The 40640-nt window shown below is 64.8% G+C and carries 33 protein-coding genes and 2 pseudogenes (1 of these 35 running past the window's edge); 32 read left to right on the top strand and 3 right to left on the bottom strand.

Annotated elements, in window-relative coordinates; genetic code table 11:
* The first annotated feature begins 137 nt into the window (after nt 1-137).
* The 10 genes from ACO2TI_RS12705 to ACO2TI_RS12660 all read left to right on the top strand — a co-directional run bounded on the left by ACO2TI_RS12705 (nt 138) and on the right by ACO2TI_RS12660 (nt 11170).
* Complete coding sequence (locus tag ACO2TI_RS12705) at nt 138-785, top strand: energy transducer TonB (RefSeq protein WP_423284741.1); 648 nt, start codon at nt 138-140, stop codon at nt 783-785.
* A gap of 231 nt (nt 786-1016) precedes the next feature.
* A complete protein-coding gene (locus ACO2TI_RS12700) occupies nt 1017-2219 on the top strand; it encodes a site-specific integrase (RefSeq protein WP_336966182.1) in 1203 nt (400 codons plus the stop codon).
* Nucleotides 2216-3280: a PDDEXK nuclease domain-containing protein gene (locus ACO2TI_RS12695; protein WP_336966181.1), complete on the top strand. Its 1065-nt coding sequence runs from the start codon at nt 2216-2218 to the stop codon at nt 3278-3280. The genes ACO2TI_RS12700 and ACO2TI_RS12695 overlap by 4 nt, the downstream gene beginning before the upstream one ends.
* 335 nt (nt 3281-3615) lie before the next feature.
* Nucleotides 3616-4125, top strand: a complete 510-nt coding sequence (locus ACO2TI_RS12690; protein ID WP_336966180.1) for a JAB domain-containing protein — start codon at nt 3616-3618, stop codon at nt 4123-4125.
* A 267-nt stretch (nt 4126-4392) separates the two neighbouring features.
* A protein-coding gene (locus ACO2TI_RS12685) for an IS3 family transposase (RefSeq protein WP_336966179.1) occupies nt 4393-5564 on the top strand; the annotation gives its coding sequence in 2 pieces (ribosomal slippage) (nt 4393-4648 and nt 4648-5564; 1173 coding nt in all).
* A gap of 117 nt (nt 5565-5681) precedes the next feature.
* A complete protein-coding gene (locus ACO2TI_RS12680) occupies nt 5682-6032 on the top strand; it encodes a DUF2958 domain-containing protein (RefSeq protein ID WP_336966178.1) in 351 nt (116 codons plus the stop codon).
* A gap of 65 nt (nt 6033-6097) precedes the next feature.
* On the top strand, nt 6098-6376 hold the full coding sequence (locus ACO2TI_RS12675) for a hypothetical protein (protein ID WP_336966177.1): 279 nt from the start codon (nt 6098-6100) through the stop codon (nt 6374-6376).
* Between the two features lie 694 nt (nt 6377-7070).
* Nucleotides 7071-7901, top strand: coding sequence for a DUF932 domain-containing protein (locus ACO2TI_RS12670; protein ID WP_336966175.1), 831 nt, complete (start codon nt 7071-7073; stop codon nt 7899-7901).
* 80 nt (nt 7902-7981) lie between these two features.
* Nucleotides 7982-10045: a ParB/RepB/Spo0J family partition protein gene (locus tag ACO2TI_RS12665; RefSeq protein ID WP_336966236.1), complete on the top strand. Its 2064-nt coding sequence runs from the start codon at nt 7982-7984 to the stop codon at nt 10043-10045.
* A gap of 810 nt (nt 10046-10855) precedes the next feature.
* Entirely contained in the window at nt 10856-11170 is a 315-nt protein-coding gene (locus ACO2TI_RS12660) for a DUF736 domain-containing protein (RefSeq protein WP_049445269.1), read from the top strand.
* Nucleotides 11171-11471: 301 nt separating this feature from the next.
* Here the strand turns inward: ACO2TI_RS12660 and ACO2TI_RS12655 are convergent, their stop codons facing one another.
* Nucleotides 11472-11765, bottom strand: coding sequence for a helix-turn-helix domain-containing protein (locus ACO2TI_RS12655; RefSeq protein WP_106503205.1), 294 nt, complete (start codon nt 11763-11765; stop codon nt 11472-11474).
* 319 nt (nt 11766-12084) lie between these two features.
* On the opposite strand from ACO2TI_RS12655, the gene ACO2TI_RS12650 reads away from it, so the two are divergent.
* The 16 genes and pseudogenes from ACO2TI_RS12650 to ACO2TI_RS12575 form a co-directional block, all read left to right on the top strand.
* Nucleotides 12085-12435 carry a DUF2958 domain-containing protein gene (locus ACO2TI_RS12650; RefSeq protein WP_336966168.1) on the top strand — a complete coding sequence of 117 codons (351 nt, stop codon included), beginning with the start codon at nt 12085-12087 and terminating at the stop codon, nt 12433-12435.
* Between the two features lie 344 nt (nt 12436-12779).
* Nucleotides 12780-13550 (top strand): DUF2285 domain-containing protein, encoded by a 771-nt coding sequence (locus ACO2TI_RS12645; RefSeq protein WP_336966166.1) that lies wholly within the window; start codon nt 12780-12782, stop codon nt 13548-13550.
* 112 nt (nt 13551-13662) lie between these two features.
* Nucleotides 13663-13947 carry a helix-turn-helix transcriptional regulator gene (locus ACO2TI_RS12640; RefSeq protein ID WP_336966165.1) on the top strand — a complete coding sequence of 95 codons (285 nt, stop codon included), beginning with the start codon at nt 13663-13665 and terminating at the stop codon, nt 13945-13947.
* Between the two features lie 26 nt (nt 13948-13973).
* Nucleotides 13974-14819, top strand: coding sequence for a replication initiator protein A (locus ACO2TI_RS12635; protein ID WP_336966234.1), 846 nt, complete (start codon nt 13974-13976; stop codon nt 14817-14819).
* Nucleotides 14820-15084: 265 nt separating this feature from the next.
* On the top strand, nt 15085-15723 hold the full coding sequence (gene parA / locus ACO2TI_RS12630; protein WP_336962392.1) for a ParA family partition ATPase: 639 nt from the start codon (nt 15085-15087) through the stop codon (nt 15721-15723).
* Nucleotides 15720-15992: a chromosome partitioning protein ParB gene (locus ACO2TI_RS12625; RefSeq protein WP_336962781.1), complete on the top strand. Its 273-nt coding sequence runs from the start codon at nt 15720-15722 to the stop codon at nt 15990-15992. Before parA ends, ACO2TI_RS12625 begins: the two co-directional genes overlap by 4 nt.
* Complete coding sequence (locus tag ACO2TI_RS12620) at nt 15989-16546, top strand: DUF2840 domain-containing protein (protein WP_336962394.1); 558 nt, start codon at nt 15989-15991, stop codon at nt 16544-16546. Before ACO2TI_RS12625 ends, ACO2TI_RS12620 begins: the two co-directional genes overlap by 4 nt.
* On the top strand, nt 16543-17142 hold the full coding sequence (locus ACO2TI_RS12615; RefSeq protein ID WP_336962396.1) for a S26 family signal peptidase: 600 nt from the start codon (nt 16543-16545) through the stop codon (nt 17140-17142). The genes ACO2TI_RS12620 and ACO2TI_RS12615 overlap by 4 nt, the downstream gene beginning before the upstream one ends.
* A 448-nt stretch (nt 17143-17590) precedes the next feature.
* Nucleotides 17591-19588, top strand: a complete 1998-nt coding sequence (locus tag ACO2TI_RS12610) for a relaxase/mobilization nuclease and DUF3363 domain-containing protein (RefSeq protein WP_336962398.1) — start codon at nt 17591-17593, stop codon at nt 19586-19588.
* 367 nt (nt 19589-19955) lie between these two features.
* Nucleotides 19956-20933, top strand: coding sequence for an efflux RND transporter periplasmic adaptor subunit (locus tag ACO2TI_RS12605; protein WP_423284738.1), 978 nt, complete (start codon nt 19956-19958; stop codon nt 20931-20933).
* On the top strand, nt 20930-24253 hold the full coding sequence (locus ACO2TI_RS12600; RefSeq protein WP_336962403.1) for an efflux RND transporter permease subunit: 3324 nt from the start codon (nt 20930-20932) through the stop codon (nt 24251-24253). Before ACO2TI_RS12605 ends, ACO2TI_RS12600 begins: the two co-directional genes overlap by 4 nt.
* Nucleotides 24246-25730, top strand: a complete 1485-nt coding sequence (locus tag ACO2TI_RS12595; RefSeq protein ID WP_336962405.1) for an efflux transporter outer membrane subunit — start codon at nt 24246-24248, stop codon at nt 25728-25730. Before ACO2TI_RS12600 ends, ACO2TI_RS12595 begins: the two co-directional genes overlap by 8 nt.
* A 9-nt stretch (nt 25731-25739) precedes the next feature.
* Entirely contained in the window at nt 25740-27488 is a 1749-nt protein-coding gene (locus ACO2TI_RS12590) for an ABC1 kinase family protein (protein ID WP_336962407.1), read from the top strand.
* The gene (locus ACO2TI_RS12585; protein WP_219339140.1) at nt 27485-28459 is read left to right on the top strand and encodes a patatin-like phospholipase family protein; all 975 of its coding nucleotides are present in this window, start codon (nt 27485-27487) and stop codon (nt 28457-28459) included. Before ACO2TI_RS12590 ends, ACO2TI_RS12585 begins: the two co-directional genes overlap by 4 nt.
* Before the next feature lie 10 nt (nt 28460-28469).
* On the top strand, nt 28470-29252 hold the full coding sequence (locus ACO2TI_RS12580) for a polyprenyl synthetase family protein (RefSeq protein WP_336962415.1): 783 nt from the start codon (nt 28470-28472) through the stop codon (nt 29250-29252).
* Nucleotides 29253-29331: 79 nt separating this feature from the next.
* Nucleotides 29332-30396, top strand: a pseudogene (locus ACO2TI_RS12575) (MGDG synthase family glycosyltransferase); the annotation flags it as partial.
* A 1560-nt stretch (nt 30397-31956) separates the two neighbouring features.
* Here the strand turns inward: ACO2TI_RS12575 and ACO2TI_RS12570 are convergent.
* Nucleotides 31957-32055 (bottom strand): annotated as a pseudogene (locus ACO2TI_RS12570) (hypothetical protein); the annotation flags it as partial.
* Between the two features lie 122 nt (nt 32056-32177).
* Here ACO2TI_RS12570 and ACO2TI_RS12565 point away from each other — a divergent pair.
* The 3 genes from ACO2TI_RS12565 to ACO2TI_RS12555 are packed head-to-tail and all read left to right on the top strand — an operon-like array spanning nt 32178 to nt 34281.
* Complete coding sequence (locus tag ACO2TI_RS12565) at nt 32178-32879, top strand: CerR family C-terminal domain-containing protein (RefSeq protein WP_423284736.1); 702 nt, start codon at nt 32178-32180, stop codon at nt 32877-32879.
* Entirely contained in the window at nt 32845-33525 is a 681-nt protein-coding gene (locus tag ACO2TI_RS12560) for a hypothetical protein (RefSeq protein ID WP_423284733.1), read from the top strand. The genes ACO2TI_RS12565 and ACO2TI_RS12560 overlap by 35 nt, the downstream gene beginning before the upstream one ends.
* A gap of 48 nt (nt 33526-33573) precedes the next feature.
* On the top strand, nt 33574-34281 hold the full coding sequence (locus tag ACO2TI_RS12555; protein ID WP_423284731.1) for a hypothetical protein: 708 nt from the start codon (nt 33574-33576) through the stop codon (nt 34279-34281).
* 229 nt (nt 34282-34510) lie between these two features.
* On the opposite strand, the gene ACO2TI_RS12550 is transcribed toward ACO2TI_RS12555, so the two are convergent.
* Nucleotides 34511-35533 (bottom strand): AraC family transcriptional regulator, encoded by a 1023-nt coding sequence (locus tag ACO2TI_RS12550; RefSeq protein ID WP_336962429.1) that lies wholly within the window; start codon nt 35531-35533, stop codon nt 34511-34513.
* Nucleotides 35534-35753: 220 nt separating this feature from the next.
* Between ACO2TI_RS12550 and ACO2TI_RS12545 the strand changes: the two genes are divergently transcribed.
* The 3 genes from ACO2TI_RS12545 to ACO2TI_RS12535 all read left to right on the top strand — a co-directional run.
* Nucleotides 35754-38015 carry a fatty acid desaturase gene (locus ACO2TI_RS12545; RefSeq protein ID WP_336962432.1) on the top strand — a complete coding sequence of 754 codons (2262 nt, stop codon included), beginning with the start codon at nt 35754-35756 and terminating at the stop codon, nt 38013-38015.
* 66 nt (nt 38016-38081) lie between these two features.
* Entirely contained in the window at nt 38082-39758 is a 1677-nt protein-coding gene (locus ACO2TI_RS12540; protein WP_336962436.1) for a GMC family oxidoreductase, read from the top strand.
* Between the two features lie 144 nt (nt 39759-39902).
* Nucleotides 39903-40640, top strand: partial view of a long-chain fatty acid--CoA ligase gene (locus ACO2TI_RS12535; RefSeq protein ID WP_336962437.1) — the start only. It continues 903 nt past the right edge of the window; the window shows 738 of its 1641 coding nt (coding positions 1-738); its start codon is at nt 39903-39905; its stop codon lies off the right edge, out of view.

The following is a 40640-nucleotide window of genomic DNA, read 5'->3' as shown; positions in this document are numbered from 1 at the left end:
TGCACCTGCGGCCCAACAAGCAGGCCAAGTACGAGGTGGTGGCAGCCGTGATGGCCGCCACGCAGCGCATCGGGCTGACCAAGATGGGCATCGTGGGCTCCGAGCAGTTCATCGACGGGAAGTAGGAGCACGAGTCGATGGACCTCTCATACGACAGCAAGGCCAAGTCGAACCCGCGGCGCCTGATCGGCTTCGCGGCGGTGGTGGTGCTGCACATCTTCATCTTCTATGCGCTGGTCTCCGGGCTTGCGCGCAGCGCGCTGCAGATCGTCAAGAAGCCGCTGGAAGCGAAGATCGTGCAGGAGATCCTGCCGCCGCCTCCGCCTCCGCCGCCGCCCCCGCCGCCCAAGCAGATCAAGCAGCCTGAAGCGCCCAAGGTGGAGGCTCCGCCGCCGCCTTACGTGCCGCCGCCGGAAGTGACGCCGCCGCCCACCGCGGCGCCAGCGATCACCGAGGTGTCGCCCGCGCCGCCGCCGGTCGAGTACAAGATCGCGCCGCCGCCGCCGGTGATGGCGCCGCCGCCGGGGCCGGCCAAGGCCGACATCGGCGTCGCCTGCCCGACGCAGGTCAAGCCGGAGATCCCGCGCAAGGCGCTGCAGGAAGGCGTCTCGGGCGTCGTGCGCGCCGAGGCGCTGATCAGCAACGGCGTGGTCAAGGAAGTGACGGTGCTCTCCGGCCCGCGCGTCTACCACCAGGCCGTTCGCGCCGCGATGATGCAGTACAAGTGCGTCTCCGGTGGAGGCGACATCAAGGCCCAGCAAGAGTTCGAGTTCAAGATCGACTGATCGATCGCGAACCTCGCCAATGAGAAGGGCCACCGCATGCGGTGGCCCTTTTTCATTTCACCATGACTCCAGCACCGAACTTCGCTGGACTACGCCGAAGCCCGATACAGCAGGTTTATCAATAACTTAGGCGAGTTCAACATATGCCGGTTCTTTCCGAAACCTGACCCAACTTCCCTGCTGGTGGCCCCTATGAGGCTCTTGGGAATCGGGTCTTTCCGAGGAGTCATCATGGCAAAGATCAAGCTCACCAAGTCCGCAGTCGATGCGGCACAACCCCAGGCGCAGGCTGTCGAACTCAGGGATACCCTGGTGCCCGGCTTCTTGTGCAAGATTACCCCATCGGGCCGCAAGGTGTTCATGCTCCAGTACCGGACGAACGCCGGCGAGCGCCGCAAGCCCGCCTTGGGTCAGTACGGGGAACTGACCGTCGAACAGGCCCGCTCGCTGGCTCAGGAATGGCTGGCCCAGGTGCGCCGGGGCGGCGACCCGGCCGCAGACAAGGCGCAGGCGCGCAAAGCGCCCACGGTCAAGGAGCTTTGCACGAAGTTCATGGAGGACTACTCCAAGCTGCGCAACAAGCCCAGCACCCAGGAAGGCTATCAGAGCGTCATCGACCGCAACATCGTCCCGATGATCGGCCGGATGAAGGTTCAGGACGTGAAGCGCCCGGACGTGGCCGGGATGATGAAGAAGATGACGCACAAGCCGGCCGACGCGAACCGCACGTTCAGCGTCATGCGCCGCATGTTCAATCTGGCCGAGGTGTGGGGCTACCGGCCCGACGGCACCAATCCGTGCCGGCATGTCCCGATGTTCCCCAACGGCAAGGCCACCCACCTCATTAGCGACGAGGACATGGGCAAGCTGTTCCGTCATCTTGAGCATCTGGAGGCCGAGAGACTGGAGAGCTACGTCATCCCGCTCGCGATCCGGCTGCAATTCGAGTTCGCCGGCCGTCGCGGCGAAATCGTCACGCTCCAATGGGATTGGGTGGACTTCGAGAACCGGCGCGTCGTCTGGCCCGACAGCAAGACCGGCGGCATGTCCAAGCCCATGAGCGAGGAAGCCTATCGGCTGCTTTCGACGGCACCGCGCCGGGACGATTGCCCGTATGTGCTGCCGTCCCCGAACCATCCCGGCCAGCACCTGACCACGGGCGAGTATTACAACGGCTGGAGCCGTGCGCTCAAGGCCGCAGGCGCGGCGCATGTAGGCACGCACGGCATCCGCCACCGCTCGGCGACCGACATAGCCAACTCGGGCATCCCGGTCAAGGTCGGCATGGCGCTGACCGCGCACAAGACCGTGGCGATGTTCATGCGCTACGTCCACACCGAGGATGACCCGGTGCGCAAGGCGGCCGAACTGGTGGCGAACCGGCGCAAGACGATCACCGGCGCCAAGCGGCTCCCTGCGGAGGCAACGGCATGAGCAGGCGCAAGGCATCCATTGCGTCACCAGCAGCACCAAAGGCGCTGGTGGGCGACATTCGGGCACTGATCGAGGCGTCGCGCCAGCGCGCCGCCTCGGCGGTCAATGCGGAACTGACCTTGCTGTTCTGGCGCGTCGGCCAGCGCATCCATACGGAAGTGCTGGCCGGTCAGCGGGCCGGGTACGGCGAAGAAATCCTGCCGTCCCTGGCCGCACAGCTTGTCCACGACTACGGGCGCAGCTTCGCGGACAAGAACCTGCGCCGGATGGTGCAGTTCGCCATCGCCTACCCCGACGAGCGAATTGTCGTTTCACTGTCACGACAATTGAGCTGGTCGCATTTCGTGGCACTGATCCCGCTGAAAGACCCGCTTCAGCGAGACTACTACGCGCAGATGACCAGCGCCGAACGCTGGAGCGTGCGGACGCTGCGCGAGCGCATCGACTCGATGCTGTACGAACGCACGGCCCTGTCCCAAAAGCCGGAGGAAACCATCGCGCAGGAACTGGCGACCCTACGCGATGTGCAGCGCATGACCCCGGCGCTGGTCATGCGCGACCCGTACATCCTCGACTTCCTGGGCCTGCGGGATAGCTGGCAGGAAAGCGACCTTGAGGCGGCCATCATCCGCGAAATGGAAGCCTTCCTGCTGGAGCTGGGCGCGGGCTTCTGCTTCGTCGCCCGGCAGAAGCGCATCCCGATTGACGACGAGGATTTTCACCTTGACCTGCTTTTCTACAACCGAAAGCTGCGGCGGCTGGTGGCGGTGGAGTTGAAGATCGGCGAGTTCAAGGCAGCCTACAAAGGGCAGATGGAGCTTTACTTGCGCTGGCTGGACAAGCACGAGCGGGAGCCGGAAGAAGCCTCGCCGCTGGGGATCATCCTTTGCACCGGCAAGAAGCGCGAGCAGATCGAATTGCTGGAGCTGGATAAGTCGGGCATCCACGTTGCCGAGTACCTGACCAGCTTGCCGCCGCGTGCGGTGCTGGGCGAGAAGTTGCAGCAGGCTACCGAGCGGGCGCGGTTGCAGATCGAGCAGCGCAAGCAAGATACCGAGTAGCCCAAACAGCATTCGTGCGTCCCGGCGTGCCGCCGTCGGGTTCGCGGGCTGCGCCCCGCGCTTCGTGCCGAATCGCGGCCATCCGGCTTTGACCCCTGACGCCTTCGGCCCTGGCGGGCCTGCGCGCTCCGCTTGCCGAAACCCGAGTGTGGGCAGTGGGCGGGTGTGGGCGGTCTTGCTGTTCCCTTCACCGTATCACGGCGTTCTCGCCGTCAATGACTGCGCGTGCTTCGCACGCTTGCGTCCTGGCGGCCGTCTTCGATCGTTGACTGCTTGCGCTGCGCCGTGAGGGCGACGGTTCCGGGCAATTCCGCCCGAGCAACCGGAGCACGATCATGTCGCAACTGTCCTTTTCCTCGTTCGATTCCTCGCTGATGGTGCGTGATGCGCAGGGCCGTTACCTGCTGGCAACTGCCGAGCAAATTCTGGAGGCCGCGCGCCAGGCCATCGAGCGCAAGATGCAGCGCGGCACGTCGTTCACGTCGCCGGCGGCAGTCAAGGAGTACCTGCGCGCCAAGCTGGCCGGCTTCGAGCATGAGGTGTTCGCGGTGCTGTTCATGGACACGCATCATCGGCTGATCGAATACGCCGAGATGTTCCGAGGCACCATCGACGGCGCATCGGTGTATCCGCGCGAGCTGGTCAAGGAGGCGCTGCGGCTCAACGCGGCGGCGGTCATCATTTCGCACAACCACCCGAGCGGCAATCCCGAGCCGAGCGGTGCCGACAGGGCATTGACCCAGCGGCTCAAGGAGGCGCTGGGGCTGGTGGACGTGCGTGTGCTGGATCACATCATCGTCGCGGGCACCGACACCACATCATTCGCCGAACGCGGCTTGATCTGACGAAGGGGCTTCGGCCCCTATTTGCTGCGCCCGGCGCGGGCCGGGCGAAAACGCTGCCTCGAAAATCCGAGACAGCGTTTCGGAAATTCATCGGCCTGCATGGAGGTATGGGGCGGTCTTGCTGTCCCCTTCATCGTGCCACGGCGTTCTCGCCGTCAAGGGCTGCGCGCCGATGGCGCTTGCGTCCTCGCGGCCGTCTGCGACTGACCTTGCCCCCGAGAACCGGATCCCTTGCTGAGTGGTTGAATTCAGACAAGGAGAGCGGATGTGAAGAAGGCGACGAGAGCGAAGTACACGCTGGAGTTCAAGCTCGAGGCGGTGCGGCTGGTCAAGGGCGGGCAGAGCATGGCGGCGACGGCGAAGATCCTGGGCATCGCCGAGCAGACGCTGCACAACTGGATCAGGGCCGACAAGGATGGTCGGCTGAGCGGAGCTGGCACCAAGCCGGTGAGCCCCGAGCAGATGGAGATCGCGCGGCTGCGAGCTGAACTGGCCCGTGTGAAGATGGAGCGCGACATCCTGGGAAAAGCGACGGCGTACTTCGCGAAGGAGCGGGGGTGAAGTACGCCTGGATCGAGCGGCACCGCAATCACTGGCCGGTGTCGCTGAGCTGCGAGGTGCTGGGCGTGAGCGCCAGCGGGTATCACGAGCACAAGCTTCGATCGGCCAAGCCGCGACGCCACATCGGCGACGACGCGCTGCTGGTGCACATCCGCGCTGTGCACGCCCAGACACGTGGCGAGTACGGCTGGCCGCGGGTATGGAGGGAACTGCTCGCAGGTGGCATCCGCGTGGGCAAGGAGCGAGTGCGCAAGTTGATGAAGCTGCACGGCATCAAGGCGCGAGGCAAACGCAAGTTCAAGGCGACCACCGACAGCAACCACAAGCTGCCGGTGGCCGAGAACCTGCTCGACCGCCAATTCACGCCAGCGGCACCTGACCGCGTGTGGACGAGCGACATCACCTACGTTGCGACCGATGAAGGATGGCTGTACCTGGTCGTGGTCATCGACCTGTTCAGCCGTCAGATTGTGGGCTGGTCGATGAAGCCACACATGAAGCGCGAGTTGGTCATCGATGCTCTGCGCATGGCCTGGTTCCGACGCCGGCCCGAGCCCGGGGTGATCTTCCACTCCGACCGCGGCAGCCAGTACTGCAGCGACGACTTCCAGCGGGCGCTGACCGAGTACGGCATGCGCAGCTCGATGAGCCGCAAGGGCAACTGTTGGGACAATGCGCCGACCGAGAGCCTGTGGGGCTCGCTGAAGGTCGGCAGGCTGCACGGGTGCCGGTTCGAGACCCGGCGCGCCGCGATGGACGAGATCGTCGACTGGCTGACGTTCTACAACCACCGACGACTTCACTCGTCGCTGGGCTACGTCAGCCCGATGCAGTTCGAACGGGCTTGGCTTGCCGCCCAGGCAAGGCAGGCCGCGTGATGGTCTCAGCTATGGGATCCGGAGAACGCGGGCAAGGTCAGACCCCTGACTGCTTGCGCTGCGCCGTGCCCCGGAAGGGTCGGGCAATTCCGCCCGGCATCCTTTCAGGAGTTCACCATGAACCACGCACTCATCACTGACGAGCGGCGCATCGTGCTGCTGGCCAACGGCCGTGCATCGCTGGAAAACCCGCACTTCGATCCGGCCCCCGTGGTCAAGCTGTTCACGCCGGATGCCGGCGCGACCTGGCTGCTGACCGAGATTGATCCCGATGACCACGACCACGCCTTTGGTCTTTGCGACCTGGGCCTGGGAATGCCGGAAATCGGTTGGGTCAGCTTGAACGAGCTGGCGACCGTGCGCGGCGGGCTGGGCCTGTCGATCGAACGCGATCTGTCTTTCCGCGCCGAGAAGCGGTTGAGCGCCTATGCACGCGAAGCGCGGCTGGCCGGGCGTGTCGTTGTCTGACCCGGCCCTTGGAGCGCCGCAAGGCGCTCCATGTGTTTTCTCGACCATCACAGGAGATCAATGCCATGAGCAGCCATCAAGATTGGGTCATCGAAGTTTCAGCGCAGCACGACGCGCACAAGCCATTCGCGCCGGAGAACGGCGAGCCGCTGCGCTTCAAGATCGGCGACGCGGTGATCTACACCAACGACTTCGGCGCACAGTTCCATAGCCGCGTCACCGGGTTTTATCAGCCTGCCGGGCCTTGCGGGCTGTACGCGCTCGGGCGGCGCTATTTTCTGGATTCGTCCTCACCGTGGATGCCGGTTGCGGAATCCAGCCTGCGCCCTGACGACGCGGCTTGATGCCTTCGCGCCCCTTCCGGGGCGCTGCGCGCTTCGCTTGCACTCCAGGGGAAGGCCATGCGGCCATCCCCGCCGCGCTGCGCTTGGCGCCCCTCAAAGCCCGCCGCCCCGGCTGCGCCGGCGCGGCAACACCTGCATACCATCGGCATTTCATCCTGAGCATCCGGCCCATGCTGTCCATCGTTGATTGCATGGGCGTCCCCGGCCAAGAAACATGGCCGGTCGCGCTGTCGTGCTGCGCATCGAACCCCCTTCGGGGTTTCGCCCCTGACGGGCTTCCATCGTTCCCTCGCTCCGCTCGGCTGACGCCTACGGCCCGGCTTCCAGCTTCGGGCCTGCGCGCTTCGCTTGCGTGCGGTTCGGCACACAGGGACGGCCGTTGCCATGTCCAGCCGTCTCCCCTGACTTCATCACCTTCTCCGCGACCGTAGCCCGCTCCCGTGGGCCGTCAAGGCGCGCAGGGCCGTGTCCTCGGCTGCGCCTGCGGGCCGCACCAACCCTGCGCTTGTCTCCTTGACGGCCCCCGTCCACGCGCTCCTTTGGCCGCGGGCGATGAACTCAGGAAAGACGGTGGCAACAGGGCCAACCGGGTTCCTCGTGCCAACCGCACAGAACAGCCGAAAGGCTGGGCTTCCGAATCTAGGAATCCGGTGTGCGGTTTGAACAGCAAACCCTTTTCGTCAGGAGAAAGACCATGCAACTCGCATCCCGTTTCGCTTCCCGTTCCCCCTCGCTGCGCAGCGATTACCCGCTGACCGATGACCAGATTCACCGCGTAGCGCCGTCCATCTTCGCGGACGCGCCGCATGAAAGCCGTTCGCAGCGGTACGCCTACATCCCCACCGCCGCCGTGCTGGCCGAGCTTCGCAAAGAAGGATTCCAGCCTTTCATGGTGACGCAAACCCGCGTGCGCGATGAAGGCAAGCGCGAGCACACCAAACACATGCTGCGCCTGCGCCACGCCAGCCAAATCAACGGCGCGGAAGCTAACGAAATCGTGCTGCTGAACTCCCATGACGGGACGAGCAGCTATCAGATGCTGGCCGGCATGTTCCGGTTCGTGTGCAGCAATGGCCTTGTGTGCGGCGACACCGTGGCCGATGTGCGCGTGCCCCACAAGGGCGACGTTTCCGGGCACGTCATCGAAGGCGCTTACGAAGTCTTGCGCGGCTTCGACCGGGTGAAGGATTCCCGCGATGCCATGCGCGCGATCACGCTGGACGAAGGCGAAGCCGAAGTATTCGCCCGTTCCGCGCTGGCCTTGAAGTATGACCCCACCGACAACAAGCCCGCGCCCATCACCGAATCGCAAATCCTGATGCCGCGTCGGTTCGATGACCGCCGCCCGGACTTGTGGAGCGTGTTCAACCGCACCCAAGAAAACCTGACCAAAGGCGGATTGCATGGCCGCAGCGCCAACGGACGCCGCCAGCAAACCCGCCCGGTGCAGGGCATGGATTCCGATGTGCGCCTGAATCGCGCCCTTTGGATGCTGGCCGATGGCCTGCGCCAGTTGAAAGCCTGATTCCCGACGCAGCAGGGGCAGGCAGCAGCCCTTGCCGCTTCCTTCGCTGCTGCATCCCTGAACCGATAGGAGCTATCACCATGAACGCCGTTACCCAAACCGAAGCCCGCGCCCTCAACACCGCCGCCGCTATCCCGCTGGAAGCCGCTGACCCGACCAAGAACCTGATTTTGGTTCCGCTTTCGCGGCTGGTGTTGCGCCCTGCTGGCCGCAACGTGCGCAAGACCCCGCGCATGTCTATCCCCGAACTGGCCGCAAGCATTCAGCGTGTCGGCCTGCTGCAAAACCTCATCGTCATTGCCGCCGCCGATGGCGAGCATTACGAAGTGGTGGCGGGTGGCCGTCGCCTCGCCGCGTTGAAGCTGCTGGCGAAGAAGCGCCGCATCAGCAAGGAATGGGAAGTGCCTTGCCTGCTGGTGGCCGATGGCACGGCCCGCACGGCCAGCCTCACCGAGAACGTGCAGCGCGAAGCCATGCACCCCGCCGACCAGTTCGAGGCATTCGCCGCGCTGGTGGCCGAAGGCCGCCCCATCGAGGACATAGCCGCCGATTTCAGCGTGTCCCCGCTGGTGGTGCAGCGCCGCTTGAAGCTGGCGAACGTCTCGCCTCGCCTGCTGGCCGACTATCGCGCCGAAGCCGTGACGCTCGATCAGTTGATGGCGCTTGCCATCACCGACGACCACGTCGCGCAGGAAAGCGCCTTCTACGACGCTCCGACGTGGCAGCGCAACCCTTCCCAATTGCGCGACCGCCTGACCGAGCGCGAGACTGACGCATACCGGCATCCGCTGGTGCGTTTCGTGGGGCTGGACACCTACGAAGCCGCAGGCGGCGGCATTCGCCGTGACCTGTTCGCGGAAGGCGATGCGGGCGTGTATCTGACCGATGCCGCGCTGCTGGAACGGCTGGCGCAAGACAAGCTGGCCGGTATCGCCGCCGAGGTGAAGGCCGAAGGTTGGGCATGGGTGGATGCCACGCCCGCCGTGACCCATGCCGACCTGCACGCCTTCCAGCATGCGCCGAGGGAGCGCCGCGAACCGACCAAGCGCGAAGCGCAGCGCATCGAAAAGCTGCAAACCAAGCTGCACGAACTGGCCGCAGCCGTGGATGACGCGCTCGATGCCGAGGACGAGGAAAAGGCCGATGCCTTGCAGGAAGAAGGCGAAGCCGTGGGCGAACAGTTGCAGGCGCTGGAAGATGGATTGAAGGACTACAGCGCGACCGCGAAGGCCGCAGCCGGTGCCATCGTCACCATCGACCGCAACGGGCAGGCCGTGATTCATCGCGGGCTGCTGCGCGAAGCCGAAGCCAAGGCGCTGCGCACGCTGGAACGCTTGCGGCAGGGTTTCGGTAGCGAAGGCGAAGCCGCGAACGACGACGAAGGCGAGGACGACGAACAACCCAAGACCGCCGCCATGTCCGACAAGCTGGCGCAGCGGTTGAGCGCCCACCGTACCGGCGCACTGCAAATCGAAGTCGCCCGGCATCCGCAAGTCGCGCTGGCCGCGCTGGTGCATGGCATGGTGCAGACCGTCTTGCAGGGCAGCCACTACGGCCACGACTTGCCACTGGGCGTGAGCCTGAAAGTGCAAGACCGGCTGGAAGGCATCGCCCCGGACATACCGGATTCGCCCGCCGCCGTGGCGCTGCGCGAGTTGCAGCAGGTCGCAGGCGAAGGCTTGCCGGAGGACAGCGCCGAACTGTTCGCCGTGCTGCTGGCGAAGTCGCAAGATGAACTGGTGCGGCTGCTGGCGGTATGCGTGGCCGTCACGGTGGACGTGGTAACGCCCCGCGCTGCGCAGCGCCAGCCCGGCGCGGAACTGGCGCAGGCCGTGGGGTTGGATATGACCGCATGGTGGAAGCCCACCAATGAGGGTTATTTCCAGCACATCCCGAAGGCCGTGATTCTGCAAGCCGTGGGGCAGTTCGCCCCGGCGCACGTCACCCGGCTGGCGAAGTTGAAGAAGGGAGACATTGCCAGCGAAGCCGAACGGCTGGCGGACGGCACTGGATGGATGCCCGCCATCTTCGCAGCCGAAGCCACGCAGCAGCAGGCCGCGCAGGATGTGGCGACGGAAGCGGAAGCCGACACCACGGACACCGCCGCCGTGACCGATGAACCGGCCGAGGCATTGGCTGCGTGACCCTGCACCGATGAGCGCCCTGGTTCCGACCGGGGCGCTTCACCATTCCATCAACGCCAGCCCCAGGCCGTTCCGCCCTGGGGCTGGTGGTCAAAAAACCGGACGCGGCGACGGCCGCGCCCGGTTTCAAGGCCCAAAGCCACAACGCCCCTTCGCCGCCTTCGGGCAGGTGGCGAAGGGGCGACGCACAAGTGGCCCTTATGCGCGGAAAAACTCTCGAAGCCCATAAGTGCGTCGGCGCACAGCACCGACGACATTCCGAACGCGCCCCGCCGCAATGGGCGGGGCTTGTGGGGCTACGCCTCGGCTTGCTGCGACAGGTTGCACGAATGCGTGCCGTCCTCGACGCTGGCAGTTCGTCGCCTGTACGTCACGAAGGACGGTTCACCGACACGCCGCCCGGCCTTGCAATGGAGCCTCCACGCCACGCCTCACACAAGAGGCCACCTGCAACGTCAGGGGCGCCTGCGCCCTTGTCGCCGGTGTTGTCCTTGCCGTGTCAGGGCGTAGGCCGGTGAAGCCGTCGCGCGGGGATGCCGAGTCGGCCATGTCTCCATTCGGGAGCGGGCGGCCAGTACGTCCTTGTGTTGTTGTGAATCCTGGCGGTGGCTGGGCTTCATGGCCGCAACCTTCCAGCGAAAACAATTTCCCCTGCGCTGCGCGCATTCCTCGCGGGACAAATTCTTTTCGCTTCCAGGTTCTCCACAGTGTTGCGACCGCTGCGCGGTGCGGCCAGCCCATCCCCCGCCGGACGGATCACAACAAGGACGCACTGGCGCGACCTTGTTCAACCCGAAAGGAGAAATCATCATGGCAAACATCGGCACCTTCACCGCAGAGAAAGACGGCTTCACCGGCCAGCTCCGCACCCTGACCCTCAACGTCAAGGCCAAGCTGGTTCCCAACGACAAGGGTGAGAACGAAAGCGCCCCGGACTTCCGCCTGCAAGCGGCCGGCCACGACTTCGGCGCGGCGTGGAAGAAAACCAGCGAGGCCGGGCGGGATTACCTGTCGGTGGCCATCGACGATCCTTCGTTCCCGGCAACGGTCTATGCCCGCCTGATCGAAGGCGAGAACGGCACGCATGACCTGATCTGGTCGCGCAGCAAGCCCAAGGCGGCCTGACGGCCGCCCACCGCGCCCCGTCCATTGCGGCGGGGCGCGGTGCTGCTGATCGCAGCACCACACGCACCGGGTTTCGGCGGTTGCCTCATGCCCGGCATGTCCAGGGCCGGCATCGCATTGGCGATGGTCGGATGATTCAACGCCCGTAGCAGCAAGCACAAGATGGCGTGTCGGCGCGTTGCGCCGCCGGGCTTTCGGGCTTGCGCCCCGTGCCGGCAAGCCGTCACGGCCATGCGGCTTCAATCCCTCACGCCTCCGCGCCTGCGGTGCTGCGCGCTCCGCTTGCGGAAATCCAGACGCGCTACAGCGCGTCGCGCTCTTTCAGCACGGCCTCGAACTCCTGGCGCACCCGCGCCAGCAGCTCGTCTGCCTTGCGCGTGTCGTCGCCGGCGTAGGCCAGCGTCAACAGCGTCAGCGGATGCACTTCCATGACCTCGCATAGTTCGGTCAGCTTGTGCAGCGTCGGACTTTTCAGATCGCGCTCCAGCGTACTCATATAGGTGCGGCTGGACACGTCGGAGAACGCTTCCTGGCTCAAGCCTCGCGCCTTCCTGACTGTCCGTATTGCCGCTGCTAATGAGTGTTTCGCTGCCACTAACTTGGTTTCCCCACAAAAACCAAGATGACAGTCCATTGCGCCCTATAGAGCTACAATCTATAGTGTTCATTCATGGCTGACTGGCCCGCTTTCGTGCTTTTACGGAATTCCGCATGTGTGGATTTCGACAGAACCGGGGAATCGCATCCGTGTCTTTCCGGCTTCCTACAATCCCGCTTACGCGCTTGCGTTCTTCTACAGATGCGATGGTTTGCGCATCCGTGCTTGCGCACGAAAGCACGGAAACGGTTTGGCGGTTCCGTGCTTCGACGGAGAAGCGCATCCGCGCATCCTCGGTTTCGTGGAGGTTCCGGCCATGACCCTGCCCCTTCTCACCGCCGACGAACGCGCCCGGCTGCTGGCCCACGGCGCCGCACGCGCTGCCGGCCAAGGCATCGACCCGATGCCCGTGGTGCGGCTGTTCACCCCGGATGCGCACGCGACCTGGCTGCTGGTATCGCTCGATCCTGCGGATGGCGACACGGCCTACGGCCTGATCGACCTCGGCATCGGGATGCCTGCGCTGGGGACGGTCAAGCTCTCCGACCTGGCCGGCATCGTCGGGCCGCGCAAACTGCCGGTGCGGCGGGATCGGTATTTCCAGGCGGTGCGCCCGCTGTCGGCGTATGTCCGGCTGGCGCAGGAGAACGGTTCGATCACGGACTGATGAACGCCAGCGCAGTCCGGCCAGCCAGGGCGCATTGAGACTATTTCAGTCTTACTCAAGACCGGACAGGTCTGGATCGGCATTGATGCACCGAAGCGGTGCCAGCCTGATGCAAACAGTCATGATCTTTGGCAAGGACTGCGGCACGGTATCCGATGCCGCGTACCATTTCCGGGTTGTGCGGCCGTCGCATTCAGACGATTTCCGCAACACGCCGGAGCCAAACGGTCTTGACACCGACAGTTACAGCTTAACCCGATCTTGATGACGACCTGATGGCGATTCGATAGCTCCCGCACGGCGGAATCCGTGGCGACGCATCCCAAGCACAGGGAGGTTTTGCCATGACTGATCGCAGCGCCGAACACTGGTATCCGACAGCGGCCTATCTCTACGTCCTGCACCTCGACGGCCCCGCGCTGGCCTGGGAATATCTGCGCAGGAATCCCGGCTACCGCCGCGACTGGCTGCGCCGTCGCCGCTGGCCGGACGCGGCGCAGGCGTGGGGCCTGCGCCTGCTGGAAGACCCGGCGCTGGATGCGCGCGACGCGCATCCGGCCTGGTTCCCCGATCACGATGCGGTGGTGCAGCTCTACCCGGATGACGATCCGCCACCCGAAGCCCATGCCTTCGAGTTCTGGGGCGTACCTGGCCGCAAGGAACTGATCCACGACGGCAAGCGCCTGGTGCTGGTGTCACGGTGGCCCGGCTGCTGCCTGCGGCTCGCGCTCGGGCCGGGCCTGGAAGATGGCATGGCCTACCTCTACGCTACCCGCGCCTGCGCCACACCCTGCACGCGCTATCGCACGCTCGCGGCCGGGCTGGCCGCCCTGGCCGTGGCCACGGTCGCCGCGCCTGCGGCGGCGGCCCGTTCCCGGCCTACGCCGGCCGCGTTGCTGGAACTGCATACGCTCCAGGCGCTCGACGCGACCCTGGCGGGCGCGTCCTTGCGCGAAATGGCCGAAGGTCTGTTCGGTGCGGATGCGGTCGTCGCAGACTGGCACACCGACAGCGCCTTGCGCGCCCGCGTGCGCCGGCTGGTGCGTCGCGGCGATGCGTTGATGCGCGGCGGCTACCGCCGCCTGGCACAGCTTCCGCCGCTGCCGTTTCAGTAGGGGGGGACGTTTCGCAGCCCCCGCAGATCGTCCCTTCGCGGGGTGCCGCGCTTTCTTGAAAGTGCCTCTATCCGACCGCGTGTTGCGGCCGGGCTTGATGGAGGTTCATCCCATGCGACCTGTTCCCTTGCGGCCTGCCGCCGCTGCTGGCGCTGCGCCTGCGCAGCCCCAACGCTACCTGACCAACGACGAAGCCGCCGAGTACCTGCGCCTCAGTCCCCGCACGCTGGAGAAACAGCGCGTGGTCGGCGGCGGCCCCAAGTTCCGCAAGTTCGGCCGGCGCGTCATGTACGCCGTGAGCGACCTCGATGCCTGGGCCGACCAGCGCAGCTACGAGGCAACGTCCGACCCGGAATATGCCGAACGCCATGCGGGCGACTACCGTGATGGCCGCTGATCGTCGGCGCGTGGGTGGCCTTCGCCATGTCCAGCCCGCCAGGGCAAGCCTTGCCGCAGCGCGAACAGCTCGACCTGTTCCGTGCGCTGCCGGGCGACATGGCACCCCGCGACAGCCAGGACTTGATGGCGTTTCCGTTCTTCTCGCTCGCAAAGTCACGGCGCATCGCGCCGATCGACTTCCGCGCCGGCGGCATCACCATCCGCGTGGAAGGCACGGCCGAGCATGGCATCGCAACGATATGGGATGCCGACGTGCTGATATGGGCTGCCTCGCAGATCGTGGAGGCGCGCGACGCGGGCTTGCGCCCGTCGCGCTGGATACGCGCCACGCCCTACGAGATCCTGCGCTTCATCGGGCGCGGCACGTCCCTCAACGACTATCTGCGCCTGAAAGCCGCGCTCGACCGGCTGCAATCGACCAGCATTGCCACGTCCATCCGCGAGACGACCGGCCGGCGGCTGCACCGCTTCTCATGGATCAACGAATGGCGCGAGCTGGCCGACGCCAGCGGCATGCCGTTGGGCATCGAGCTGATCCTGCCGGACTGGTTCTATGCCGGCGTGCTCGACGCCGCGCTAGTGCTGACCATCGACCCGGCGTACTTCCGCTTGAAGGGCGGCATCGAACGCTGGCTGTACCGCCTGGTGCGCAAGCACGGCGGGCGGCAGGAACACGGCTGGCAATTCGACTTCCGGCACCTGTATCGCAAGTCCGGCAGCGCGGCGCGCTACTCGGACTTCGCCTACGACCTGCGCGCGCTGGTCGCGCGGCAGTCGCTGCCCGGCTACGTCCTGTGCATCGAGCGAATGCCGGACGACGGACAAGAACTGCTGACCTTCCGGCCCGTGCTGCACACGGCACGGGGATAACTGCGGGAAAAGGTGTGGACGGCCTCGTGCTATCAGGAGTACCGGGTATCGTGCTATCGGGAGTACGCCTATCGTGCTATCAGGAGTACGAAAACGCCGGAAAGCCAATAACGGCGCGGGTTTGCGGACCCTCTAACTTCCCTAACAAGAAATACATAACTTTTAGTAGAAGCGCGCCGTTTCGGTGGACAACCACCAAACGGCACGGCGAACAGCGTTTTGCACGACAGGCAAAGCCTGGCTTTCCAGTCTGGAGGGCCACGCCATGATCGTCGCGCTGCTCAACCAGAAAGGCGGCGTGGGCAAGACCACGCTCGCCACCCACATCGCCGGCGAGCTGGCGATGCGCGGCCAGCACGTCGTGCTGCTCGATGCCGACCCGCAGGGTTCATCGCTGGACTGGACGCAACGCAGAAGCCAGCAAGGCTTACCACGGCTGTTCAGCGCCGTGGGCCTCGCACGCGAGACGCTGCACCAGGAGGCACCAGAACTCGCCAGACGCGCCGATCACGTCGTCATCGACGGCCCACCGCGGATCGCCGCCCTCGCGCGCTCCGCGCTGCTGGCGGCCGAGCGCGTGCTGATCCCGGTGCAGCCCAGCCCTTACGACCTGTGGGCCAGCGCCGAGATGGTGGCGCTGATCCGCGAGGCGCAAGTCTTTCGGCCTGCGCTGCGCGCGGCCTTCGTCATCAATCGGCGCGTCAGCACCACCGTGATCGGGCGCGAAGCGCGCCAGGCGCTCGCCGACCAGCCGCTTCCGGCGCTGCGCGCGGAAGTGCATCAGCGCATCGTATTCGCCGACAGCGTGTCCGCTGGCCGGCTTGCACGCGAGACGGGACCGGACAGCGCCGCCGCACGCGAAATCACCGCCTTGGTGGACGAACTGCTGCGGTGGCCTACATGACAGCGAAGCCGCCACCCCGCGCAAAGCGCGTCGGCATCGGCGTGCGTCCGCCCGCGAATGCTCACGCCGAGGCGTGGATTCGCCAGGGCGACGCCGATGCGCTGGGTAAGGGCAACCTCTACACCGCGCGCCTCACCCTCGACATCACGCCCGCCATGCGTGCGCGCATCAAGGTGTCGGCCTTCACGCAAGGCGTGACCATGGCCGACCTGCTGCGCGGCCTGCTGGAGCGGGAGTTTCCCGAGAACCGCAGGGAGAACACACCATGACCGCATCCACTGCACCTGCTGCCGCGCCTGCCGCTGGCGCGGCCACGGCTGCGCCACAGCCATCATTCATCGCGCCTTCCGGCCAGCCCGCCAGCGCGCCGCTGACGCGCGTGGCGCTGGCCTACATCGAGGCCCGTTTCAAGCTCTACCTGCGCTTCGGCGAACCCGCGCGAACGCACCAGCTCGACCGTTGGCGGCGCAGCGCGGTGTTCTTGCCTGGTGCGGTGTTCTGCCGCGTGCGCTGGCAGTCCAACGATTTCGGCACCGTGCGCTGGCAGCTCATGGTGATGCAAGCCTGCACACCGCTGGACGCGGCGCAGCGCATCCCCGGCGTGCAGCCGGGCGCGCGCCTGCTGCTGCACGCCGATGGCGACGGGCAAGTGCGCGCTGTGCTGGAGCGCATCGACGCCATCGAGGCGCTAGGCATCGCGCCGACCGATGCCTCGCCTGCGTATTGGCGCACGCTCGCCAACCGGCTCGCCGCGCACTTGCCGCTGCCCGAATACACCGCCGAGCGGCACGCGGCCTGGCTGACCGGGAGGGCGCTGCCATGACCGCCGTTTCCACTGCCGCCAACAGCACAGGAGAGGCGCCGCGTCCTCGCTCGCGCCTGCGCGCTCGTATCGTGCTCGCTGGCCTCGGCGCCTGCGGACTCACTGCGCTGGCCTGGGCGTCCTTTGTGCATCCGCTGCCGCGCCTGATCTACAACCCGTCCGACAGCGTGGCCGCCGGCTGGTATCGCGTCGATCCGCTGGGCCACGGCACCGGCTCACTGCCACGTCCTTTGGCCGTGGACAGCATCGTCCTGACCACGCTTCCGCCAGACGCCGCTGCGCTGGCCGCTCAGCGCGGCTACCTGCCGGCGCGCGTGCCGCTGCTCAAGCGCGTGGGTGCGGTCGCGCCGCAGGAGGTGTGCATCGCTGGCGGCATCGTCCGAATCGACGGCGTGCCTTCGGCCGCCGTGCTGCCCGCTGATCGTTGGCGTCGGCCGCTGCCATCCTGGCAGCAATGCCGTCGCCTTGAACCCGGCGAACTGTTCCTGCTCAGTGTGACCAACCCGGCGTCGTTCGACAGCCGGTATTTCGGGCCGGTCAGCGCATCCGCCGTGATCGGCATCGCGCACCCGATCTGGCTGGAGGACCGCCCATGATGGCTGCCGATTCGCTGCACGTCGCCGTGCATCTCATCGTGCCATCGGGCGTGCTGATCCGGTGGTTTTCTGCATGTCGTCGCGCGTGCAGAGCGAGCACCGATCCTGCGCATCGGGCGCTGCACTTCGCGGTGCCTTCCCACGTGCAGGCGTCTTGCCTCGTACGCGCACGGCCTATGGCCGTCGTCGCGTTCGCCGGCGCGCTGGCTGCTCACGCAGCTGCGCCGCCGGGCCGCCGCTGCCCGGAGCGCCAGCGAGGGGCAAAGGCGGAAGGCAAGACAAAAGGACGCGGCACCAGGCCGCGTCGAAAGCCAGTCTGCACGTGGGGTTGGTGCGGCACGGAGCGGCTTCGCCGCCGTGCCGCGTATGGCGCGAGGCCCGCGCCAATGCAGGCATGTCCGCGTGCTTCGCACGACAGGACACGCCAGAGCTTGCAGGGAGCGCAGCCATGAGCGACCGCCGCGACGACGATTTCCGGGTGCGCCCCAGCGCCCCGAAGAACCGGGGCAAGGGCCAGGGGCGGAGCTTCGTTTCCAAGGTGCTCAAGCAGGCGGGCAAGGCCAGCGGCGGCAAGTCCACGGTGCGCTGTCCTGGCGCGGCGGGCGGCACGGGCCAGCGGCCCGGCTCGCGGCTCGGGCGCGGCCACACGGCGGCGCGCTTCGCCGGGGCGAAGCTGACGCCCCTATCGCGGCGCGTGACCATCAAGACGCTGCTGGTGAACCACCAGCGGGCCAGCCCGCAATCGCTCGCCAAGCACCTGCGCTACATCGAGCGCGACGGTGTGGGACGCGACGGCGAGCGGGGCCAAGCCTACGGGTCGCAGACCGACACCGCCGACCTCGACGCCTTCAAGGAACGCTGCGCCGACGACCGGCACCATTTCCGCTTCATCCTCTCGCCCGAGGATGGCGCGGAACTGGAAGACCTGCGCACCTACACACGGCACCTGATGGGCCGCATGGAGGCCGACCTGGGCACCGGCCTCGATTGGGTGGCCGTCAACCACTGGAACACCGACAACCCGCACACGCACATCGTCGTGCGCGGGCGCGACGACACAGGCAAAGACCTCATCATCGCGGGCGACTACATTGCCGATGGCTTCCGCCACCGGGCCGCCGAGCTGGCGACCGAGTGGCTGGGGCCGCGCACCGAACTGGAGATCCAGCAGACCTTGCAGCGCGATGTGGATCAGGAGCGGTGGACGACTCTGGATCGCACGCTCAAGCGCGGGGCCGGCGACGATGGCCTGGTGCATGTCGAACGGCTCAACGAACCCCGCTTGCAACGCCAGCGCCTGCTGCTGATCGGCCGCCTGCAACGCTTGCAGCGCCTGGGCCTGGCCGACGAGACGCAACCGGGCACCTGGGCCGTCCATGCCGATGCGGAAAAGACCCTGCGCGCCCTGGGGGAGCGTGGCGACATCATCCGCACCATGCAGCGGGCCATGCGCGGCGAGGCGCGCGAATTGGCAGTGTTCGAGCCGGGCCAGGATGCCGATGGAAGTGGCCGAACCATCCTCGGGCGCGTGGCCGCGAAAGGGCTGGCTGACGAGCTGCGCGACCGGGGCTATCTGGTCATCGACGGGGTGGACGGCAAGGCCCACTACGTCGCGCTCAACGCCCGCGACGAGCTGGCGAACTATCCGACCGGTGCCGTGGTGGAGGTGAAGGGATCGGCCGACGTGCGCGCGGCCGACAGGAACATCGCTGCGCTGGCGAGCGATGGCCTGTACCGCACCGACCATCACCTGGCGATCGAGCAGGGCCGGGCCAAGCCTGGACGCGACCCGCAGGAAGTCGTCGCTGCCCACGTCCGCCGGCTGGAGGCCCTGCGCCGGGCCGGCATCGTGGAGCGCGTGGCGGAAGGGCTATGGAAGGTGCCGGACGACCTGGCCGAGCGTGGCCGCCAGTACGACGCGCAGCGCCTCGGCGGCGTGGCCGTGGAGCTGAAATCGCACCTGCCCATCGAGCGGCAGGCCCGCGTGATCGGGGCCACGTGGCTCGACCAGCAGTTGATCGGCGGCGGCTCCGGCCTGGGCGACCTGGGCTTTGGTGGCCAAGCCAAGCAGGCGATGCAGCAGCGCGCAGACTTTCTGGCCGAGCAGGGGCTGGCCGAGCGGCGCGGGCAGCGCGTGATACTTGCGCGCAACCTGCTGGGCACGCTGCGCAACCGGGAGCTGGTGCAGGCCGCGAAGGACATAGCCGCCGAAACGGGCCTGGGGCATCGCCCGGTGGCTGACGGGCAGCGCGTGGCAGGCATCTATCGGCGCTCCGTCATGCTCACCAGCGGGCGCTACGCGATGCTCGATGACGGCATGGGCTTCGCTCTGGTGCCGTGGAAGCCGGTGATCGAGCAGCGGCTGGGGCAGCAGCTCGCGGCCACGGTGCGCGGCGGCGGGGCGTCTTGGGAGATGGGGCGTACGCGCGGGCCTGCGGTCAGTTGAGGCGGTGAACAAAACGCTTTTTGCAACACGATACGGACGGCTTGCGCACGTTCCGATCAAGAAAGCATCGCGCGCACGGAGCTCATCCACTCGTTCTGCGTTTGAATAAATTATTTGATTAAAAATATAGTTCGTTCGTGCGAACTGGTTTAGAATCTGACATGACCAAGACTTCGAGGAACTCATGAATCGCTTGACTACCTATGCACTCGGCCGCCATAGCCCCGTACCGTCGGTCTGGGAGGCTGGCACGCAGAGCACAGGCAGGGGCACGCAGGCGTGCAGGGTGGCTGTGCTGTCCCTCTGCGTATTTCTGCTCGCCGCCTGCACGGATGGCTCAAGCTCGCCTCGATCCGCATCCACGCCGATGCCTGCGAAAGTTGTCGTGGTACGGCAGGCACGATGGCCTGTTACCAACGATGTGACTGGCAGCGTCGTCTCTGATGGACGCATCGACGTGGCTTCGCGCGTGACCGGATTCATTCGCCAACTCGATGTTCGCGAGGGCCAGGCGGTCAGGCGCGGCGACCTGCTGTTGCGCATCGACGCCTCTGACATCGACGCGGCCATCGCGCAGGCACGCGCCGGCGTGCAGGCCGCCCAGGAGGCTTGGCGGGATGCGCAGCACGACGTGAGCCAGAACGCGCAACTGGTGCCGGCTGGCGCGATCTCGGCCGATGCGCTGCGCAAGTCCAGGGTGCGGGAGGAAACCACCCGCGCGGCGCTGGAACAAGCGCAGTCGGCGTTGGCGGCGGCACAGGCGCAACGCAACTACGTGACCATCACCAGTCCGGTGGATGGCGTGGTCGTCTCGGTGGCCCGGCGCAGCGGCGAGATGGCCGCTCCCGGCGCGCCGCTGATGACGGTGGAGTCGCGTGAGGTCTTGCTGTTCAAGGCGTTCGTGCCCGAGCGCAGCCTGGCGGCAGTCAAGGCCGGCGACTCGATTCCCGTGCGCATCGACGCGCTGGGCGATGAGCGGCTCAAGGGACGGGTCCGGGGTGTTGTGCCGTCGGGTGATGGCGTGACCCGCCGCTACGAGGTGGACATCGTGCTGCCGCGGGACGCGCGCCTGCTGCCGGGAATGTTCGGCCGCCTCGAAATCCTGCTGGACGAGAAACGGGCCGTCACGGTGCCGCGTGCGGCCCTCGTTCGGCGCGGTGGCTTGGACGGCGTGTTCGTGCTGCAGGACGGTGTGGCGCGTTTTCGCTGGCTGCGCACCGGCCAGCGCCTGGGCGATGGGGTGGAGGTGAGCGCCGGCCTGTCGGACGGAGAAACCATTCTCGCCAGCGTCGCCGACACCGTCCATGACGGCATGCCGGTCCAGGCCGCCGGGGGCGCGCGATGACGCAGCAGCGCCTGAACTTCGCGGGTTTTCTCGCGAAGCACTTCATCACCTCCAAGCTCACGCTGGTCTTCATCATCGCCGTGGCGCTGATGGGCGTCGTGGCGGTGCTGCAGACCCCGCGCGAGGAAAACCCGCAGATCATCGTGCCCGCTGCCGCCGTGATGGTCGGCCTGCCGGGCGCCTCTGCCAGTGAGGTCGAAGCGCTGGTGGTCACGCCCCTCGAAGGCATTCTGAGCGAACTGTCCGGCGTCGATCACATCGAGAGCACTTCCCGCAACTCGCAGGGAATCGTTCAGGTGCAATTCAAGGTCGGCGAATCGAAGGAGCAGTCACTGGTCAAGCTTTATGACCGCGTGATGGCCAGCCGCGCCTGGCTGCCTGCCGACGCCACGACGCCACTGGTGCAAAGCATCGACGCGGACGACGTGCCGATCGTCACCTTCACGCTGGCTTCGTCGAAATACGATGACTACGCGCTCAACCGCATGGCCGAACGCATGGCCGAGCGCCTGCGCAGTACCGAAAATGTCTCGGTGGTTTCCTTGCGCGGCGGGCAGCACCGCGAAATCACCATCGAACTGGACCCCGATCGCCTGCAGGCTTACGGCGTGACCCTGGGCCAAGCCCGAGCGGCCTTCCCAGCCAGCAACCTGACCTTGCCACTGCAGCCCACCGTACGTGACGGTCAGGTACAAGCCATCAAGCTGGATGCGGCCTACACTTCGGCCGAGGATGTGCGCAACCAGCTCGTCGCCGTGCGCGACAAGCGGCCGGTTTACGTGCGCGACGTGGCCACCGTTACCGACGGCCCGCCGTCGGAGCCGGCCACGGCCAGCCGCCTCTCTTTCGGCCCCGGCGATCCACGCTTTGGCACGGCCGATGCCACAGACCTGCCCGCCGTCACCATCGCTGTGGCCAAAAAGAAGGGCACCAATGCCGTGCTGGTCGCCAACGCAGTGATCGACCGCATGCAGCGCATGCAGGCCAGCTTCGTGCCCCAGGACATCCAGGTCGTGGTGACGCGCAACGACGGCCAGAAGGCCGACGACGCGGTCAACCTGCTGCTGGAACACCTGGCGATCGCCCTCGTCACCGTGGGCCTGGTGCTGATCCTCTTCCTGGGCTGGCGCGAGGCCTTGATCGTGATGATCACGGTGCCGTTGATCATGGGCATCACGCTGACGGCCAACCTGCTCGGCGGCGTCACCATCAACCGCGTCACGCTGTTCGCCCTGATCCTGGCGCTGGGGCTGCTGGTGGATGCCGCCATCGTGGTCATCGAGAACATCCACCGCCACTACGCCAGCCGCAAACCGAAGGCAGACAAGCAGGCGGAAACCGTGCTGGCGACCAACGAGATCGGCAACGCCACCAATCTGGCCACCTTTGCGGTGATGCTGGTCTTCATCACCCTGCTGCTGGCCCTGACCGGCATGCCGCGCCAGTATTTTTTCCCGATAGCGGTCACCGTGCCTGTCGCCATGGCCGCCTCCATCGTGGTGGCCTACATCGTCGTGCCGTGGGCGTCCAATCGCTGGCTTCATCGCCACGAAGTCCTGCGGGAAGAATCATCATGGCCGGAAACCGAACACGGACAGCTTGTCCATGGTCACGGCACGCCGGGACGGATCGAGCGCCTCTACCTGCGCCTGTTCGGCCCTCTGCAGCAGCGCAGAAACGTGCGCATCGGCTTCGCTCTGGCGGTTCTGCTGCTGATGGCGGTTTCGCTGATGCAAGGCGGCTGGCAGTTCGTCCGCCCGGCGGGCGTGGGCGGGGCCGTGTCCGCGCTGGGCGTGCCGATCGGCTTTCTGCCCAAGGATGACCAGAACACCTTCAACGTGGTGGTTTCGATGCCGGAAACCACACCGGTGGAAGACACCGATCGCCTGGTGCGCCAAGTGACCGCGGTGCTGGCGCGGGAACCACACGTGCTCAACTACCAGACTTGGGTCGGCCAGGCAGGTGTGGCCGACTTCAGCGGTCTGTTCAAGGGTACCGCCGCGCGTGCCGGCAGCCACGTCGCGGAAATCCGCGTCAACCTCACCGACAAGCGTCACCGCAAGGAAAGCTCCATCGACGTCGTGCGCGAACTGCGCCCTCGAGTGGAAGCGGTCCGCGCTGCTTGGCCCGGTGCCGAGGTCGCGCTGGTGGAGCAGCCGCCGGGTCCGCCGCTGCGCTCGACCGTTTTGGCGGAAGTCTACGGCCCCGACGCCGAGGGGCTGCGCACGTTGTCGGCCCAGGTGCGCGAGGCCTTCGCACAAACCTACGACACCGTCGACATCACCGACACCGAACCGGAAGATGTGCGGGAACACCGCATCGTGCCGGACAAGGACAAGGCCGCGCTCTCCGGCGTCTCGACTGCGCAGATTGCCGAGGCGCTGGCGCTGGTCTATGGCGGCACCACGCTCGGCCGCGCCCACGTACCGGACGAGAAACTGCCGGTATCGGTCAGGGCCTTCGTGCCGCGCCGCTTCGAGGTCGATCCCGCCCGGCTCGACCGGGTGTTCGTGGACAACGCCGCCGGCCGACCCGTGCCGCTGGCGGAGTTGGTCAAAGTGGTCCCCGCATCGGTCGATCGCCCCATCCTGCACCGCGACAACGAGAAGGTTACCTTCGTCGGCGCGGAGCTGTCGGACTCGGTGCCGCTGTACGCAGTGCTCGACCTGCAGCGGCGCCTGCATGGCATCACCGCGCCGGACGGACGCCCGCTGCGCACCGGCAACCTGCGCTTCAAGGAGGACGTGCCCGACACCATCGACGGCTACCAGTTGCTGTGGGGCGGCGAGATGCGCATGACGCTGGACGTGTACCGGGATCTCTCCCTCTCCCTCGGCGGCGCCTTGCTCATCATCTATTTCGCGCTGGTCGCCTACTACCGCTCGTTCATCGTTCCGCTGGTGGCCATGTCGGCCGTGCCGCTCGGCATCATCGGCATTTTTCCGGGGCATTGGCTGATGGGCGTGGATTTCTCCGCCACATCCATGGTCGGCATCATCGCCCTGGCAGGCGTGGTGATCCGCAACTCGCTGCTGATCATCGACTTCATCCAGGACAATATCCGGCGCGGCATGCCGCTGAGAGAGGCCGTGCGCCAGGCCGGCGCGGTGCGTCTGCGGCCCATCCTGCTGACCATGCTGGCGATCATCTTCGGCTCCGCCGTCATGGTGACCGACCCGGTCTTCGGGGGGCTGGCCGTCTCGCTGATCTTCGGCACGCTGGTCTCGACCGCGCTGACCGTGTTCGTCGTGCCGCTGCTCTATGAGCTGCATGCGAAGCGCCATACAGCCCCGGCGGCCACAGGAGCAGACCATGCATGAGAATGACCGCGGCACATCGTCCCCCCGCCGCCGCCAAGCCCGCGCAGGCCATGAGACCGGCCCATCGGCCCGCCATCGGCTCGTCGGCACGCTGGCGGTGCTGGCGGTGCTGAGCGGCTGCGCCTCGCTGGCGCCCGCGCTCGATCCCATCGCGCTCCCCGTCGCATCGAACTGGCGGACGCAGCCCGACACGCCGGGCGTTGCGGCCGCGGCTGACCTGGCGTGGCGCGCGTACTTCACCGACCCGGCCTTGCAGGCGCTGATCGAGACCGCGCTGGAAAACAACCGCGATCTGCGCGTGGCGCTGCTGCGCACCGAGGAGGCGCGCGCCGCCTTCCGCATCCAGCGTGCGCAGCAGGCGCCAATGGTTGGCGTGGGGGCGCAGCAGATCCGCGCCGGCCTGCCCGATGGGCTACAGCCGCTGGCGGGCCGCTCGGTCCTGGAGGTCAACGCGGCCACGGTAGGGATCAGCAGCTGGGAGCTGGACCTGTGGGGCCGCGTACGCAGCATGAAGACCGCCGCATTCGAGCAATGGCTGGCCACCGGGCAGGGCCACCGCGCCGTGGAATTGGCGCTGGTCGCCCAGGTCGCCGATGCCTACCTGGGCCTGCGCGAACTCGACGAGCGCATCGCGCTGGCAAGGCGCACGGTGGAAAACCAGCAGTCGCTGGCGCAAATCTTCCAGAAACGCTTTGAGCTGGGCCATGGCTCCCGGCTGGAGCTGACCCAGGTGCGCACCCTGCTCAGCCAGGGCAAAGCCCTGCAGGTGCAGCTCGAATTGCAGCGCGAACAGCAGCGCAATGCCCTGGCGCTGCTGCTCGGCAGCGACCCCCGATTGCCGCCGCCATCGGCCCCGATGGATGAAGCCCTGGTCATGCCCGAACTGAGGCCCGGGCTGCCCTCGGACCTGCTGGCGAGCCGCCCGGACATCCTGGCCGCCGAGCATGCGCTGCGGGCGCGCCAGGCCAACATCGGTGCGGCGCGCGCCGCATTCTTCCCGCGCATCGCACTGACCGGCGCCGCCGGCACGGTCAGCACCAGCCTGAGCGACCTGTTCTCGTCGGGCACCCGGGCATGGCTGTTCCAGCCGACGATCGAACTGCCGATCTTCGATGCCGGCATGCGACAGGCCAATCTCGACGTCAGCGTCGTGCGGCGCGACATCGCCATTGCCGAATACGAGCGCGCCATCCAGGCAGCGTTTCGCGACGTTTCCGACGCCCTGGCCGCAAGGCAGAAGCTCGCCGAGCAACTCGCCGTGGCGCGCCAGGCCCACGCCGCGCAGAGCGAGCGTTTGAAACTGGCGCGGATGCTGTTCGATGCCGGTTCGGCGGCGCACCTGGAGGTGCTGGACGCCGAGCGCGACCTGCTTGCCGTCGAGCAGCAACTGGTGCAGGTGCGCAGGGCGGCATTGTCAAGCCAAGTCGGGCTGTACGCGGCGCTGGGCGGTGGCACCAACCAGCCCCCGAAAAAATGAGGAAACGCAATGCTCTGGCAGGCACTGACCGCGATGCGTGATCTACGGCGTTTGCATGAAATCGCCTCGATCCTGATCCGCTATGGGTTTGGCGACATGGTGCGCCGGATGGGGCTGTCCAACGCCTTGGAGCGGGCGGGGACGGCACTGCACTGGAGCGAAGCGGCAGACTTCGCCCACATGACGCCCCCCGAACGAGTGCGGCGGGCGCTGGAGGAGATGGGGCCGACTTTCGTCAAACTCGGCCAGGTGCTCGCTACCCGGGTCGATCTGCTCGAACCCGAGTGGACCGCCGAATTCGGGAAATTGCAGGACAGCGCGCCGCCCGCCCCCTGGGCAGCCGTATACCAGCAGCTCAGCGAAGACCTCGGCGCGCCCCCCGAGGAAATCTTCGCGGCCTTTGATCCCGAGCCCTTGGCGGCCGCTTCCATTGCGCAGGTGCATCGGGCGCGTCTCGACGACGGCGGCGAAGTCGTGGTCAAGGTGCGCAGGCCCGGCATTCGGCCCATTCTGGAAGCCGATCTGCGCTGGCTTGCACGCCTGGCCGAACTCGCCGAGACGGAGAGCGCGGAATGGCGCGTCCTGCATCCGCGCGAGATGGTGCGCCAGTTCGCACAGTCGCTGCGCAACGAACTCGATTTCGCCGGTGAATGCCGCAATGCCGAACGCATCGCCGGGAACTTCACCGGCTATACCGATCAGGATGCTCCCCCTGTCGTCCCGGGCAAGGAAAAGCCGGACGCGGATGGCGCACCTCCCATCATCGTCATTCCCCGCGTGTATTGGCAGTGGACCGGCGAGCGGGTCTGCGTACAGGAATTCATCGGTGGTATTTCCGGGCGCAGGCTTCAGGCCGTTGACCAGGCCGGCCTGGACCGCAAGGTGCTCGCACGGCGTGGCGCCCATGCGGTACTGAAGATGATCGTCGAGGACGGGCTGTTTCACGCCGATCCCCATCCGGGCAACGTGTTCTATTTGCCGGGCAACCGTATCGCCTTCATCGACTTCGGCATGGTCGGCCGGCTGGCGGAGGAACGCCGCGACCAGTTGATCCGCCTGCTGCTGGGGCTGGTGAGGAACGACGCCGGCGGCGTCGCCGACGTCATGCTCGAATGGACGAGCGACGGCGTGGCAAATGAGCAGGATCTGTTGTTGGAAGTCCGGTCTTTCATCGATCGCTACCACGGCGTGCCGCTGAAGCAATTGCGGTTGAGCGCCATGTTGTCCGACCTCGTGGCGATCCCGCGCCAGCATCACCTCGTCCTGCCCAACGATCTGTCCCTGCTGATCAAAGCCTTCGTCACACTGGAAGGCTTGGGTCGTGAACTCGATCCCGGCTTTGACATGGCCAACCATGCACTGCCGCTGCTGGAGCGTGCCATGCACGCGCGCTACTCCCCCGCAGCGCTGCTCAGACGGGGGCGGCGGGCGGCCGGTGACATCTTCTCGTTGCTGGCAGGCTTGCCCCAGGACCTCTCCCGGCTGCTGCGAGCCGCCCGCCGCGGCCGGCTGGAAGTGCACATCGACGTCACCCATCTGAGGCGGGTCGGCGATCAGCTAGATCGCGCCGTCAGCCGCCTGGCGATAAGCATCGTCACCGCCGCTCTGATCGTCGGGTCGGCCATCGTTATGAGCGTCGTGCGCGAACCCTCCCTGCCGGGCCTGCCCTCTTTCGGACTGCTCGGTTTCATCGCTGCCGTCATTGGTGGCATCTGGGTGCTGGTCTCCATCTGGCGTGGTGGCAAGGGCGGAAGATGATGCAGTTCGCTGATGGCAAAGCTTCAAACGGGTTCGCACCAAAAATTGGTTTGGCGCTGGGCAGCGGCTCCGCGCGGGGGCTCGCGCACATCGGCGTGCTGCGGGCCGTCGAGGAAGCCGGCATCGAGATCGACTTCATCGCCGGCACCAGCATGGGCGCGCTGGTTGGCGCTGTTTACGCCGCTGGCAAGCTGGATGAACTCGAAGCGGTATTTCAGTCCTTCGACTGGAAGAAAACAGTTGCCTTTTTCGATGTTGTGCTGCCCAAGTCCGGGCTGCTGGACGGTGCCAAGGTCAGCGATCTGGTGCGTGAGTACGTGCAATCCGCGCGCATAGAGGAGCTGCCAAAACGGTTTGCTGCCGTGGCCACCGACATTGTTAGCGGCGAGGAACTCACCATGGCCAGCGGCGATGTCATTGATGCCGTGCGCGCCAGCATTTCCGTACCCGGTGTCTTCACGCCAATACGAAGTAACGGCCGGATCCTGGTTGATGGGGGCCTTGTCAACCCGGTGCCGGTTAGCGTGGCGCGCGCTATGGGAGCCGACGTTGTCATCGCGGTTGATCTCAACCATGAGATCGTTTCCGGGAAGAACTTCAAGCCCGTACTGCCGCCAGGCCGACTGACGGAAATGGGCGACTGGGTTGAGGGTTATCGGCAGGCTATTCAGTGGATCAAGGAGCGCATGCTTGCTCATGAAATTCCGGGTTCTGCCCAATTGGCCCGCTGGGCTTCGGTCGAAGAGCCGGCCCCCAACATCTTCGAAGTGCTGCTCGCATCGATCAATGTGATGGAGACCCGCATCACGCAGGCCCGTCTCGAACTGGAAAAACCCGACATCCTCATCCAGCCGCCCCTGGGTCACATCCGCTTCCTCCAATTCGCCCGCGCCGAGGAAATCGTCGAGATCGGCTATCGCTGCGCAGCCGAGCAGTTGGCTCGCTGGGCAGAAACGTCAACCCATGGCTGACTCTCATCTCATGAGCTTTACCGAGACTGTAATGACCGGCGTCCGCGCCGCCGTGGCGGGTACCCTGACCTGTGAGGCCGCGCCCGTGCAGCTTGCCGTGCGCCTGTTGCTGTCGGACCAGCAGATACCGATCCGGGCACTGGTGACTTGCAGCATCCATTCCGGGCAGCAGGGCATCAACGCCGGTACCGCGCTGGACCTGATCTACATCAGCTTGCAGCAATTGCATGCCCACGTCGATGCGGCGCGCGGCTCATCTGCGCTGCTCGGCAATGCGGCCACCGTGCTGGCGGGGGACTACCTGACCACAGGTGCCTTCCGCTTGCTGGTGCGTTGCGATGACCTTCAAGTCCTGGCCCTGGTTGCCGATGCGGTCAACCGGGCGGCTGAGTTGGAGGCCACCAACCTGAAGCATGTGCAGATCACAGGCGACGATCCAGCACAATGGTTGCGGACTCGTCAAAGATTGGCCGTGCCGCTGGGTGAGGCGGCTGGCGCCACAGGGGCCACTCTCGCAGGCTACTCTGATTCTCTAGCCAAAGTAGCGCGGCGCTACGGAGAAACCCTCGTTGCAAGTTGCGTGTTGTTGCAGGAAGCCGATGTCATGGACGACTTCGTGGCGCGCACGACCGTCCAACGTTCAGCACTCGACCTGTGCCGCCAAGCAATGCAGGGAGCACGGACCATCGCGACGGCCACAGGGAACGGCCATCCACTCGAACTCGCTGAACTGATCGCGGCAAGAATCAATGCGACGGGGCACCCCCCCGGGAACCACATGCCGGCATCCTGACCAATACCAAGTGAAACAAGAGAGTCCCATTTCATGAGAAAAGATCCCATTCACATGCTTGGCACCGCCGGTGCTGTCCATGTCCTTATCTGCTCACGGGCTACATGATCGGCAGCATATGACTTCTGCTTTTCATTCTGCGCAGCGGGAGAGGGCGATGAGCACCACCGGGAAGGTCGTCATCTTCTACTCCTCCATCGGATACGGCCACATCAGTGCCGCGCAATCCATTCGGGACGAGATAAAGCGGCAATCTCCGACGACCCCGGTGCTGCTGCAGGATATCCGCACCTTCATGCATCCGGTGTGGCGACGGGTCGATGAGCGCCTGTACTGGTTCGTCGCCAACCATCTGCCGGAGTGCTTCGAGAGCCTGTTCCGTGCGATGCAGACGCGCGGCAGCCGTGCGCCCTCGCTGTCGATGCTGCCCAACGATTATCCGGAAGAAAGCGTATTGGCCTACTTGACCGCACAGCGGCCGGATGCAGTTCTCGCCACCCATTACGGGGCCGCCCAGGTGTTGGGAACCTTGCGGGAGAAAGGGCTGCTGTCCGACACGAGAATCGGCTGGCTGCACACGGATTTTTTCGAGGGCTATTTCCCGCGCATCTCCAAGCGGATCGACCGTACCTTTCTTGCCCACCCGGAGTTGGAAACGCGCTGGCTGGCAGCAGGCGTTCCGGCCGACAAGGTCGTTACCAGCGGCATGCCGGTGCGGATTCCAGAGAGATCCGCAGATGCCCGCCGCGCCACGCTCCAGGGCCTTGGGCTGTCGGCGGACGTGCCGACACTGCTGCTGACCGGCGGCAAGGAAGGGGTGGGCGACTATCCCGGGGTCATCGGCAGCGTCGTGCGCCACTGCCCGGGGCGCCTGCAGATCATCGCGGTGTGCGGCACGAATTCGAGGCAGCACGAAGTGCTCGCCGATCTGCAGGGAAAGCTGCCGGAGAGCGCGACATTGAAGCCGCTGGGCTTGCTGCCGCGCAGCGACATGGCGGCCTGCATGGCCGCCGCCGACATTCTGGTCACCAAGGCCGGCGGGATGACGCCGGCAGAGGCTTTTGCCCTCGGGGTGCCGACCGTGCTGCTCGACGTCATCAGCGGCCACGAGCGCGAGAACGCCGCCCTGTTCCAGCGCCAGGGCCTGGCCAGGTTTGCGGCCAGCGCCGACGACGCGGGGAAGTTCGCGGTGGACCTTCTGTGCGAGCCCGCCCAGCGCGAGGCAATGCTGCGTGCGCAGAGGGAGTTCCGGCAGAGCATCGACATCGCGAGCATCGTCCGGTTTGCGCTCGACGAAGGCTTCAGGCCGGCCCGCCCACTGCCCGACTTCGGCGTCGAGAACGGCGCGCCCGTCCAGGGCATCGGCCAGGCACTGGCGAAACTGGATGCCGAAGCGCCGGCAGAGGTCGAACTGCTGCTGTCCTATGCCACCTCGCAAACGCCGCAACGGGTCGTGCTCGAAAACCCGTTCGGGCATCTGGCCATCCGCATCAGCGGCATCGTCTACAGCGCGAACTACATCGCTGACCCGTCCGTCGATCCGAACTTCCTGCAGCATGTGAGCCTGCCGGATTACCTGTACGGCATCGATCGCCCGTCCCGTTCGCAAGTCCACACCAACACCTACGGCATGGCTTATGGCCGTGAGACGCTCGGGTTGCGGGTCCAGGGCATTCCCGCCGGGCGTCGTGCGGCGATGGTGGCCGAGGCGCACCGCATCGAAACCGGATTCCGGGACGCCAGCCTGCGCTGGAGCAGGAACGATCTCAATTGCGCCGACGTGGTGGGGCGCATTCTCGCCGCCGGTGGCTACGACGGCCGTTCCCTGTACGACCGGGCGGGTTTGCCGAACATGCCGCTGGACCTGTTCGAGCGCATGCGGGCACGCTTCGAGGAAGACCCTGCCTTGCGGGAAGAGCTGGTGGCCTACCGATTGTTGCCTGGAACGCAGGCAAGCTACCGCTTCTCCCGTTTCCCGCTGTCGATGGGGCAGCCGCTGCGCTCGATGGCGCGCGTCCTGGGCGATGCGCAGCCAGACGCGCTCGAACAGGCGGTGGCCCGGCAGGTCACCAGTTACTTCGGCGACCGGCAGCTCTACGTGGAGGACCTGCGGGCATGCTGGCCCGCTTCGCCCGCCGCGGGCCGTCCCCACTTGGCGCTGGAACGGGCCATCCTCGCCGATCTGCGGCGCCTGCTCGCGGCCTACGTGAAGCTGCCGCTCACGCGGATCGAACGCCTGGGGAACCTTCCCGCCGCAGCGGCGTTCTACCGCCTCGTCGATCGCGGGATCGAACTTGCCCGACTCGCCACCGAGCATGCCGAGGATGATCCGCGCCCTCGCACCTATCGCCTGCGTGCGCTGTTCACCCAGCTCGTGGAAGCCTACGGGCGGATCAACCCGCAGCGCTTGGAGGCACGCCATGTGCAGGCCTACCTTGCGCGGCTTTGGGCGTTCGAGTCGGCGCTGGGGCGTGACGTGCCCCCGGGCACTTCGTCGGCGCTGCTGCATGTCTGGTGGCACAGAATGGCGGCGCTCGCTCGCCCCAGTGCGCGGTCGCACCCTCGCAGCAGGGAGACAAGTGGGTTCAGCGGTATGCCGGTTGATCCGGGCGAAGTCGAGCCCAGCGGCGATGCGCAAGAGCAAGGCGCGCATGGTCTCGAAGCAGAACCGGCCACGCGCTTGACGCTTGGTGACCTGGAAGAGCCCGTTCAGGGCTTCCAGGAGGCCGCCAGCCCGGTGGGTCTGGGTCCAGGCGACGATGCCATCGAAGGAGTTTCGGATCAGCCAGGCGAAGTTCCTCATCGGCTTGATGACCCCTATGACCGTTGCCACCGATCACGGGGCTCCTGATTTTTCGCAGTTTCATTGCCATTGAAAAGCTCGTTCGTATGAACTATGTTCTTATCGAAACAATCGGAGGATGTATGTCAAGTCATGCCGAATCAACCAGCGGCCACGAGGCGCGCAGTGCCAAGACCCGATCGCAGTTGATTGAAGCGACGGTTGACGTTGTCGCCGCCGTTGGCTACGAGGGGGCAACCACGCGCGCTCTGGCCCAGGCGGCCAAAACCACGCTGTCGGCCATTCCCTACCATTTCGGCAGCAAGAAGGAGCTCTATCTGGCTGCAGCGGACATGATCGCCAAGTATGCGGCCCATCGCTTCGCGGAGGCCGCAACTTTGCTTGACGATACCTCGGACGTCGAGCTTTCCGTTCGCTTCGAACGCACACTGATCCAACTGCTCCACACCATGCTGGAGGAAGCCGAGCCGCACGCCTGGACGGCATTCGTGGCCCGCTGCGCTTACGACAACGACGACGCCTTCGCCCTGATTCATGAACGCGCGATCGCTCCGCTGCAAAAGCGTCTGGTACATGCCGCCAGCCAGTTTAGCGGCCGGTCTTCCGATGACGAGGCGCTGCGGCTGCGCGTCATCGCAATTGTGACGGCAGTTTTCAGTTTCAGGTTTCTGCGCGGCGTAATGCTCCGTGGCATGGACTGGAAAAGCATTCAGAACGAAGCCATCAGGCAAATCACGGACATGGTCCGCGATCTCTGCCGAAGCGGCTTTCTTTCCGTTCGGTCGCCTGATGATGGCGCTGACCGAAAAACAGGCCCCGCTTGATTCCATCAACCCCTCTCCCATTGAAAGGAAATGCACCATGACGCTCCAATCCTACGTACACCAGACCATCGCATGGGCGAAGCACCGTCTCGATGAGACCGATGCCATTCTCTCCCAGGTCGAGAAATCGGCCGCCGATATCAAGGAGGATGCCCGCAAGCAAGCCGATGCAGCTCGCGCACGCCTCGCGGCATCCCGCGCGAAGCTGCAGCAGTACTACGATGATCTGCGCGCTCAGGCGGACACCGCAAAGCAGGAAGCGAGCGAGATTCAGGACAAGCTCGAAGCCGAATGGATCGAGGTCGAGTCCGCCCTCCAGCAGTTTGTCAGCACGACCGGCGACGAGGTGAAAACCGTGCGCAACATCGTCATCGTCCGTGCGCGCGCACAGCGGCAAGCGTGGCAAAACTCCCTGAAGGATTTGGGTGACCAGGCGGCCGATGCCGTCGAGAAGGCCCGCGGCGAACTCGATGCCGCGTTCGATCGCCTCTCCATCGAGGCCGAGAAGTTCCAGGCGCGTATCGGTGAGGTCAAGGATGCTGGCGATGAATCCTGGCGTGCCGTCAAGCAGGGGTTTGCCGATGCCAAGGCCGCTCACGCCGTCACGGTCCAGAAGATCAAGGATGCCTTTTTCAAGGTTCGCTGAACCTAGGCGCCACGTTGCTTTTGTTTTGGCTCACCAGGAGAAATCACCATGAAACTTCGCTTTTCCACAATCGCCTTGGCGCTGCTTGCTCAGACAGCGTTGCTGTCGGCTCCTCCCGCCCTGGCACAGAATGCAGAAGCACAGGCCGATTCAGCCGCTCCACAGAAGGAGCCCTCAAAGGTTCACCAAGCACTGGCGTGGTCGCAGGACCGGCTGGCCCAGCTTGATGCCAACATCACTGCCCTGGAAAAAGATGCCAGCAAGCTTCGGGGCGAGGCGCGCACCAAGGCTGATGCGGCGTTGGCGGACCTGCGCAAGCAGCGGGACGCCTATCGCCGCCGGGCTCAAGATGCCGCAGCCAACGCAAAGAACTGGAGCGATGCCCAGGTCGCCGAAGCACGTCAGGCACTCGACAATGATTGGGCCGCCTTCCAGGCCGCCCGAGACAAGTACCTTGAAGAAAGCAAGGCCAGTATCGCTACGCAGCGTGCCGTACTGGAGGCTGAACTGAATGCGCAGCAGAAAGCGCTCGCTGGATTGCGTGCCGACGCGGCCAAGCTCGCGGCGGATCAGCGCACTGCCATTGAAGCGCGTATTGCCGCACTGAATGCAGATGTGGAGAAAACCAAGGCCCGGGTCTCAAAAGCCTCGGCCGAGGTATGGGAGACCACGAAAAAGAGCTATGGGGAAGCCCAACGGCTTTTCTCCGAGACCTATGCGTCTATCCGCCAGTCCATCGACGAGGCCAAGAAGTAATTTCCCTAAGGATGGCCTGCACAATCCTCGCGAGTCGGTGGTAGTGCGGACCGGGAGGGGCCACAAAGCGTCTTTTTGCGGCCAATAGCTCGGCTATTGGCAAGAAAGGAAAGGCAGTGGACCGCCCGAGGCCGCGCCATCACGGGCCGCAGGGAGTTATGCAGGCCATCCCCAACGCCGGAGACGCAGACGAATGTCCCCTGCGCATTCGCATTCTAGGAGCCCTCGATTACCTGGACTCACCCGCCGGCTCTTGCACTCTTGTAGTCCAATCCGACGGCGCCATACCTTCCCAGCGCCGGAATGCGCGCCTGAAACTGGCGATGTCCGCATAGCCCAAGAAATAGGTCACTTCTTTGATGGAAGACCCTTTTCTGAGCAGTTTTAACGCCATGCGATGCCTAATTGATTCCACTATTTCACGGTAAGAGGTTCCTTCTTCGATCAAGCGCCGATGAAGTGTCCGTGGCGTCGTGCTCAGCAGCCGTGCACATACGGTGAGATGAGGAATTGGCGGAAGCCGTTCCAGAACAATTTTCTCCAATTTCGAGCCCGCGCTCCTGTTATCTCCTGTTTCATTTAACTCTTCGATGCAGAAACGCACGGCCTCTGTCAGAACCAATGGATCGTATTTCGGGGTGACTTCCTCGGCAGCAGCAAGAGCAAAAGATAAACCGGACCATTCCCGATCATATAGAACTGTGCAGCCAAAAACATCGCGTGCCAGTGCCGCATGAGAAGGCTCTGGAAATTGAAAGCAAACCATATCACAGGCATTGCGACTCAGAAGTAAGTCGTCGGCGATATTTTTGACTGCAACCATCGCTATTTCCGTCACCGTGTTGCTTGCAGAACCCAGACCGATCGCTGGTTTAAACCGGACCTCCAGAGTTCCATCCAACTCCCGGGCCTGAATACCAATAACCTCCGTTCGGGTGCAGACAAAGCGCGCTACGAGTTGCATGGCTTCACGGATGTTACGGCTTGCCGCAGCCGCCATGCCGAGAACGCCATGAGTGGCTGTAAGCAAGCGACGCCCAGCCAACACCCCGAAGCCCGTCTCGCCTGACAGATTGACGGCGCTGGCGATCAGCTCTCCAAATTTTTCGACGGCAACTACAGCCGACGCATTGGCAAGGTCATCTTGCTTGAGGCCGGAAATGGCCAGCCACGCCACGGTATCCACGCCAAGTTCAGCCGCTTGATCTGCAATTTGCCGCAGGTAGGTGACTCGAACAGTTTTTGGGTTCACGGTTGTCTCGCTCCATGTTCTTGTGCCGGCCGGTGGCCGCCCTGAGGAGTCCGACAGGCTCCTCAGCCTTCTTCCTCTGATGACTATCAAAACGATCCTACACGTAGCGGCAGGTGCTTGGCAAGAAAAGCACCATGTTTGTCAGTTTATGCGCTTGCGACAGAAGGTGGTGGCGAAGTCTAATAAAAAAGCAAAAAACATTCATTAGGAGACAATTGCGATGAATTTTCTTCACGGAAGAAGCTTGCACCAGGCGGAGATAAACGGGCAGACCATCACCGTCGAGCCCGATGAGACTTTGCTGGAGGCAGCGCAACGCCAGAACATCAACATTCCCTCCATCTGTCGCGTCGGCGGCTGCGGGACTTGCAAGTGCAAGCTCAAGAGCGGCAAGGTTGACGAACTGACCGAGACGGCGTACCTGCTGACGGAGAAGGAAATCTCCGACGGGTTCATACTGGCCTGCCAGAGCCGCCTGCGCAGCGATGTGAAAATCGAGCTGGACCGGGAGGGCGCGATCGATGGCCCTTCGGTCAAGGGCGTGATCGTCGGCAAGCAAATGCTGACTCACGACATCGCGAGAATCGACATTCAACTGGACACGCCGATTCGCTATCGTGCCGGCCAGTTTGCAGAGGTCACGCTGACTTCGATGTGGGATGCTCCTCGCAGCTATTCATTCTCGGCCGCACCTGGCAATGATCGCCAAGTGAGTTTCACGGTGCGCCGTGTGCCGGGGGGGCGGGTGTCCGGGCATCTCGTGGACCAGGCGCATGTGGGCGAGTCGGTCACCGTGCGCGGTCCCGGCGGTCACTTCTACATGCGCCCGGGCCGGGAGCCAGTCCTCATGGTGGCCGGTGGCAGCGGCTTGGCACCCATCCTCGCGATGCTTCAAGACATGAAGCGCTCGGGCGACACGCGGCCGGTGACGGTACTGTTTGGCGCTCGGAGCCAGAAGGATCTGTACGCGCTCGACGAGATGGCAGCCTACGAAAAAGCTTGGCCGAACTTCCGGTTCGTGCCGGTGCTGTCCGCGGCTGACCCTTCGTCGCCTTGGGACGGGCGCACTGGCTTGGTGACGGAGCACATTCCAGAACTGCTTGGGGGTGCCACGTCGGCCTATCTGTGCGGCCCGCCGGCCATGATCGACTCGGCCATTGCTGTCCTACGCCAGCGCGGCATTGCAGAAACGAATTTGCACGCGGACCGCTTCGTCGATCAGGCGCCCAAGCTCCACACCGGCTTCTACGGCGCTGTCGGCTTGCCTACCGTTGAGCGTGTGCCAGCCAATATCTTGGACTATCTGAAGTTCTTCCTTTTGCATGGGGCGGGGATCGGTGCTTTGGTCTCCATTCTGGCGGGCGGCGCCTACACCAGTTTGGGTCTGCTCGGCTTTCTCGCCTTCTACGTTGGCGGTGATGCGCTATTGGGCAACGATACCCGAACGCCAAAATACAAATCACCGTGGATTCTGACGGTGCAACTGTGGTTCATCCTGCCCCTGGTGGCGCTGAACGTATTTGCCTACATCTGGACGCTTTCTTCCGGTGATCCGTTGGGATTCGGCGCATGGGTAGCCCATCTCACCCACTATGACGTACTGGCCGCCCGGGAGGCGACGGGCTTTTGGCACCACCTCACTGGAGGCATATTGACTGGCTTCGTGATTGGTGTGCTGGGAACGATCACGGCGCACGAATTGACGCATCGCACTTGGGAGCCGGTCTCGATGTTCATTGGCCGTTGGCTGCTGTCTTTCAGCTTCGACGTGGGATTCGCCATCGAGCATGTCTACGGGCATCACCGCTATGTGTCGACCGAGCATGATCCGGCCACGGCCCCGCGAGGACGCAATGTGTATCAGCACATCGTGATCTCCACCATTCGCGGCAACGCCAGCGCCTGGCGCATCGAAGCCGAACGCCTCAAGCGCAAGCATCTTCCGGTGATCTCCTTGCGCAACGCCTATATCCGCGGATTGCTCATGAGTGCGGTGCTGGTGGCCATCGCCTATTGGATGGCGGGATGGATCGGCGTGCTTGGATTTACCGGCAGCGCGCTGTGGGGAAAATCCCTGCTGGAAATCGTGAACTACATGGAGCACTACGGCATGGTGCGCGCGCCTGATCAAGCTGTACAACTACGGCATTCATGGAATACCAATGCCAGAATGAGTTCCTGGGCCATGTTCAATCTCAGCCGGCATTCGCACCACCATGCCCAAGGCGAGGTGCCTTACCAGAACTTGATGCCCTTGCCGGAGGCCCCGACGATGGCCGCTGGCTACCTTACCACGATACTGCTGACGATGATTCCGCCGCTTTGGCAGCGAATGATGATCCCCAAGCTCATGGAGTGGGATCGGCACTACGCCACGCCAGAGGAGAGGGAGTTGGCGCTGCGTGCAAACCAGAAAAGTGGCATGAAGGCATTGCGTTTCTACGACCCACGCCAATGGAACAAGGAATTGGCGGCTGGCTGAACACGCTCGCTGCTCCCTCCACTCCCTTCTTTCAATTCGGAGCCATCGGCTCCTTCGTGGGCTCTTATGAATTTCGATTACATCATCGTAGGCGGCGGCTCTGCCGGCGCCACCCTGGCCTCGAGGCTGAGTGAAGATTCCAGCGTCAGTGTTTGCCTGCTTGAAGCGGGCGGACAAGGCGACTCCTTGGTCGTCCGCATGCCTGCTGGAACGGTGGCCATGATGCCGGGCAGGGGCAAGATCAACAACTGGGCATTGAACACGGTACCTCAGCCGAACCTCAATGGTCGGCGGGGCTATCAACCGCGGGGCCGCGCCCTTGGCGGATCTTCGGCCATCAACGCCATGCTCTACGTCCGGGGCCAGCGTCAGGACTACGATCACTGGGCCGACCTGGGGTGTCAAGGGTGGGACTGGGACTCGGTGCTGCCGTATTTCCTGAAGGCAGAGAACAACGAGCGTGGAGCGAGCAAGCTCCATGGCGGGAATGGACCTTTGCATGTGTCCGAGCAACGTAGCCCTAGGCCAGTCACCCTTGCGTTCATTGAGGCAGCCAAGCAGCGCGGTATTCCGTTTCGTGCCGATTTCAATGATGGGGACAACGAAGGCGTTGGCTTGTATCAGGTCACGCAATTCCACGATACCGCCCGCCGAGGCGAGCGTTGCTCCGCTGCAGCCGCATACTTGCATCCTCTGCGGGGGCAACGGCCGAATCTCACGATCAAGACGAATACCCGCGCCAGCCGGATCATCTTCGAGGGCAAGCGCGCCGTGGGCGTTGCCTACCATGCCAGCGGTGCCGAACACGAGGTCAGGGCCAAGCGGGAAGTCATTCTGGCTGCTGGCGCCTTTGGTACGCCGCAGATTCTTCAGCTGTCAGGCGTCGGGCGCCCGGAAGACATCACCCATCACGGGATCCGCATGGTGCATGAGTTGCCCGGTGTTGGCCAGAACTTGCAGGACCACCTGGATTTCATTCTGGCCTACACCACCCGGGATGCGGACAACTTCGGCATCGGACTCAGAGGGTCAGTGAACCTGTTGGGCCACATCGCCAGTTGGCGCAAGGATGGCAGCGGTATGCTTGCCACCCCATTTGCCGAGGGCGGCGCATTCTTCAAGAGCGCCCCTGACGTGGATCGGCCGGATTTGCAACTGCACTTCGTGATCTCGATCGTGGACGACCACGCGCGCAAACTGCATGTTGGGTATGGTTACTCGTGCCACGTCTGCAATCTGCGCCCTTACTCGCGTGGCGAGGTGTTCTTGCAATCACCCAACCCGCTGGACGACCCAGGAATCGATCCGCGCTTCCTGTCTGACGAGCGTGACGTGAAGCTCCTGGTCCAAGGGGCCAAGGCCACACGAGAGATCATGCTGGCATCCTCCTTGGCCAAGTACCGTGGGCGCGAGTTATTCGGCGTTACCGATGGCATGAGTGATGCGCAATGGGTCCAGCTCATTCGAGATCGATCCGACACCATTTACCACCCGGTCGGCACCTGCAAGATGGGTGTGGACCCAATGGCCGTGGTCGATGCGGAGCTGAAGGTACATGGTCTGCAAGGTTTGCGAGTCGTCGATGCCTCCATCATGCCGACTTTGATCAGCGGCAACACCAACGCGCCAACGATCATGATCGCCGAGAGGGCGGCGGACCTCATTAAACGAGCACATGGACACCCAGCCCAGATTTCCCGAAAAAACGAACGCCAAGCATACGAGAGCGCACTCCTCAGGTAAATCTGCATACCAATAGAAAAACCTCTTAAAGGCCGCTGGCACGTTGCCTGCGCTTGGTGGACCGTCTACTTCAGTCTCCAGTCGCCTCAATCCTCTGGTTGTCCACGCCGGCCTCAAATACCAATTCTGAAAGAAAGTAGAAAAATGCTCGGAAAAATGATGCGCGAGCCTTTGCTCGTCTCCAGTCTCATCACCCATGCAGCGCGTTACCACGCCGATACGCCAGTCGTCTCCGTCAACACCACGGGCGGGACCGAACACACGACTTGGGGTCAAGTCGAGATCAATGCGCGACGCCTGTCGTCGGCGTTGGCCAAACTGGGCGTGCAATCGGGCGACCGCTGTGCGACTATCGCCTGGAACAATCGGCGCCACTTGGAAATCTACTTTGGCGTTTCCGGCGCGGGCATGGTGTGCCACACGGTCAATCCGCGCCTGTCCGCCGAAACCCTGATCTACATCGTCAACCATGCCGATGATCAAGTGCTGTTCATCGACCGGACCTTTCTGCCCATCGTGGCCAAGCTTCGGTCGGCATTGAGCACCGTCAAACACGTCATCCTCATGGGGCCACGCGATGAGGAGGCATCGGGCATGTTGGATGGCTTGCAGTTCTACGATGAGGTGGTCGCCTCGGGCAACGCCGACTACCCGTGGCCGAGCATTGACGAGGATCTGCCTTCGTCGCTGTGCTACACCTCCGGCACCACGGGACATCCAAAGGGTGTGCTTTACAGCCACCGCTCCACGGTGCTGCATGCGTTGGCGGGCAACAGCCCGGACGGCATTGGCATTTCGGCCCGCGATGCTGTCATGCCGGTTGTTCCCATGTTTCACGTCAACGCCTGGGGAGTGCCCTACATTGCGGCGGCGCAGGGAGCG

It is taken from the genome of Caldimonas sp. KR1-144 (genome assembly GCF_049446155.1).
In the GTDB taxonomy this organism is placed as follows: domain Bacteria; phylum Pseudomonadota; class Gammaproteobacteria; order Burkholderiales; family Burkholderiaceae_C; genus Rivibacter.
The sequence above is the reverse complement of the archived record's forward strand: the minus strand, read 5'-3'. Positions and strand labels throughout refer to the sequence as shown.

What these genes read in the sequence shown, in the direction of transcription:
- ACO2TI_RS12680 (WP_336966178.1), top strand. Translation starts at nt 5,682, where the DNA reads ATGAACCACGCACTCATCACTGACGAGCGGCGCATCGTGCTGCTGGCC.
- ACO2TI_RS12540 (WP_336962436.1), top strand. Translation starts at nt 38,082, where the DNA reads ATGAATTTCGATTACATCATCGTAGGCGGCGGCTCTGCCGGCGCCACC.
- ACO2TI_RS12620 (WP_336962394.1), top strand. Translation starts at nt 15,989, where the DNA reads ATGACCGCATCCACTGCACCTGCTGCCGCGCCTGCCGCTGGCGCGGCC.
- ACO2TI_RS12595 (WP_336962405.1), top strand. Translation starts at nt 24,246, where the DNA reads ATGCATGAGAATGACCGCGGCACATCGTCCCCCCGCCGCCGCCAAGCC.
- ACO2TI_RS12565 (WP_423284736.1), top strand. Translation starts at nt 32,178, where the DNA reads ATGTCAAGTCATGCCGAATCAACCAGCGGCCACGAGGCGCGCAGTGCC.
- ACO2TI_RS12600 (WP_336962403.1), top strand. Translation starts at nt 20,930, where the DNA reads ATGACGCAGCAGCGCCTGAACTTCGCGGGTTTTCTCGCGAAGCACTTC.
- parA (WP_336962392.1), top strand. Translation starts at nt 15,085, where the DNA reads ATGATCGTCGCGCTGCTCAACCAGAAAGGCGGCGTGGGCAAGACCACG.
- ACO2TI_RS12640 (WP_336966165.1), top strand. Translation starts at nt 13,663, where the DNA reads ATGCGACCTGTTCCCTTGCGGCCTGCCGCCGCTGCTGGCGCTGCGCCT.
- ACO2TI_RS12690 (WP_336966180.1), top strand. Translation starts at nt 3,616, where the DNA reads ATGTCGCAACTGTCCTTTTCCTCGTTCGATTCCTCGCTGATGGTGCGT.
- ACO2TI_RS12590 (WP_336962407.1), top strand. Translation starts at nt 25,740, where the DNA reads ATGCTCTGGCAGGCACTGACCGCGATGCGTGATCTACGGCGTTTGCAT.
- ACO2TI_RS12660 (WP_049445269.1), top strand. Translation starts at nt 10,856, where the DNA reads ATGGCAAACATCGGCACCTTCACCGCAGAGAAAGACGGCTTCACCGGC.
- ACO2TI_RS12635 (WP_336966234.1), top strand. Translation starts at nt 13,974, where the DNA reads ATGTCCAGCCCGCCAGGGCAAGCCTTGCCGCAGCGCGAACAGCTCGAC.
- ACO2TI_RS12555 (WP_423284731.1), top strand. Translation starts at nt 33,574, where the DNA reads ATGAAACTTCGCTTTTCCACAATCGCCTTGGCGCTGCTTGCTCAGACA.
- ACO2TI_RS12625 (WP_336962781.1), top strand. Translation starts at nt 15,720, where the DNA reads ATGACAGCGAAGCCGCCACCCCGCGCAAAGCGCGTCGGCATCGGCGTG.
- ACO2TI_RS12670 (WP_336966175.1), top strand. Translation starts at nt 7,071, where the DNA reads ATGCAACTCGCATCCCGTTTCGCTTCCCGTTCCCCCTCGCTGCGCAGC.
- ACO2TI_RS12695 (WP_336966181.1), top strand. Translation starts at nt 2,216, where the DNA reads ATGAGCAGGCGCAAGGCATCCATTGCGTCACCAGCAGCACCAAAGGCG.
- ACO2TI_RS12665 (WP_336966236.1), top strand. Translation starts at nt 7,982, where the DNA reads ATGAACGCCGTTACCCAAACCGAAGCCCGCGCCCTCAACACCGCCGCC.
- ACO2TI_RS12700 (WP_336966182.1), top strand. Translation starts at nt 1,017, where the DNA reads ATGGCAAAGATCAAGCTCACCAAGTCCGCAGTCGATGCGGCACAACCC.
- ACO2TI_RS12645 (WP_336966166.1), top strand. Translation starts at nt 12,780, where the DNA reads ATGACTGATCGCAGCGCCGAACACTGGTATCCGACAGCGGCCTATCTC.
- ACO2TI_RS12615 (WP_336962396.1), top strand. Translation starts at nt 16,543, where the DNA reads ATGACCGCCGTTTCCACTGCCGCCAACAGCACAGGAGAGGCGCCGCGT.
- ACO2TI_RS12705 (WP_423284741.1), top strand. Translation starts at nt 138, where the DNA reads ATGGACCTCTCATACGACAGCAAGGCCAAGTCGAACCCGCGGCGCCTG.
- ACO2TI_RS12675 (WP_336966177.1), top strand. Translation starts at nt 6,098, where the DNA reads ATGAGCAGCCATCAAGATTGGGTCATCGAAGTTTCAGCGCAGCACGAC.
- ACO2TI_RS12580 (WP_336962415.1), top strand. Translation starts at nt 28,470, where the DNA reads ATGAGCTTTACCGAGACTGTAATGACCGGCGTCCGCGCCGCCGTGGCG.
- ACO2TI_RS12560 (WP_423284733.1), top strand. Translation starts at nt 32,845, where the DNA reads ATGATGGCGCTGACCGAAAAACAGGCCCCGCTTGATTCCATCAACCCC.
- ACO2TI_RS12605 (WP_423284738.1), top strand. Translation starts at nt 19,956, where the DNA reads ATGCCTGCGAAAGTTGTCGTGGTACGGCAGGCACGATGGCCTGTTACC.
- ACO2TI_RS12585 (WP_219339140.1), top strand. Translation starts at nt 27,485, where the DNA reads ATGATGCAGTTCGCTGATGGCAAAGCTTCAAACGGGTTCGCACCAAAA.
- ACO2TI_RS12650 (WP_336966168.1), top strand. Translation starts at nt 12,085, where the DNA reads ATGACCCTGCCCCTTCTCACCGCCGACGAACGCGCCCGGCTGCTGGCC.
- ACO2TI_RS12545 (WP_336962432.1), top strand. Translation starts at nt 35,754, where the DNA reads ATGAATTTTCTTCACGGAAGAAGCTTGCACCAGGCGGAGATAAACGGG.
- ACO2TI_RS12610 (WP_336962398.1), top strand. Translation starts at nt 17,591, where the DNA reads ATGAGCGACCGCCGCGACGACGATTTCCGGGTGCGCCCCAGCGCCCCG.